Source organism: Labrenzia sp. R5_0, assembly GCF_017743835.1.
Taxonomy (GTDB): domain Bacteria; phylum Pseudomonadota; class Alphaproteobacteria; order Rhizobiales; family Stappiaceae; genus Roseibium; species Roseibium algicola.
On record NZ_JAGHRK010000002.1, the window covers coordinates 741381 to 797455 of the forward strand.

57 protein-coding genes and 1 tRNA gene (2 of these 58 cut by a window edge) are annotated in these 56075 nt (G+C 60.0%); 33 read left to right on the plus strand and 25 right to left on the minus strand.

The window, feature by feature from the left end:
* The 3 genes from J7447_RS12280 to J7447_RS12290 all read left to right on the plus strand — a co-directional run.
* Nucleotides 1-395 carry the 3' portion of a tail fiber protein gene (locus tag J7447_RS12280; RefSeq protein ID WP_023000405.1) on the plus strand. The gene continues 133 nt to the left of window position 1, outside the view, so 395 of the gene's 528 nt are visible here — the last part of the coding sequence; the start codon falls outside the window, past its left edge; it ends in the stop codon at nt 393-395.
* A gap of 64 nt (nt 396-459) precedes the next feature.
* Nucleotides 460-1683, plus strand: coding sequence for a hypothetical protein (locus J7447_RS12285; protein WP_209169728.1), 1224 nt, complete (start codon nt 460-462; stop codon nt 1681-1683).
* The gene (locus J7447_RS12290) at nt 1680-2228 is read left to right on the plus strand and encodes a GNAT family N-acetyltransferase (RefSeq protein WP_286189127.1); all 549 of its coding nucleotides are present in this window, start codon (nt 1680-1682) and stop codon (nt 2226-2228) included. The genes J7447_RS12285 and J7447_RS12290 overlap by 4 nt, the downstream gene beginning before the upstream one ends.
* Nucleotides 2229-2285: 57 nt before the next feature.
* On the opposite strand, the gene J7447_RS12295 is transcribed toward J7447_RS12290, so the two are convergent.
* The 5 genes from J7447_RS12295 to J7447_RS12315 form a co-directional block, all read right to left on the minus strand.
* Nucleotides 2286-2579, minus strand: coding sequence for a hypothetical protein (locus J7447_RS12295; protein WP_209169729.1), 294 nt, complete (start codon nt 2577-2579; stop codon nt 2286-2288).
* Nucleotides 2580-2844: 265 nt separating this feature from the next.
* Entirely contained in the window at nt 2845-3228 is a 384-nt protein-coding gene (locus J7447_RS12300; RefSeq protein WP_023000401.1) for a DUF6362 family protein, read from the minus strand.
* Nucleotides 3229-3313: 85 nt separating this feature from the next.
* Nucleotides 3314-3478, minus strand: a complete 165-nt coding sequence (locus J7447_RS12305; protein WP_023000400.1) for a hypothetical protein — start codon at nt 3476-3478, stop codon at nt 3314-3316.
* A gap of 155 nt (nt 3479-3633) precedes the next feature.
* Nucleotides 3634-4050, minus strand: a complete 417-nt coding sequence (locus J7447_RS12310) for a hypothetical protein (RefSeq protein ID WP_209169730.1) — start codon at nt 4048-4050, stop codon at nt 3634-3636.
* A complete protein-coding gene (locus J7447_RS12315) occupies nt 4050-4397 on the minus strand; it encodes a hypothetical protein (protein WP_209169731.1) in 348 nt (115 codons plus the stop codon). The genes J7447_RS12310 and J7447_RS12315 overlap by 1 nt, the downstream gene beginning before the upstream one ends.
* Nucleotides 4398-4575: 178 nt before the next feature.
* Here J7447_RS12315 and J7447_RS12320 point away from each other — a divergent pair, with 178 nt between their 5' ends.
* Together J7447_RS12320 and J7447_RS12325 are read left to right on the plus strand one after the other, a co-directional pair.
* A complete protein-coding gene (locus J7447_RS12320; RefSeq protein WP_173017329.1) occupies nt 4576-5304 on the plus strand; it encodes a S24 family peptidase in 729 nt (242 codons plus the stop codon).
* Nucleotides 5305-5517: 213 nt separating this feature from the next.
* A complete protein-coding gene (locus J7447_RS12325; RefSeq protein ID WP_209169732.1) occupies nt 5518-5841 on the plus strand; it encodes a hypothetical protein in 324 nt (107 codons plus the stop codon).
* 33 nt (nt 5842-5874) lie between these two features.
* Here J7447_RS12325 and J7447_RS12330 read toward each other — a convergent pair whose 3' ends face one another.
* Complete coding sequence (locus J7447_RS12330) at nt 5875-6357, minus strand: sigma-70 family RNA polymerase sigma factor (RefSeq protein ID WP_023000395.1); 483 nt, start codon at nt 6355-6357, stop codon at nt 5875-5877.
* 374 nt (nt 6358-6731) lie between these two features.
* On the opposite strand from J7447_RS12330, the gene J7447_RS12335 reads away from it, so the two are divergent.
* Nucleotides 6732-7094 (plus strand): hypothetical protein, encoded by a 363-nt coding sequence (locus tag J7447_RS12335; RefSeq protein ID WP_023000394.1) that lies wholly within the window; start codon nt 6732-6734, stop codon nt 7092-7094.
* Between the two features lie 67 nt (nt 7095-7161).
* On the opposite strand, the gene J7447_RS12340 is transcribed toward J7447_RS12335, so the two are convergent.
* Complete coding sequence (locus J7447_RS12340; RefSeq protein WP_077293501.1) at nt 7162-8109, minus strand: helix-turn-helix domain-containing protein; 948 nt, start codon at nt 8107-8109, stop codon at nt 7162-7164.
* Nucleotides 8110-8186: 77 nt separating this feature from the next.
* Between J7447_RS12340 and J7447_RS12345 the strand changes: the two genes are divergently transcribed.
* The 6 genes from J7447_RS12345 to J7447_RS12370 all read left to right on the plus strand — a co-directional run bounded on the left by J7447_RS12345 (nt 8187) and on the right by J7447_RS12370 (nt 15380).
* A complete protein-coding gene (locus J7447_RS12345; RefSeq protein ID WP_023000392.1) occupies nt 8187-9347 on the plus strand; it encodes an acyl-CoA dehydrogenase family protein in 1161 nt (386 codons plus the stop codon).
* Nucleotides 9348-9350: 3 nt separating this feature from the next.
* Nucleotides 9351-11378, plus strand: a complete 2028-nt coding sequence (locus J7447_RS12350; RefSeq protein WP_209169733.1) for an acetate--CoA ligase family protein — start codon at nt 9351-9353, stop codon at nt 11376-11378.
* Nucleotides 11378-12160 (plus strand): carnitinyl-CoA dehydratase, encoded by a 783-nt coding sequence (locus J7447_RS12355; protein ID WP_209169734.1) that lies wholly within the window; start codon nt 11378-11380, stop codon nt 12158-12160. The genes J7447_RS12350 and J7447_RS12355 overlap by 1 nt, the downstream gene beginning before the upstream one ends.
* A 112-nt stretch (nt 12161-12272) precedes the next feature.
* Entirely contained in the window at nt 12273-13190 is a 918-nt protein-coding gene (locus J7447_RS12360; protein ID WP_209169735.1) for a 3-keto-5-aminohexanoate cleavage protein, read from the plus strand.
* Between the two features lies 1 nt (nt 13191).
* On the plus strand, nt 13192-13956 hold the full coding sequence (locus J7447_RS12365; protein ID WP_209169736.1) for an SDR family oxidoreductase: 765 nt from the start codon (nt 13192-13194) through the stop codon (nt 13954-13956).
* Nucleotides 13953-15380 (plus strand): carnitine 3-dehydrogenase, encoded by a 1428-nt coding sequence (locus J7447_RS12370; protein WP_168692487.1) that lies wholly within the window; start codon nt 13953-13955, stop codon nt 15378-15380. Before J7447_RS12365 ends, J7447_RS12370 begins: the two co-directional genes overlap by 4 nt.
* A gap of 69 nt (nt 15381-15449) precedes the next feature.
* On the opposite strand, the gene J7447_RS12375 is transcribed toward J7447_RS12370, so the two are convergent.
* Entirely contained in the window at nt 15450-17033 is a 1584-nt protein-coding gene (locus J7447_RS12375) for a PAN domain-containing protein (RefSeq protein ID WP_145915737.1), read from the minus strand.
* Between the two features lie 342 nt (nt 17034-17375).
* Here J7447_RS12375 and J7447_RS12380 point away from each other — a divergent pair, with 342 nt between their 5' ends.
* Together J7447_RS12380 and J7447_RS12385 are read left to right on the plus strand one after the other, a co-directional pair.
* On the plus strand, nt 17376-17786 hold the full coding sequence (locus J7447_RS12380) for a hypothetical protein (RefSeq protein ID WP_075282626.1): 411 nt from the start codon (nt 17376-17378) through the stop codon (nt 17784-17786).
* Between the two features lie 123 nt (nt 17787-17909).
* On the plus strand, nt 17910-19742 hold the full coding sequence (locus J7447_RS12385) for a VWA domain-containing protein (RefSeq protein ID WP_209169737.1): 1833 nt from the start codon (nt 17910-17912) through the stop codon (nt 19740-19742).
* Nucleotides 19743-20166: 424 nt separating this feature from the next.
* Here the strand turns inward: J7447_RS12385 and J7447_RS12390 are convergent, their stop codons facing one another.
* The 3 genes from J7447_RS12390 to J7447_RS12400 all read right to left on the minus strand — a co-directional run bounded on the left by J7447_RS12390 (nt 20167) and on the right by J7447_RS12400 (nt 22432).
* On the minus strand, nt 20167-20940 hold the full coding sequence (locus J7447_RS12390) for a hypothetical protein (protein WP_209169738.1): 774 nt from the start codon (nt 20938-20940) through the stop codon (nt 20167-20169).
* Nucleotides 20941-21023: 83 nt separating this feature from the next.
* A complete protein-coding gene (locus tag J7447_RS12395) occupies nt 21024-21677 on the minus strand; it encodes an SH3 domain-containing protein (RefSeq protein ID WP_209169739.1) in 654 nt (217 codons plus the stop codon).
* 101 nt (nt 21678-21778) lie between these two features.
* Nucleotides 21779-22432: a response regulator transcription factor gene (locus J7447_RS12400; RefSeq protein WP_077292299.1), complete on the minus strand. Its 654-nt coding sequence runs from the start codon at nt 22430-22432 to the stop codon at nt 21779-21781.
* A 51-nt stretch (nt 22433-22483) separates the two neighbouring features.
* Between J7447_RS12400 and J7447_RS12405 the strand changes: the two genes are divergently transcribed.
* Nucleotides 22484-24511 (plus strand): sensor histidine kinase, encoded by a 2028-nt coding sequence (locus J7447_RS12405; RefSeq protein ID WP_209169740.1) that lies wholly within the window; start codon nt 22484-22486, stop codon nt 24509-24511.
* 22 nt (nt 24512-24533) lie between these two features.
* Here the strand turns inward: J7447_RS12405 and J7447_RS12410 are convergent, their stop codons facing one another.
* Genes J7447_RS12410 through J7447_RS12420 form a run of 3 tightly spaced genes read right to left on the minus strand, consistent with a single transcriptional unit; the run spans nt 24534 to nt 27986 of the window.
* On the minus strand, nt 24534-26147 hold the full coding sequence (locus tag J7447_RS12410) for a 5-guanidino-2-oxopentanoate decarboxylase (RefSeq protein WP_209169741.1): 1614 nt from the start codon (nt 26145-26147) through the stop codon (nt 24534-24536).
* Nucleotides 26138-27331: a pyridoxal phosphate-dependent aminotransferase gene (locus J7447_RS12415; RefSeq protein WP_209169742.1), complete on the minus strand. Its 1194-nt coding sequence runs from the start codon at nt 27329-27331 to the stop codon at nt 26138-26140. Before J7447_RS12415 ends, J7447_RS12410 begins: the two co-directional genes overlap by 10 nt.
* Nucleotides 27332-27341: 10 nt before the next feature.
* Nucleotides 27342-27986 carry a TetR family transcriptional regulator C-terminal domain-containing protein gene (locus tag J7447_RS12420; protein ID WP_031269085.1) on the minus strand — a complete coding sequence of 215 codons (645 nt, stop codon included), beginning with the start codon at nt 27984-27986 and terminating at the stop codon, nt 27342-27344.
* 299 nt (nt 27987-28285) lie between these two features.
* On the opposite strand from J7447_RS12420, the gene J7447_RS12425 reads away from it, so the two are divergent.
* The 9 genes from J7447_RS12425 to J7447_RS12465 all read left to right on the plus strand — a co-directional run bounded on the left by J7447_RS12425 (nt 28286) and on the right by J7447_RS12465 (nt 38570).
* Entirely contained in the window at nt 28286-29059 is a 774-nt protein-coding gene (locus J7447_RS12425) for an ABC transporter ATP-binding protein (RefSeq protein WP_031269084.1), read from the plus strand.
* A 76-nt stretch (nt 29060-29135) separates the two neighbouring features.
* Nucleotides 29136-29915, plus strand: a complete 780-nt coding sequence (locus J7447_RS12430) for a transporter substrate-binding domain-containing protein (protein WP_023000375.1) — start codon at nt 29136-29138, stop codon at nt 29913-29915.
* A gap of 80 nt (nt 29916-29995) precedes the next feature.
* Complete coding sequence (locus J7447_RS12435; RefSeq protein ID WP_023000374.1) at nt 29996-30724, plus strand: ABC transporter permease; 729 nt, start codon at nt 29996-29998, stop codon at nt 30722-30724.
* Between the two features lies 1 nt (nt 30725).
* Nucleotides 30726-31541: an ABC transporter permease gene (locus J7447_RS12440; protein WP_062487980.1), complete on the plus strand. Its 816-nt coding sequence runs from the start codon at nt 30726-30728 to the stop codon at nt 31539-31541.
* Nucleotides 31542-32705 (plus strand): M20 aminoacylase family protein, encoded by a 1164-nt coding sequence (locus tag J7447_RS12445; RefSeq protein WP_209169743.1) that lies wholly within the window; start codon nt 31542-31544, stop codon nt 32703-32705.
* Nucleotides 32706-33295: 590 nt separating this feature from the next.
* A complete protein-coding gene (locus tag J7447_RS12450; protein ID WP_139314270.1) occupies nt 33296-33889 on the plus strand; it encodes a hypothetical protein in 594 nt (197 codons plus the stop codon).
* Nucleotides 33890-33909: 20 nt separating this feature from the next.
* Nucleotides 33910-35886, plus strand: a complete 1977-nt coding sequence (locus tag J7447_RS12455) for a caspase family protein (RefSeq protein ID WP_209169744.1) — start codon at nt 33910-33912, stop codon at nt 35884-35886.
* 47 nt (nt 35887-35933) lie between these two features.
* Nucleotides 35934-38117, plus strand: a complete 2184-nt coding sequence (locus tag J7447_RS12460) for a glycosyltransferase (protein ID WP_209169745.1) — start codon at nt 35934-35936, stop codon at nt 38115-38117.
* A gap of 3 nt (nt 38118-38120) precedes the next feature.
* Nucleotides 38121-38570 (plus strand): hypothetical protein, encoded by a 450-nt coding sequence (locus J7447_RS12465; protein WP_209169746.1) that lies wholly within the window; start codon nt 38121-38123, stop codon nt 38568-38570.
* On the opposite strand, the gene J7447_RS12470 is transcribed toward J7447_RS12465, so the two are convergent.
* The 5 genes from J7447_RS12470 to J7447_RS12490 all read right to left on the minus strand — a co-directional run bounded on the left by J7447_RS12470 (nt 38561) and on the right by J7447_RS12490 (nt 42054).
* Nucleotides 38561-39382: a hypothetical protein gene (locus J7447_RS12470; protein WP_075284291.1), complete on the minus strand. Its 822-nt coding sequence runs from the start codon at nt 39380-39382 to the stop codon at nt 38561-38563. The genes J7447_RS12465 and J7447_RS12470 overlap by 10 nt on opposite strands.
* 5 nt (nt 39383-39387) lie before the next feature.
* The gene (locus tag J7447_RS12475; RefSeq protein WP_209169747.1) at nt 39388-40515 is read right to left on the minus strand and encodes a hypothetical protein; all 1128 of its coding nucleotides are present in this window, start codon (nt 40513-40515) and stop codon (nt 39388-39390) included.
* Between the two features lie 62 nt (nt 40516-40577).
* On the minus strand, nt 40578-41441 hold the full coding sequence (locus J7447_RS12480; RefSeq protein ID WP_209169748.1) for a glycosyltransferase: 864 nt from the start codon (nt 41439-41441) through the stop codon (nt 40578-40580).
* A gap of 193 nt (nt 41442-41634) precedes the next feature.
* The gene (locus J7447_RS12485) at nt 41635-41904 is read right to left on the minus strand and encodes an autotransporter outer membrane beta-barrel domain-containing protein (protein WP_209169749.1); all 270 of its coding nucleotides are present in this window, start codon (nt 41902-41904) and stop codon (nt 41635-41637) included.
* A 73-nt stretch (nt 41905-41977) separates the two neighbouring features.
* A tRNA-Ile gene (locus J7447_RS12490) sits at nt 41978-42054 on the minus strand.
* Between the two features lie 257 nt (nt 42055-42311).
* Here J7447_RS12490 and J7447_RS12495 point away from each other — a divergent pair.
* Together J7447_RS12495 and J7447_RS12500 are read left to right on the plus strand one after the other, a co-directional pair.
* The gene (locus J7447_RS12495) at nt 42312-43379 is read left to right on the plus strand and encodes an AI-2E family transporter (protein ID WP_023014617.1); all 1068 of its coding nucleotides are present in this window, start codon (nt 42312-42314) and stop codon (nt 43377-43379) included.
* A gap of 150 nt (nt 43380-43529) precedes the next feature.
* A complete protein-coding gene (locus tag J7447_RS12500) occupies nt 43530-44276 on the plus strand; it encodes an SIMPL domain-containing protein (protein ID WP_075284287.1) in 747 nt (248 codons plus the stop codon).
* 98 nt (nt 44277-44374) lie between these two features.
* On the opposite strand, the gene J7447_RS12505 is transcribed toward J7447_RS12500, so the two are convergent.
* On the minus strand, nt 44375-44962 hold the full coding sequence (locus J7447_RS12505; protein ID WP_209169750.1) for a GNAT family N-acetyltransferase: 588 nt from the start codon (nt 44960-44962) through the stop codon (nt 44375-44377).
* Nucleotides 44963-45138: 176 nt separating this feature from the next.
* Here J7447_RS12505 and J7447_RS12510 point away from each other — a divergent pair, with 176 nt between their 5' ends.
* A complete protein-coding gene (locus J7447_RS12510) occupies nt 45139-45639 on the plus strand; it encodes a cytochrome b/b6 domain-containing protein (protein WP_022997916.1) in 501 nt (166 codons plus the stop codon).
* Between the two features lie 62 nt (nt 45640-45701).
* Here the strand turns inward: J7447_RS12510 and J7447_RS12515 are convergent, their stop codons facing one another.
* On the minus strand, nt 45702-46799 hold the full coding sequence (locus J7447_RS12515) for an FAD-dependent oxidoreductase (RefSeq protein WP_209169751.1): 1098 nt from the start codon (nt 46797-46799) through the stop codon (nt 45702-45704).
* 194 nt (nt 46800-46993) lie between these two features.
* Here J7447_RS12515 and J7447_RS12520 point away from each other — a divergent pair, with 194 nt between their 5' ends.
* Complete coding sequence (locus J7447_RS12520; protein ID WP_031268172.1) at nt 46994-47668, plus strand: dimethylsulfonioproprionate lyase family protein; 675 nt, start codon at nt 46994-46996, stop codon at nt 47666-47668.
* Between the two features lie 21 nt (nt 47669-47689).
* Here J7447_RS12520 and J7447_RS12525 read toward each other — a convergent pair whose 3' ends face one another.
* The 4 genes from J7447_RS12525 to J7447_RS12540 all read right to left on the minus strand — a co-directional run bounded on the left by J7447_RS12525 (nt 47690) and on the right by J7447_RS12540 (nt 50769).
* Entirely contained in the window at nt 47690-48514 is an 825-nt protein-coding gene (locus J7447_RS12525) for a transglutaminase-like domain-containing protein (RefSeq protein WP_209169752.1), read from the minus strand.
* 10 nt (nt 48515-48524) lie between these two features.
* Complete coding sequence (locus tag J7447_RS12530) at nt 48525-49634, minus strand: permease (RefSeq protein WP_286189128.1); 1110 nt, start codon at nt 49632-49634, stop codon at nt 48525-48527.
* Nucleotides 49627-49959 carry a metalloregulator ArsR/SmtB family transcription factor gene (locus J7447_RS12535; protein ID WP_022997921.1) on the minus strand — a complete coding sequence of 111 codons (333 nt, stop codon included), beginning with the start codon at nt 49957-49959 and terminating at the stop codon, nt 49627-49629. Before J7447_RS12535 ends, J7447_RS12530 begins: the two co-directional genes overlap by 8 nt.
* 144 nt (nt 49960-50103) lie before the next feature.
* Nucleotides 50104-50769, minus strand: a complete 666-nt coding sequence (locus J7447_RS12540) for a TetR/AcrR family transcriptional regulator (protein WP_022997922.1) — start codon at nt 50767-50769, stop codon at nt 50104-50106.
* A 147-nt stretch (nt 50770-50916) separates the two neighbouring features.
* Between J7447_RS12540 and J7447_RS12545 the strand changes: the two genes are divergently transcribed.
* The 5 genes from J7447_RS12545 to J7447_RS12565 all read left to right on the plus strand — a co-directional run.
* A complete protein-coding gene (locus tag J7447_RS12545; protein WP_209169753.1) occupies nt 50917-51825 on the plus strand; it encodes a shikimate dehydrogenase in 909 nt (302 codons plus the stop codon).
* 73 nt (nt 51826-51898) lie between these two features.
* A complete protein-coding gene (gene dctP / locus J7447_RS12550) occupies nt 51899-52906 on the plus strand; it encodes a TRAP transporter substrate-binding protein DctP (RefSeq protein WP_031268177.1) in 1008 nt (335 codons plus the stop codon).
* 121 nt (nt 52907-53027) lie between these two features.
* A complete protein-coding gene (locus J7447_RS12555) occupies nt 53028-53561 on the plus strand; it encodes a TRAP transporter small permease subunit (RefSeq protein WP_075284281.1) in 534 nt (177 codons plus the stop codon).
* The gene (locus tag J7447_RS12560) at nt 53558-54832 is read left to right on the plus strand and encodes a TRAP transporter large permease (RefSeq protein ID WP_209169754.1); all 1275 of its coding nucleotides are present in this window, start codon (nt 53558-53560) and stop codon (nt 54830-54832) included. Before J7447_RS12555 ends, J7447_RS12560 begins: the two co-directional genes overlap by 4 nt.
* Before the next feature lie 17 nt (nt 54833-54849).
* Nucleotides 54850-56075, plus strand: the 5' portion of a protein-coding gene (locus J7447_RS12565) for a bifunctional sugar phosphate isomerase/epimerase/4-hydroxyphenylpyruvate dioxygenase family protein (RefSeq protein ID WP_209169755.1). It continues 667 nt past the right edge of the window; 1226 of the gene's 1893 nt are visible here — the first part of the coding sequence; it begins with the start codon at nt 54850-54852; its stop codon lies off the right edge, out of view.

Genomic DNA, 56075 nt, shown 5'->3' on the forward strand with positions numbered 1-56075 from the left:
ACGGCGGCGATGGACGCAGCACCATGGGTCTGCCGGATCTGCAGGGACGTGCCCCAATGCATCCAGGCAGAGGCCCTGGCCTCACATCCCGCAGACTGGGGGAAAAGGTTGGTGTTACGACCGTCACCCTGACGGAAGCGCAGATCCCCTCACATTCTCATACGGCACGAGCAACCAGTGGCAGCGGCGGCGTTCCCGGCCCCTCGTCATCGACGTCCTTTTCCAGCTCCGGCCTGGATTCGCTTTACCACACGGACACTCAGACGAACCAGGTCGACATGGCCATGGAAACGCTGTCCGCCACCGGCGGTAGCCAGTCACACGACAATGTTCAGCCGTATCTGACGCTGAACTTCATTATTGCGCTCCAGGGGCTTTACCCCTCCCGCGGCTAACCAATGCAGGACGTTGCCGGACAGGCCAGGCCGCCGGCTTCAGATCAGCAAGAGGAAACGCATCATGTCAGTCGAAGAAGCAGTTCCCGAGGAATTTGAAGGGAACGTGACGGCCGATCCGGTCTATTTCCGGATTTTCTTTGCCGCAGTCACACCGGACGGAGCACTTGAATACAAGGATCAGACGTCCGAGAACGGCGCTTTCAGTGCCTCCTTTACCCAACTTACCAATGCAAGCTTTGCCACGGAACGGCTCAACGCATCCGTGACCCAGGAAGGCTACGTTGCCCTGCTTGCGCAAGACAGCGGGTCCGGAAACCTGGCCTATATCCGGGAAAACCGGGACGAAAACGCACCACAGCGTTTTGCTGACCCGCTTGATCTCGGCAAACCGGCCGGCGTTCCAGGTTTCAATGATACGTTGCTGATCAACGGCGTCACCGGTCGGCAGAACATTTTCGTCACAAGTTCGGCGCCGGACAACGCCATCTGGTGGCGCTTCCAGAACAACAACACCGTACAGATGGAAACCATCACGGTGGTCCCGCCGGGCACGACGACACCAATTGAAGTTACGGTACCGGTCGAAATTCCACCGAGCCAGCCCTGGGCGGACTGGCAACAAATGGCAGGGGCACTGCGGAGCCTCGCCGCAACCCAGAATGCCGATGGCCGCATCATTCTCACCGGCATCAATTCGGACAACGTGCCTTATCTGAACTTCCAGTCCACCGACAGGCCGCTTCTGCCGGAGGGCTGGGAAGGTTGGCAAGATATCAGTGGCGGCCTGACCGGCTTCGAACAGCTTGTCCTTTGCATCGACGGCAATGCGCTCGTTCACATCTTTGCCCGCATCGGAAACAAGATTTACATGAAAGCTCAGGACGAAGTCAGTTCACTCGCCTTCTCCGACTGGGCACTGTTTGCAACGTTTGATGCGCCTGTCGGCAGCATGGCCGCTTCCAACTCCTCCAACGGAGGAATTTATCTGGTTGCGCTGACTGTCTCAGGATCCGACAGTCCGGTCTACGCAAGCTACCAGACCAGTTCCGTGGAAACCTCCTGGACGGCTCCACGGGTCATTGCCCATGCGGATGGCGGCAGCACGCTCAAACTTCAGCCGAACGCCAATACGCTCCTGAGCCTTTTCGCCCTCGATCCGGCGTCAAACACGGCTTCCTACCTGCCTCAGATATCGCTTGATCACTGGTCAGCAACCTGGACTTCCCTGGGCGGACCGCTTTCCGTAAGCGCACTGACCCGGGACGTCACGCCGAACACCGAATGACGACCGCGCTTGCGATCGATCTGCCGATGCCGCAGACAGACAAGTCCCTGGCCCCGCGCGCACGCGCGGCGGCCCGGGGCATCACCTACCGGGCCTTGCATTCGGGCGATCTTCCGTTCCTGGCAAGCCTATACCGTTCGACGCGCGAGGCAGAGCTTGCGCGCACTCCATGGACGGAAGCCGATAAGCAGGCCTTTATCGCGATGCAATTCGAGGCCCAGCACAGACATTATCAGGAGCATTATCCTGATGCCCTCTGGCTGGTGATAGAACGAGACGCCAGACCTGTTGGCAGGCTTTACCTGGAACGCTGGACCCGCGAACACCGGATTATCGACATCGCCCTGATATCCGAAGTACAGGGACAAGGCTTTGGCAGCGCCATTCTTCAGGACCTGATGGAAGAGGCGCGAGACGTTGGAAAAGCGCTTTCCATTCATGTCGAAAAGGAAAATCCTGCCATGCGGCTCTATCACCGCCTCGGCTTCGAAAAGCGGGAAGACAAGGGCGTGTATGACCTCATGGAACACCCCTGCCGAACCTGAAGCACCGAGCCCAACCAGCAGACTGCCGCGGCCACCGGCCTGTCAGACAGTGCGCGATCAGGTGAACACGGCTTCATACTGAATGCCGGCTTCCTTTTGCGCGACCGGAACCAGAAACACGTCCTGCTCGCCGAAATCCGGCCGATAGAGCCTGTAGATGGATTGCTCCAGCAATGGCTCCTGCGGACCTTGCCACAACGTGGAAAAAGCCCCTCCCTGCCGCTCGCCGGAGCCCATCAATTTGACCTCCACGAGGGACAACTGGACATCAGCCGGAACCGACCTGACCTCGAACACCTGATCCAGCAGCTTTTCAAAGTCGTGAAGGGTCAGTGTTTTCAAGTCGGTCATCAATTTCTCCAAACCATCTGTCCAAATGTCCCGGCGTCGACGCGGGAGACGAGCAATTAAAAAGTTGTAGTTCAAACTTCCGACAACCGTAAAGGGGCGATTGCAAAACCTGCTGCAAACCTTTTGAGAACAAGGGCGAAGCCCGTCATTCAAGCCGTGCATTCCTCCCGCATTGGCGCAACGCAGGAGGAATGACATCTTCTTTCAAAAGCCAATTCCCGGATCAGCAAGGCACCAGCCCGCCTCCGGTCCGACGTCGTAGCGTTCAGTGATCCACGGGGCTTTCCTCACCAAGCCTTTTCGCCAGCCGGCGCAGAACGGCCTTGTTGCGGCTGGTAACCGTCGAGCGTTTCCAGCCGTATTTTTCGCAGATCCGGGAGAACTTGCCGCCGCCCGCCTTGCACATCACTTCGAACTGCAGGGCGCGGCGCGCATCCGGGTCCTCGATCAGGGAGAACCAGGTGATCGCCTCTTCAGCCCGGCTGATCGCCCGGGGCGGGTAGGTGCGCCGACGCCGGGCGATCTTGCCCTGGCATTCGGGCCAGCTTGCCAGAACCGCCCGCGGTCCGTCACCCTTTCCGGTTACCGCAATCACTTCGACAGCCTCCGTCAACCGGGCCAGGATCTGGTCAGGTACGCTTGTTTCCATATCGTCTCTCTTGAAACTGTAGTGGGACAGAACCGCGCGGCCGCTCAAACGGCCCCACGGCAGCAAAGATGCAGGCCTGAGGCGGTTATTTGCCCTGGCCCTCACGCTCTTTCTGGTAGCCCTCTTCCCACAAGCCGAAATAATCGGCCTTCGGCGGATAAGGATTGTCCTCACGGGACTTGCCTTCCCGGCACGCGGTCGCTCCGCGTTCGAAGGCAAAAATCTGCGCCTTCGTCAGGTAACCGTTCATGTTCAAAACCCCCTCTCTCAAAATACCGGTGAAAGATCCGTCCGGCGCCGCTTCCCCCGAGCGCGGCAAGCCAAGCGTGCAATCCCTGAGCGACTCAATACAGCCGAAGATTGACGGCCGCAGTGTAATCAACCGACACCAACTGACAATAGTGCTCATGCAGCGATCCCCTCCCGGCCCGTTTCCAGGAGTTTGTCAAGTTCGTAGGAGAGCAGAACGGCGAGCGTAAGGGTCGGAGCGGATGGGTTTATATGTCTTGCACTGCCAAGCAACGCCTCCAGATCAATCCTGTCGAACTGGTCCAGAAAACCTCGCCGTTCCACCCAGTCCGGCTTGTTCAAGACAAGCCAGGAAACGGCAGTAAAGCATGGCGCTGACCAGTTCCCCCGGTTCTCCGAGGTGTTGATCAGACCGAAGACGAGGCGCAGATGTTCCGCCCCGTGTTTCGTCAGCAGGGTCTGGCAAGTTCTGCGGGCCTTCGACTGGTGCCGCCCTTGCACCCGTCTGGTGTGGCTGATGAAATGAACGCCATACTCGGCAGCGATCCTGTCGACCAGTCCTCCCGAAGCCATCAGACCCGACCTTTCTTTTCCGCCGCGATACCTTGCACCGCTGCAAAAGCCGCTTCCGCCTTTTCCCTGGCCGTACGCGGCAAATGTTCACTTTTTGTTCTTTTTACGAAGGGCGCCTGCCTCATGTGCTGCCTGCTCCCGACAACACTCGGATTGCCCTTCGGGCTGGAACTGCCGCGCACGTCCCTGCCCTGCTTCAGGTTCCGCAACTCCAGAGTCAGCAACCTGTTGCGCGCTTTTTCCAACGCGAACTCGTCTTCCAGCCGGGCACTCGGTCGTTCCGCCCTGATCCTCAGATGCGCGACCTTTGCCTCCGCTTCCTCAATTTCGTCCTTCAGGTCCCTCATCGGCCGGTCTCCTCTGCCATTTGTCGAAGGATTGTCTGAGCTTCCATCGTCACTCCCACGCATTCACTTGATGACTCAAATTTCGTACGCTTATTGCGTACATATGTCAACTGGACTCCGTACGTTTTTACTGCTAACACGTATGCATCTTACGTGACCTGGTGACCGAATTATGGATATGGACGAACAATCTGCAGTCTCCCGCCAGCTTGTGGACCTGAAGGACCGCAGTGGCCTGTCGATCCGCGCCATCGCACGGGCCATGGGCTATCAGAACGCCTCTTCCATCCAGCGCTACTTCAGCGCCGACTACCTGAAACCTGCACTGCCGTCGGATTTCGTGGCGAAGCTTCTCCCTGTCCTCCTGGGCAAGGGCGAGCAACCGATCACCCGGGAAGACATTCTTGCGCTCGCCCCCGATTCCATCACCGATCTGGATGCCTCCAGCGCACCCTCAAGAGCCGCCACACCTCTGGAGATCAAGGGCCAGGTGGCTGCCGGCCTCTGGATGGAGTCCGGACTGTTCGAGACGGACGCCACCAAGAAAACCAGTTTCGCGGGAGACCTTCGCTTTCCGAGCGAAAGCCAATATCTGTTGCAAATCAATGGCGAAAGCCTCAACCGGATCGCCTGGAGCGGCGATTTGATCCTGTGCGTCGACTATCTGGAAGCCGGCATCGAGATCAAGTCGGGAGACCTTGCCGTCGTGGAGCGGACCAGAGACGGTGGCCATACCATCGAACGCACCGCCAAGCGGATCATTCGCCGGAACGGCCAGATAGAACTGCAACCGGAATCCGACGATCCGCGCTTTCAGGAGCCGGTGATTTTCAACGAGCACGATGAAGAAGCAACGGAAGTCCGCATCATAGCCAAGGTATTGAGCGTCATCCGGCAGGTCGTCTAGCGCCGCCGACCCCGCCTCCACTTCTTCTCAGGCCGAATTCGGCCCGCCCCCTCGCGCATTTCGCGCAACCGGTCTACCGCGACCGATCACGTCTTGACGCGACGCCAACACTTCGGGGCGGTCATACGCTTTTGTCATATAGCCGATTAACGAAGATTTGACATGTACGCAATTTGCGTATACGCTTTCAACGTATTTTAGATGGAGGCTTTTTTGGCTTTGAACCTCGACATGTCGTTCTATTCAGTGATTTGCGAACTCGGAAACTGCTTCTATACGCCGGAAACCGATCTGGCAGACATGAGCCTGCACAGGATCATCGAGGATCTTCAGGCCGGGCAACTCGAGAAGGTTCAGGCGGTTCTGGAATTCAATCCCGCGGAAGGCTGGTGCAACGACATCACCAGCGCGGTCCTGTCCGCCGCCTTCCCCGAGATCGGGGAAGACGATGAGGAAACCGCGGAAAACTGGTCAGACTATCGAACCGAACGTCTGGCCGCCCGGCTTGCCGGTGTCACCGCCAGGGTCGCGGCCTGACGCCGAAAGACAAGGCGAAGCGCCTGCCGGTGGTCAGACGGCAGCAAGCAGGTGCCGCGCCCTGGAGAGCCGGCTTTTCACCGTCCCGACGGCCACACCCGTCTGCTTGGCAATTTGCCCGGTGGACAGGCCCGAAAACACCCGCAATTCGAGAGCATCCCTGTCTTCCGGCCGAAGTCCGGCGATGCCCCTGGCAACGTCTTCCAGCTCCAGATGCTTTTCCTGAGCGGGCGCTGCCTGGGTTTCCTGAAGCCAGTCCTCGATGGGCAGGTGGTCACCCCGCCGGGCAAGCCATTTGCGTTCGTCGCGATAGGCATTGCGGGCAATCGTGAACAGCCAGCGGCGCAGCTGCGTACCGCAGTGGAAGCTGGCGTGATGCCGCAGCGCCTTTTCCAGCGAGGTCTGCATCAGATCATCGCCGGCTTCAGGGTTTCGCGTAAGAGAGCGGGCGTATCTGCGCAGATGCGGGATTTCGCTCTGAAGGTCTCTGGTGAAGTCGTCCTTGGTGCAGGCCATCGTGACATTCCTGTTCTGCTGTTTCTGGACGAGATGTAAGACGTGACGGTGTTGGCAGAAGCACGCTCAAGACCTTGTCATCGCGGTTTGAAAAACAGATGCAAAACGGCCTCTTCAGCTCCCTCGCCTTTCACGGATCGGTGAGCCGGGCACCTCTTGCCGAATGATCATGATGAACGCGTGCGTGGAGTGAAAACACGCACCTCGCAAGGCCTGAACCCTCTCACAGGGCCTCATGTTTTTGTGTTGATGTTATTACCGCCACCGCCGCAACCGATCAGCATTCGTGTCGTTGTTCCCGGCATGAACAGCCTGCGGGGCAAACAGCGCTCTGCAGTCATTCATGAGTTTAAACAGACACATGGAGCAAGATCATGCGTACTTCCAAGAAAATTCTGTCGACCCTGCTGACCGCAGCCTTTGTATCCGGCGCGCTGGCCGGCAACGCCTTCGCCATCGACCCGGACGATACCCGCGGCGATCTCAATGGCGACAAGCCTGTCTCCGTCCGCATCCAGCAGACCGTCAATGCAAAGGCTCTGGCTGAAGCGCGCAGCGGCAATCTGCTGATCCTGCCGGTTGTCGGCAGTTACAATGGCGAAGAGCGGCTGACAGTTGCCCAGCAACAGGTCGCCGGTGCAAGGGCACAGGGCGCCAGGGCGAAGAAGCCGCTGCATATCCTGCCTTTCCAGGGCGACTGGAACGGTACAGCAAAAGCCGGTTTCCCGCACAAGTAAGGTCTTTTCAAACCTTCCAAGAAAGGGCCGCGCGTTTAGCGCGGCCTTTCTCGTTTTTCGGCCGGGACTATCTGCTTCGCCGGTGCTCGCGTGGCGACTGGCCGAATTCCTGCCGGTAGGCTCGGGTCATTGCACTCGCGTTGCGATAGCCGCAACGCTCCGCAATTTCCGCAATCCCCAGCATGGTCAATTCCACAAGCCGGCGCGCCTCGCGCAGGCGGATCGCCTTGTAGACCCCCAGTGGCGTCATCGACATTTCCCGCTGGAACCGGTGCTCCAGGGTACGCTGGTCCACCTTCAGCTGCCGGGCAAGATCTTCAATCGGCATCGGTGCCTCGATGGTCCGCCGCATCAGCGCAGTCGCGCTGCGCACCAGGGCATCCGCCGACAAACGCTTGTGCGGATCGTGCATGTCCAGCTTGTCGCCATACATGAACAGGGCTGCCACCTCGAGCGCGAACATCGGGCTGTGATGCCGCTTGATCAGTTCCAGCGCCAGTTCGAATGTGGTCGACGCCCCGCCGCAGGTACAGATGTTGCCATCAAGTACAAAACGGTCCTCCACTGCATCGACATCCGGAAATCTTTCGGCAAATCCCGTAAGTTCATCCCAGTGGATCGTTGCCTTGCGTCCCTCCAGCAAACCGGCGGCCGCCAACAGCCATGCGCCGGTATCCATGCCGACCAACGTGCCGAACCGTTGCCTTGCGGCCTTCAAGGCGCGCACGGTTGACTGACCTGCAAAAGCCTCGAAACCGTAGCTCGGCATGATGAAGAGATAATCACCACCAGGCTTTGCCTCCGACCAGGCAGACGTCGCCACCGGCAGACCGCTGGATGACGTGACGGTCCCTCCGGCAAGGCTCACGTGCTGCCAGGAATAAAGCTGCTTTCGGGCAATCGTGTTTGCTGCCCGGAACGGCTCGATTGCATTCGCCAGGCAGTGGTTCGAAAAGCTTTCGAACAACAGCACGCAGATTTTTCGAACCGAATTCGATTTTTGTGAAATCGGCATGATTTCAAACCAAAATTGCACAATGGAGCAAGCCCGTTTGTCTCACTCTCGTCGGCCTGAGGCAAGAGGAGATTCCGATGCATTTTGGGCTGAGCGAAGAACAGGAGATGATCGTCTCCACGGTCCGGTCCTTCGTTGAAAACGAGATTTACCCGCATGAGGAACTTGTCGAGAAGACGGGCCAGGTGCCCGCCGAACTCGGCGAGGAGATCAAGCGCAAATGTATCGATCTCGGCTTCTACGCCTGTAACTTCCCGGAAGAAGTGGGCGGTGCCGGCCTGAGCCATCTTGATTTCACCCTGGTGGAACGGGAACTGGGGCGCGGATCGATGGCGCTGAACCACTTTTTCGGCCGTCCCCAGAACATCCTGATGGCCTGCAAGGGCGAGCAGATCGAGCGCTACCTTCTGCCGGCCGTGCGCGGCGAGAAGATGGACGCGCTGGCCATGACCGAACCCGATGCCGGCTCGGATGTGCGCGGCATGAAATGCCAGGCGGTGCGCGACGGAGGAGACTGGGTGGTCTCCGGCTCCAAGCATTTCATCTCCGGCGCCGAACACGCGGATTTCTTCATCGTGTTTGTGGCGACAGGCGTTGACGAGACACCAAAAGGCCCCAAGAAGCGCATCACCTGTTTTCTGGTCGACCGGGGCACACCCGGCTTCGAGGTGCGCGACGGCTATCGCTCCGTCAGCCATCGGGGCTACAAGAACTGCATTCTTTATTTCGACAATTGCCGCCTGCCGGACAGCCAGGTGCTCGGCGAAGTCGACGGTGGCTTCGAGGTGATGAACGAATGGCTTTATGCCACCCGTCTGACGGTTGCCACCATGAGCGTTGGCCGGGCCCGCCGCTGTTTCGACTATGCGGTGAACTATGCCGCCGAGCGCAAGCAGTTCGGCCAGGCGATCGCCAAGTTCCAGGGCGTCAGCTTCCAGGTCGCCGACATGATCACCGAGATCGATGCTGCCGACTGGTTGACGCTTGCCGGAGCCTGGCGTCTCGACCAGGGTTTGCCCGCCAACCGCGAGATTGCGAGTGCCAAGGTTTACGCGACCGAAATGCTGGCGCGCGTCACCGACACGACGCTGCAGATCTTCGGCGGCATGGGTTTGATGGACGACTTCCCCATTGAACGTTTCTGGCGCGACGCCCGCGTGGAAAGGATCTGGGATGGCACCAGCGAGATCCAGCGCCACATCATCAGTCGCGACATCTTCCGCCCGCTCGGAGCCTGATCCATGCGCTCACTCGAACGCCTGCTCCGGCCACGCACGGTCGCTGTTATCGGTGGCGGTTCCTGGTGCCGGAACGTGCTCAGGGAATGCCGCAAGGCCGGTTTTGAGGGTGATCTCTGGCCGATCCACCCGAGCCGTGAAGAGATCGACGGCTGCAGGGCCTATGCCACCGTGGAAGATCTTCCCACCGCCCCCGACGCGGTCTTTATCGGCGTCAACCGGCACGTGACGGTCGAGATTGTCCGCTCGCTTTCGCGCCTCGGTGCCGGTGGTGCCATCTGCTTTGCCTCCGGTTTCAGCGAAGCAATCCGGGAGCTTGCCGACGGCGCGGATCTTCAGGCCGCCCTGATCGAGGCGGCAGGCGAGATGCCGATCCTCGGTCCCAACTGCTATGGCTTTCTCAATGCGCTCGACGGCGCGGCCCTGTGGCCGGATCAGCATGGCCTGACCCCGGTCGACCGCGGTGTTGCGATCATCGCGCAATCGTCCAACATCGCGCTGAACCTGACCATGCAGACACGCGGCCTGCCGATTGCCTATCTGATGACCGCCGGCAACCAGGCCCAGACGGGCCTGTCCGCCATTGGCAGCGCCCTCCTGGACGATGACCGGGTCACCGCCATCGGTCTGCACATCGAAGGGCTCGATGATCTTGCCGCCTTTGAGGCTTTCGCACGCAAGGCGCACGCACTCGGCAAGCCGGTCGTGGCCGTCAAGGTTGGCAGATCCGAGGCCGCCCAGGCCGCAACGGTCTCCCATACGGCCGCCCTCGCCGGCAGCACGGCTGGTTCCGACGCTCTTTTCAACCGGCTGGGCATTGCCCGGGTCGGCAGCCTGACAGCCCTTCTGGAAACCCTGAAACTGGTCCACGTCGCAGGCCCTTTGCCGAGCACCAACATCGTGTCCATGTCCTGCTCGGGCGGTGAAGCCAGCCTGATTGCCGACACCGCCGTCGGCCGTCAGATCACTTTCCCGCCGCTCGTTCCCGCGCAAAGAATAGCGCTGTCAGAGGCCCTCGGGCCCAAGGTCGCTCTCGCCAATCCACTCGACTACCACACCTACATCTGGGGTGACGGCGAGGCCATGACCCGGTGCTACACTGCCATGATGCAGGCGGACATCGCCCTTGGCATCGTCATTCTCGATATTCCGAGAATGGATCGCTGTGACCCGGAAGACTGGTTGAAGGTGATCGAGCCGGTGGAAGCGGCGATGAAAGCTTCCGGCAAACCGATGGCGATCCTGAGTTCGCTCCCCGAAACCATGCCGGAAACCTTTGCAGCCGATCTGATGAAGCGTGGTCTCGTGCCTCTCTGCGGGCTGGACGATGCACTGACGGCCATTGAGGCGGCTGCCTTTCTGGCAAGACCACTTTCGCCGGAACCGATCCGGGTTCCCCAAGCTGTCGCTGATCCCCGCCTTCTTTCCGAGCACGAGGCAAAAGCCTTGCTGCAAAAGCATGGCCTCAAGGTTCCCGCGAGCACATTTGCAGATGGTCCGGAAGCGGCAGCACGGGCTGCCGAAGATATCGGATACCCGGTGGTGCTGAAGGGCACCGGCATTGCCCACAAGACCGAAGCCGGAGCAGTCGCCCTCAATCTGCAATCGGCTTGCGAGGTTCACTCCGTCGCAAGCGGGATGCCGACCTCGTCGTTTCTGGTGGAAGAGATGATTACCGCCAGCCTTGGCGAACTGCTTGTCGGCATTGTGCGGGATCCGGCTCACGGCTACGTCCTGACGCTCGCAGCAGGCGGCATCCTGACCGAACTTCTGGAAGACAGCACTTCGCTGATCGTTCCAGCGGGCGAGGACGAGATCAAGAAGGCCCTTGAAAATCTGAAGATCGGCCGTGTCCTGACCGGATATCGCGGCAAGCCGCCTTGCGATCTGGAAGCGATTGTTGAAGCTGTGCAGGCAGTGCAGAGCTTTGTTCTGTCGGCACCGGTCGAAGAAGTAGAAATCAACCCGTTGCTCTGCGGTGCGGACTTTGCCGTCGCCGCCGATGCACTGGTAAGAATGGGAGGGAACTGATGGAAAACCCCATCAAGACCGAAAGACGCGGCCACATACTGGCTGTCACGCTCGACCGGCCAAAGGCCAACGCCATTGACCTGATGACCAGCCGGATCATGGGAGACGTCTTCACCGACTTCCGGGACGATCCGGACCTGCGCGTTGCCATCGTGACCGGTGCCGGAGAAAAATTCTTCTGCCCCGGCTGGGACCTGAAGGCGGCCGCAGGTGGCGATGCCGTCGACGGAGATTACGGCAAGGGTGGTTTCGGTGGCCTGCAGGAGCTGCGCGGCCTGAACAAGCCAGTCATAGCAGCCGTCAACGGCATTTGCTGTGGCGGCGGGCTCGAGCTTGCCCTGTCTGCCGATATTATCCTGGCGGCGGAGCACGCCTCTTTGGCCCTGCCGGAAATTCGCTCAGGCACCGTGGCCGATGCCGCCAGCATCAAGCTGCCGAAGCGCATTCCCTATCACATCGCCATGGAAATGCTGCTGACCGGCCGCTGGATCGAAGCAGAGGAAGCCGCTCGCTGGGGCCTGATCAACCACATCTATCCTGGAAAGGACCTGATGGCGGAAGCCTGGAAATTGGCCGAGCTGCTCGCTTCCGGTCCCCCGCTTGTCTATGCGGCGCTGAAGGAAATCGTGCGCGAGGCAGAAGACATGAAGTTCCAGGACGCGCTCAACCGCATCACCGGAAGCCAGTTCGAAACAGTCGAAAAGCTCTATCGCTCTGAAGACCAGAAGGAAGGCGCCCGCGCCTTTGCCGAAAAACGAGACCCGGTCTGGAAGGGCCGCTAGATCATCCTGCGTCGGCATGAACGCCATCAAGATGACCTGACACGCTAAAAACAATCAGTTTCCGGCAGTTCAATCGGTTTCGGTTGAACTGTCGCTGATCCAGGAGAACCAAATGCCATTGACCATGAACCGCGAAGTCTTCATCACCTGCGCCGTCACCGGGTCGGGCGGTACCCAGGACAAGTCTCCACATGTGCCGCGCAGCCCGAAGCAGATCGCCGACAGCGCCATCGACGCCGCCAAGGCGGGGGCAGCCGTCGTGCATTGCCACGTGCGCGATCCGGAAACCGGCACCCCCTCCCGCCGGCTTGACCTCTACCGGGAAGTCACGGATCTCATCCGCGCCGCCGATGTGGATGTGGTCCTGAACCTCACCGCAGGCATGGGCGGCGACATCGTGTTCGGATCCACGGAAAGCCCGTTGCCGCTGGTTGAAAAGGGAACCGACATGGTCGGCGCAACGGAGCGCATGGCCCATATTCGCGAGTGCCTGCCTGAAATCTGCACGCTCGACTGCGGCACCATGAATTTCGCCGAAGCCGACTATGTCATGACCAACACCCCCGGCATGCTGCGCGCCATGGGGGCCATGATGACCGAACTTGGCGTGAAACCGGAAATCGAAGCCTTCGACACCGGCCACCTCTGGTTTGCCAAGCAGCTCGTCAAGGAAGGCACGCTTGCCTCTCCGGCATTGGTGCAGCTGTGCATGGGTGTGCCCTGGGGCGCGCCGAACGACCTCAACACCTTCATGGCCATGGTCAACGCCATTCCGGATGACTGGGCCTGGTCGGCCTTCAGTCTCGGCCGCGATCAGATGCCCTATGTCGCGGCCTCCATCCTGGCCGGTGGCAACGTCCGTGTTGGCCTCGAGGACAACATCTTCCTTGAAAAAGGCGTTCTTGCCACCAATGCACAGCTGGTCGAGAAGGCCGTCGGCGTTGTCGAAGGCATGGGTGCCAAGATCATCGGCCCGCAGGCCGTTCGTGAAAAGCTTGGCCTGACCAAACGTGCGCCGGTGAGCACCTGACATGAGCCGCAGGATCCTCGTCACGGCCGGAGCGTCCGGGATCGGCCGCGCCATTGCGGAACGCTTCCTGGCAGACGGAGACGAAGTCGCGATCTGTGATGCGGATCCTGCAGCCGTTTCCGCATTCTCGCAAGCCAATGGCAACGCGATCGCTGCTGTTGCCGATGTCACCAGCGAAGCGGAAATGTCCGCGTTCCTGAACGACCTCGAACACCGCTGGAAAGGCATCGACGTGGTTTGCGCCAATGCCGGCACCGGCGGTCCTGCAGGGGCGATCGAGACGCTGGACTACGCGGAGTGGCAACGCTGCGTCGCGACCAATCTCCACGGAGCCTTCCTGACCTGCCGCTGGGCGGCCAGAGTGCTGAAAGCTCAGGGGCACGGTCTGATCACGCTCACCTCGTCGACCGCCGGACTTTACGGTTACCCGTTCCGCTCGCCCTACGCCTCCGCCAAATGGGCGATTGTCGGCCTCACCAAGACGCTCGCAATGGAGCTCGGCCCCCACGGCATTCGCGTCAACGCGGTTTGCCCGGGCGCGGTGGAAGGGGAGCGGATGGATCGGGTCGTCGCGATGGAAGCCAGGGCGCGCGGCGAGACCGAAGAGGCCATTCGAGAAAGCTACGTCAAGGGTGTTTCACTCAAGACCTGGGTCACTGCCCAGGATGTAGCAAACACCATTCACTTTCTGGCGTCCGAAGCAGGCGCCCGCATTTCAGGACAGATCCTGGCCATCGACGGCCACACGGAGACACTTGCACCATGACCCAAAAAGCATGCATCGTCGGCGGCGGCGTGATCGGTGGCGGCTGGGCCGCCCGTTTCCTTTTGAACGGTTGGGACGTTGCCGTCTTCGACCCCGACCCGGAAGCCGAACGCAAGATCGGCGAAGTCATCGACAATGCGCGCCGCAGCCTGCCCGCGCTCTATGACAAGCGCCTGCCGGACGAAGGCAACCTGTCGTTCCATTCAGATCTTGCCGAGGCAGCCGCTGGTGCTGACTGGGTGCAGGAAAGCGTTCCCGAACGCCTTGACCTCAAGCACAAGGTCCTGGGCAGCCTGACGGAGCTCGCGCCCAAGACCGCCGTCATCGGCTCGTCGACATCCGGCTTCAAGCCGTCCGAACTGACCAGCGAAGGCGCGCGCGCCGTCGTCGCCCACCCGTTCAACCCGGTCTATCTGCTGCCGCTGGTGGAACTTGTCGGTGATGCGGCCGAAACCGCTCGCGCGGCCGAGGTCCTGCGCAGCATCGGCATGTTCCCGCTTCATGTCCGCAAGGAGATCGACGCCCACATTGCCGACCGGTTCCTGGAAGCTGTCTGGCGCGAGGCGCTCTGGCTGGTGAAGGACGGCATTGCCACGACCGAAGAAATTGACGAGGCAATCCGCATGGGCTTCGGTCTGCGCTGGGCACAGATGGGCCTTTTTGAGACCTATCGTATCGCCGGCGGGGAAGCCGGCATGAAGCACTTCATGGCCCAGTTCGGTCCATGCCTCTCCTGGCCCTGGACCAAATTGATGGACGTGCCGGAGTTCACCGACGAGCTGGTCGACCTGATCGCCGGTCAGTCCGATGCGCAGTCCGGCCACCGCTCCATTCGCGAGCTGGAACGCCTGCGCGACGACAATCTCGTCGGCATGATGCGAGCGCTAAAGAAAAGCGGCAGCGGTGCAGGCGGCGTTCTCAACACCCATGAACGGGCTTTGGCGGCACCGGCGGAGGCTGAACTGCCGATCACGGGAGACCGCCAGATCCCGCAGAGCTGGACCGATTACAACGGCCACATGAACGAGGCTCACTACCTGGAAGCAGGTGCTGCCGCAACCGACCGGTTCATGGAGCTTATCGGTGCGGATGCCGACTATATCGCATCCGGCAAGAGCTACTTCACCGTTGAAAATCACCTGCGCTACCTGGACGAGCTTCTGGCGGGTGAACGCCTGACGGTCACGACCCAGGTGCTCCAGGGGGAAGGCAAAAAGATGCAGCTGTTCCACTTCCTGAAAAACGCTGACGGCAAACTTGCCGCGACCATGGAGACCCTTCTGCTCCATGTCGATCTCAACACCCGCGCCAGTTCCCTGCCGGGAGCGGAAGTCGGCGAGAAGCTCAAGGCCTTCGCCGACGCCCACAAGGCCCTGCCTTTTCCGGAAGGTGCCGGCCGCTTCGTCGGACAGAAGGCGGTCTGATCAGACACCGTCCGCGGTCAACGGAACCGCGGACGGGCCTGTTTTGTTGGGCGGTCCTGCTGACCGGTCCTATTGGGCCGGCTGAACCATGAACCCGGCCACGATACCTTCGGCGTCGGAATAGACACCCGGCCGCGCAAACAGATCGCATCTTCCCGACCCGGCAGACCAGTTGAACCCGAGGCAGGTGCGTTCCGTGCAGAGCGTCTCGCACTGGCCGGCCGATCCCGCCTGCAGGCTTTCATCCGGCTGTCCGGGAAAGCCCTTGTTCTGTTTGGTGAACGTCTGGACAGGCACGCTCAGATTGGGTTTGAGAGACCCGGCGGCAGCCCGCTGCACATAGGTGTCGGCCTTGGAAAGAAGATAGAGCCTGCCATTGCTGTCACCGACGGACTTTTGAATGCAAATCCGGTTCCATCGGTCATGGGTCACGGCATCGCAGCCGCTTCTGGCGCTACAGGACGAGATACAGTCCTCAGCGCTCATGTTGCGGAGCACGCCATCCGGCAGATCTCCGCCATAAAGATCATAGCCGCTCAGGCGAACGAAACCGCCCTCGCCTGACGCAGCAGGCGCAGACGCGGGTGCACTTGCATTCTGTCCGGCAACGTTTCTTTCTGCCTGCTGGTCAAGCTTCAGAGAAGCCGGCAGCAGATACCAGTAAGGCGCGGAAAATTCCTCGGCCTCCCCGTCACCGAAATCGTCACCAACGGAATACTGCTCGAAACGGACGCTGAGCGGACTGTAATCGGTATCCCAGAACCGTTTCCAGTCGTCGGATATCCGGACCGAACAGCCAAGCGCCGAAAATTTGCTCGGAGTATCATAATTGAAGACCTTGCCGACCAGGTCCTCTCCTTGCCTTGTCAGCACCACATTCCGGTCTCCATCCGGATCGCCGATCAGGATTTCGTCGTAGTATTGTGAACTGGTCGTATATCCCGGCCGACCATCCATCAGATTGGCCGCATAGGCGTTGTCGCAGATATTTGCGATTTCACGTTCCGTAATCGAGGCTGGCGGTGTCAGTCCGGTGACGGTGATATTGGCCAGCACCGCATCGCCGATGCTTTCAATGTGGAACATGTTTTCGGGGCGCGTGCCGAGGATCCGCTGATAGAGGAAATCCGTCATGGCCTCGACGTCGTGCTCTTCGCTCAGCTTGATATCGAAAAAGGATTCAGCAGCCTTCAGCGCAATCGCAAAGGCAGTCTGGACTTCGCTGGCAGGGTAACTGTTCTCGTTCGGCAGGTTGAGACTGGGCGAATGGAAACCGAGTTTGCCCCCTGGACGCAGAGAGCGCATCTGAAAGCGGATCACGGCTGTCCCGATCCGCATGCTGCCGCCAAGAAAAGCCAGCGAACAGGCGGATTCGCACCGTTCTCCCGAACGCACCATGGTTGCGATATCCTGGTCCCAGATCGTGTCGAACAGCCGCTTTCCTTCGGCAAAGCTGCCGCCGGGGCTATCGAGGCACAGCGTGATGCCTTGCGAGTTGATCGGCAGAACCTTGAGCTTTTCCGCATCCCCCGAGACGATCTGACCCCGCAAATGATAGTCGCAGCCTTCCGCGTTCGACGGAAACACGTCGGCCGCTTTCGCCACCGTTGCGGCAAGACAGAACAGGATAAACACCAGGCATCTCGAAATCATGGGCACTCCTTCTCCAGGCAGTCCGTTTTAATAGTTTTGGTAGGGCTGATCGGGCACCCGAAAAACCGGGACCTCAGGTCGACCGGTACGGCCGGTCCGGGAATGAAATCGTCATCTCGAAATCGTTTTTCAAAACAGGCGACGAAGCAGCAATAGACCAAATATCGAAGCGTGTCTTCAACCCGCCGGTTGCGGTGACCGGCCCGCTTTCAGGTGCCTCACCAGACGCGCGATTGGGGTATCGACCCCATACTGACACCCCGCTCGTTCTGGCACCTTTCTCTCATCGAAAGATCGATACCCCCTCCGAAAGGAGATTATTCAAGAGAAAGGAATTGACCAATGAAAGCCCTTGCCAAAACCGCAGCAGCCGCCACCGTTCTTGCCATTGCAGGCGTTGCCTCCCTCGGAGCCGTGACCCCGGCCGCCGCCCTGTTCGACATCTGCAAGAAGGTCAACATCACGGTGAAGAACAACACCGGCCAGCCGATCCAGCTTTACGATCTCGATTACCGTGACCTCGGTTCCAACCGCTGGCGCTCGGAAAACATTTCCAACCGCGTCATCGCCCACGGCGGCACCTACAAGGTCACCCGGAACCTGGAAGGCGTGAACAACGCCAGCACCTTTGTCCGGGTCCAGTTCCGCAAGCTGAAATCCAACGGCCGCTGGAACCTGCTGAAAACCTGGTACGCGGACTCCAGCACCTCGGTTTGCCGCAAGGGCGCAAGCTACCGCATCGTGTTCCGGTAACACCCGGCAAACACACCAAGGCCGCGCCGTGAGGGCGCGGCTCTTGCCCGGCACATTACACAACTATTCCACATCACCCCGACACCCGGACCTTTCCTCCGGGCGACGAAAAGGATTTGTCTCATGTTTGGCAAACACATGCCCAGAACCTTGCTGATCAGCTCCGCTTCGCTGATGACAATCGCCTTCGCCGGCATCGCCTCGCAAACCATCGATTGGCAGGAGCTCGGGAAAAAGCTCACAAGCCCGGCGGAAGAAGCCGGTCGGATGACCATTGCAGGTGAGCGAGACGATGATGCCTCGGTTTCGACAACCCAGCGCAGGAAACAGGAGGAAAGCCACTCCGTCATCGCGGACATCTCACGTCCGGCCGTAGCCCCCCAGCCTGCCCCGGCCCCGGCCCCGGCTTTTCAGGACAGACTAATGATTGGCTCGGAGGCCGCCACCGGCGGCCTGATGTCGCTTTCCTCCGGCAGTGGCGGCTTTGCCCCGAGAAAGGTGGCTCAGTCCGAACCACCGGCAATGCCAGCCGTTCAGCCTGCAGATCGGGAACGGTTTGCATCCGCAGAAGTAAACCCGCTGAAACGCACGAGCGCGGACCCGGTATCGACCTTCTCCGTCGATGTCGACACCGCTTCCTATTCCTATGTCCGCAGCACGCTGTCCGGCGGCCGATTGCCGAACCCGGATGCCGTGCGCGTCGAAGAGATGGTCAACTACTTCGATTACAGTTACCCTGTGCCCGAAAAGGGCGGTCACCCTTTCTCCACCAATGTTTCCGTGATCGACACCCCCTGGAACGAACACACTAGGCTGATGCAGGTCGGCATCCAGGGCTACAAGGTGCCGCTCGATGACCTTCCCCCGCAGAACCTGGTGTTCCTGATCGACACGTCCGGTTCCATGGCAGACGCCAACAAGCTGCCGCTGCTGCAGCAATCCTTCCGCCTGCTGCTGTCAACGCTCCGCGACGAGGACGAAGTGGCGATCGTCACATACGCCGGCAGCTCCGGCGTGCTGCTGGAACCGACCAAGGTTACCGACAAGAGCCGGATCCTGGAAAAGATCAACGCGTTGACCTCCGGTGGCTCAACAGCAGGTCATGAAGGTCTGAAAGGAGCTTACGCCCTGGCCGAAACAATGACCGGCGACGGCGAGCAGACCAGGATCATCCTGGCCACCGACGGCGACTTCAACGTCGGCCTGTCCGATCCGGACAGCCTGAAACGCTATGTCTCTGAACAGCGGGAAAACGGCACAGCGCTCTCCGTTCTCGGCTTCGGCCGCGGCAACTACAACGATGAACTGATGCAGACCCTTGCGCAGAACGGACAGGGCGTTGCCGCCTACATCGACACGCTGTCCGAAGCCCGCAAGGTGCTGGTGGATCAGGTGGTCAGCTCCATCTCCATGATCGCCCAGGACGTCAAGATCCAGGTCGAATTCAACCCGGAGACCGTCGCCGAATACCGCCTGATCGGCTACGAGACCCGGGCGCTCAGAACAGAGGATTTCAGGAACGACAAGGTCGATGCGGGAGATATCGGCGCGGGCCACAACGTCACGGCCCTTTATGAAATCACCCCTGTCGGCTCGCCGGCGGAAAAATTCTCGGACCTGCGCTACGGCCCCAAGGAGAAGATCGAACCCGTTCGTGCTTCCTATTCGGGTGAACTCGCCTTCGTGAAGCTGCGCTACAAGCTGCCCGGAGACAAGGAAAGTACCCTGATCGAGACACCGGTCATGGCAGATACAAGCGGCATACCGACGTCGGAAACCCTCTTTGCTGCGTCAGTCGCCGCCTTCGGGCAGAAGCTGAAAGGCACCGATCACCTGGGAGATTGGGATTTCAAGGCGATCGAAAAACTCGCCAGTGAGAACAAGGGCGCTGACCGCTTCGGCTACCGGTCTGAATTCCTGACCCTCGTCCGTCTCGCGGACGTCGCCGAGCGCTAGGCTCCCCCACCGCCCGCACAGAAACCGGCAGGCCCGCCTGCCGGTTTCCATTTGTTATTCTCCCCCTCAATTGACCGTCGCCATGCGCCGTCACCTCACGCACCATCCCTCCATTGGTCAGCCCTCCCATGGTCAACTCTCCCATGGTCACCCCTCCATTCGTCATCCCGGACGCAGCGCAGCGAAGATCCGGGACCGGGGAGCCGAGGGTCAGCGAAATGGGCACCCGAAAAACAAAAGAAGCCTGTGCCTCCCCGATCCCGGGTCTCGCGCTGCTCGCCCGGGATGACATTCGGGGAACTTCTCCCTCGTCATCCTGGCCAAGCGGAGCGAGACCCGGGATCCACTCCTTCGCAGAGCCGTACGGACGACTGACACATTCGAGAATAAATCTGGTGGCTGCGCGATTGCGCTGTCGGGCCGGTTATCGGTCCCGCAACCAGTCCAGGGACACTTGCGTCCCGTCTGCCTCGACCAGATCAAGACGGCTGGAGAGGATCAGCGACAGGGCGCCCAGGTCGTTGGTCTTCCAGAGATAGATCGTATGGCGCGTCGGCTCGAAGCGGGCACAGGCCGTCGCGCCGACATCGGCAACATAGCGCGGCGGACCATCTCGCCGGATATCAAAGCCCTTGGCGCCGCTGGCGTCGTCCGGATTGGTCAGGCAGACCGTCACCAGCCGCGCGGAAATCGCATCATCAGCATCTGCGGCTTCCTCCAGTGGAGCCGGTTCCTGCGCACGCCTTGCGGCGGACTTTTCGATGGCAGAGTTCAAGCCTTGGGCGTCCGCACCTGTGGCTTCCCGTTTTTGCGAATTTTGCTTCGGCGCTGCAGCCGGCGCAACCCGTTCCCTCTGGGGGGCAGTCCGGCCGATTACCGGGTCTAACTCCAGATCCATGCGGTCCGTCCAGGATGGGGCGTCGGCGGGTGCAGGAGCAAGCGCCGGTGGCTGCGGCCGCGCTGACGGCGGAGGGGCAATCTCGGCAGCAGCCCCCTCGCTGTCCATCAGCCGGTGCTCGGGCGCACGCATCTCGGCAGGTTCTACCGGTTCCGGAGCAGCTGAAGGGGCGGCCTCCAGCGTAACCGGTGGTGCAGGCACCTCGCCTTTCTGAAAGCGGATCAGGTCGTTGCTGCCGCTTTCCAGGAATGTCGGCTCCGGCAAGCCGCTGGCCAGAACCGCGACAGTTGCGCAAGACATCAGCAAGCCTCCGATGAGAAGGCTTTTGGCAGATCTGCGCTGATGCTGATTTCTGACCGGCATGGGGCTCGTCGATATGTCTTTCAATTGGTGGGCTCAAGGTAACGGGTATTCACCCATCCGGACACCGCGCCCGAACGGATTTCACACCAGCTTCCCTCACAGCTCTCGGAAAGTTCCACATTACAGGTTCCCGCCGCAAGAGCGCCGGTAACGGCATGCCGTGTTCCCGGGCCCTGCCGTACATTCAGAACATCGTCCTGCGCAATGCTGACGCACATCAACCGGCCGTCAACGGCGCCGGAAGACCGGAACATGGCAGGTGGTGATGCGGATGCGGTGCATATCCCGCCGACATTCACACCCCGTGCGCACAAGGGTTTGACCTTCATCTCCAGAAGCTCCCATTTGCCCGTCGCCGTGTGAACAACGGTGCCCCTGTAATGCTCACCGGAAAGGCTGTCATCAAGATATCCGGTCATGACGATATCGACACTGTAGCCGCTGTCGGCCTTGCGCACCTTCAGGTCGAGCGCTGCATTGCCTTCGTCACTCTCCGGATGGCCTTGCAGAAACGGCATCAGCACATCCATGAAATTGGCGGCGACCGCTGTGCCGGGAGCAATACGGATCTCGCGGAAACCGTCATCCTGCGCCTGGACCGAGCCCGTGATCAGCATGCCGGCAACGGGTATCGCAGCAAGCGAGGTTGCTGAAAGTCTGAAATAGGGTCGCATGGCACAATCCTTTTGCGGGTCACTTGCAGCAGTAACGCATGGCGGCTGAGTGCCGGCCATGGGGCCGATCCCCCATTCCGGCCAGAACAGGCATTCCCCGGTCAAAGTTCCCTTGATGGATCAATCATGCCTTCCTTCAGCGCCTTGGCCATCAGTTGCGGCACCGAATGCACGTTCAGCTTCTGCATCAGGCTGGTGCGGTGCTTGTCGACGGTCTTGACGCTGATGCCAAGTCCTTCGGCAATTTCCTTGTTGGATCGCCCCGCGAGGATCAGGTTCAGCGTCTGCCGCTCCCGGTCCGTCAGAACCGGCGGCGCGGGCGTCTCTTCCAGGATCTTCAGAAACACGTCTGAAATATGCCGCTGTCCGCGCAGGATACCCGGCAGTTTCTGGTAGAACTCGGCATTGTCCGACGCCTTCGAGAACAGGCCATCGACCCCGGCCTCGATGAGATCCGATATCAGCCCGACAGCGGAAATGCCTGTCAGCACGACCACCCTCGTTTCCTTCGACCAGCGCCTTGCCTCGATCAGCACTTCCACGCCGCCTGCCATCGGCATGGAGACATCCAGCAACAGGAGGTCTGGCCGCTGCTTGCGCACTTCGGCTATCGCGCTGAGGCCGTCGCCGGCTTCCGCCAGCACGTTGATCCCCTCCGGTTCGATCAGGCCCGGCTTTTCCAGAGCGTCGCGCAAACCCGAGCGAACGATTGCGTGATCGTCTGCAATGATGGCACTATATCTTTGATCTTTCACGGCTCTCGATCCAGCAGCTGCAGTCCTTCTATCTGACATGCCTTTGGGGAAATGACCAGAATTCTGCACCTGTGGGCCCTTCTGTTTTTCAGCCTTCTCGTGACCGGCATCGCCCGGGCAGAAACTGTGCGCCTCGAGCCCGGCCAGGGGATTGGCGACCTGAAGCCGCATCTGGTCTATGAGAGCGATCCGTCAGCATCTCTTGCCGACATCCTGAACCGGTTCCGCTCCGGCAAATTCTCTCCGACCCTCAAGGCCTCTCTGCTGGAAACCAACTATGCGCCGGAAGCCTGGGCCGCTGTCGAGATCGTCAACGCAACACTGAACGATGGCCGTGCGCCGGATCCTTTCGTGCTGACGATCGACCTGCCGCTGGTCAGCGAACTGGATGCCTATGTCATCCGCGAAAGCGGCTTTACCGAAAGCCTGATCAGTTATTCGATTTTCGAACCCTTCGCACCGGAAGACCACTCGGTCACAAGGTTGCGCACGCCTGTCTTCGACATCGCGCCGCAAGAGCGGGTCACCCTCCTGGTGAATTTCAAGTTCGGGCCTTTCCAGTCCTTCAAGATGGCGCTGGAAACACCGGTGGAGCTTGAAGCCTCAGCCTTTGCGTCCGGCATCACCCATACGGCGTTCTACGCCTTCACGATCTCCTGCCTGATTTTCTTCTTCGGCTTTCATCTGGCCATGAAAAACTGGATCGGCATGCTCTACGCCGTCCAGTTCGGGCTCGGACTTGCTTTCATCGCTTATATTGACGGCCTCTGGTTCCGGTTCTTCTTTCCCGACAGGCCTGAACTCCAGTCTCCGACAGGCTTCTTCCTGCTGTTCTCCCTATCCGGCCTCGGCTTCGTCATTTCCGGCCGCTCTGTCGCCACCGCGGGCCGCGAGACAAGGCTTTCCATCGGCCTGACAGCCCTTTCCGCCCTATCGATCGCCGGTTTCGGGTTGTCTTTCTTTTCGCCCGGCACCTATGTCGCGTTTTTCGGCTATCTGCTGCTGGCGCTGATGTTCATTTCCGTTTTCCTGGCAGGCCGCAGCTGGCGACGCAGCGAAGGCGCGGCACATGTCAGCTCGGAACTGGTTTCAGCCTTTGGCACCGTGCTGGTCGTTGGGCTGATTGCCTTGATGGTCGTTGGCCTCGAGACTGAAATCCTGCCAGTTGCGAGCACGGTCAAGGGTATTTTCTCCTGCCTGCTGATTGCCACCATGACCGGTTTGACCGCCCATATCGTTGCCTTGCGCCACAAACACGCAAATGCCGTTCAGGCCGAAATCGCTGCCCTTGAAGCAGAAGCAAGGCGCAGTCGGGAGCTGCTCGTGGCCGAGCGCAATTACACGCGTGCCCGCGATCTGGCCAGCCTGCGACAGCGGCAACTGGCGACCGCTTCCCATGATCTGAAACAGCCGATCACTTCACTGAGGCTCAGCTTCGACCATCTTGCCGACCATATGGAACCGCCGGTTCGCCAACGTCTTGCAGAGGCATTCGACTACATGGAGGCCCTGTCGAATTCCTACCTGGCGGAAACGGCACCGCGGAACGATGGCACAGAGACAGCCGAAAGCTCCGATCCAACCGGCGAAGAAGACCACGCCCAGAAAGACATCGCCATCACCCGCGCAGAACCGGCGGAAACCGAGAGCTACGAACTTTCGCTTGTTCTCGACACGGTCCAGCAGATGTTTGGCGAGGAAGCGATCTCAAAAGGCCTGAAGCTGCGACGGGTTACATCAACCCGCAAGACCGCCGTACCGCCCATGGTCCTGATGCGCATCGCCAGCAATCTGGTCTCCAACGCGGTCAAATACACCGAAAAAGGCAAGGTCCTGATTGGCGTCCGTAACCGTGGACAGGACCTGGAGCTTTGTGTGCTCGATACGGGACCAGGCCTGACCGAGACCGAACAGCAAACTTTCCTGAAGGCCTACGAAAAAGGCAGCACGTCCAGCGGACATGGCCTTGGTCTTTCGGTCTGTCACGACCTTGCGCGTGAACACGGCCTTGCGTTCACCTGCCAGTCTGCAAAAGGCAGGGGAACGCAATTCAGGCTGTCCTTGCCGGCCTCAAGCTGAGCATAGCCCGCAGGGTCTCACGTCAGGCGGTCGCCCCACGCGTGCCTGTTTCGTGGATTTCGATCAGGCTTGGTCCGGACAGGTCTGAAAACCGCTTAACAGCGGCCCCGAGCTCCGAGACGTCATCAAGACGCACGGACGGCAAACCATAGGCGTCGGCGATCTTGCCAAAATCGGGGGCTGATGGTGTCACGCCTTCCGGTTCAATCCCGCAATCCAACATGTAGGTGCGGATTTCGCCATAACCGTCGTTGTTCCAGACCAGGAAAATCACCTTGGCTCCGCAATCCCTGGCTGAGCCGATTTCGGCAAGCGAGAACTGCAGCCCGCCATCACCCACAAGGCAGATCACAGGCGTTTCAGGTTCGCCGATGCTGGCACCGATCGCGGCCGGAGGGCCATACCCAAGTGCACCGAACCCTGTTGCCGCGTTGAACCAGCCATGCGACCGGCCTGCTTCAAAGGACAAGTTGCCGGAATAGATGGCCTGCGTGCTGTCGCCGACGATGATGCAGCCGGGCAGCGTTTCGCGGATCGTCTCCAGAACACTGATTTCCGCCTGCATCTTGGGGCTCAACCAGGTTGAAACCGCCTCTCGGCAAGCCTTGGCCCTTGCAGCACCGTCCGCCTCCGTACCGGGACCTTCAAGCAGCGGCAGAAGGTCGTCCAGCAACTGGTCGACACTGGAGAGGACCGGCAGCGCAGCTTCAGGCCCCCGGGCAAGCTGATCTGCATCGATGTCCACCCGCACCAGATCGGCAAGCTCCGGAAAGCCGCCATCGGCATACATGTCGTAATCCGTCTGTCCCATCTGCGTGCCGAGCGCAATCACCAGATCGGAGGCTGCAAGCAGGTCGCGGACGGCTGCAAGGCTCGGGCTGGCCGGAACGGAGAGCGGATGCCCTGCAAACATGCCCCGCGCATTGACCGTGGTGATCAGCGGCGCATCAATTCGCTCCGCCAGCAAACGGATCTTGTCTGCGGCAGCAACAGAACCGCCACCGCACAGGACCGCCGGGCGCTGGGCCTTGCGGCATTTTTCGGCAAGCTCCAGCACCTGTGCCTGAGCCGCCCGCGGGCCGCAGGCCTTTGAGGGACGCAGGTCGCCAACGGCAATCTTTTCCACCATCACATCGGTTGGAATTTCGATATGGACCGGCCCCGGACGCCGCGACTGCAGGATCGCGAAGGCACGGTCCATGACAGCCGGAAGGTCCGAGGGCTCCAGCAACGTGTGTGTCATCAGCGCAAGCGGTGCCATCATGGCGCGCTGGTCCGGCAGCTCGTGCAGCTTACCTCGGCCATGGCCAAGGCTTGCGCGTGCATTGACGCCCGAGATCACCAGCATCGGCACGGAATCCTGATAGGCCTGCGCCATCGCGGTGATCGTATTGGTCAGGCCCGGGCCGGTGATCACCAGTGCGACACCGGGTTTCCCGGTCACGCGGGCATATCCGTCCGCCATGAACCCGGCCCCTTGTTCGTGGCGCGGGGTGATGTGGCGGATTTCGGAGGCAGCCAGCCCCCGATAAAGCTCGACCGTGTGCACGCCGGGAATGCCGAAGACGGCTTCCACGCCATTGGCCTCAAGAATATCGATCAGGGCCTCACCGACCGTTTTGGTCACTACGCCCATTTGCGGTTCTCCTCGTCGTCGAGACTGTCCGCAAAGGCCGCGATGCGGTCTGTTGCTTCGGAAAGCGTTTCATCGGCCACCGTCAACGACAACCGGATGAAATTCGTCGCCTGATCGCCGAAGGAGGCCCCAGGCATGACCGCGACCTGCTTTTCCTCCAGCAGCCTTTCGGCAAAGGTGGCACCGTCCAGTCCCGTTGCACTGACATCCACCAGCAGGAACATGCCAGCTTCCGGCATCATGGGCTTCAGAGCGCCGTGTCCGGACAGATGCCCGATGATGAGCTTCGCCCGCCGCAGATAACTCTCCCGCATGCGCTCGGCAGTGTCGAAATTCCCGGCAATCGCCATGGCTGTCATGTCCGCGATGAACGGTTGCCCGCCAAAAAGCATGGTTTCGGAAACCGCCAGCAAACGCGTGCAGAATTCTTCCGGACCGATTGCCCAGCCGGACCGGAAGCCGGGGGCGGCGTGAGATTTGGAGATAGAGGACACCACGATGGTCCGGTCCGCCAGCGCCAGCTGGTCGAAGGGGGAAGCGAAACTTCCCTTAAAGATCAGCTTTTCATACACCTCGTCGCAGACGATCCAGAGGTCGTGCTTGATGCAGACCTCACCGATGGCGGCAATTTCCTCAGCCGTCAGCGTCGCCCCGGTCGGATTGTGCGGCGTATTGAGCAGGAGCACCCGGCTGTCCGGAGTGACTGCCTTCTCAAGATCTTCCGCCTGAAGGTGGAAACCCTTTTCAGGGCGGAGCGGCACCGGCACCATGTGCGCACCGGTCGCGGCAATAACGCCTTCGTAGGTGGCATAGAGCGGATCACCTGCCAGAACGGCGTCGCCTGCCTCCACAAGGCCCAGCATCACCGCAAAAAGGGCAGTCTGCGTGCCTGGGAAACACAGGACGTTCTGCTCGTTCACGTCAGGCCGGCGCTTGCGATATTTTTCCGTCAATGCAGCAACGATACCCGGCTCGCCCCGACCGTTGGAATAACGGATACGGCCGGCCCTCATCGCCCGGTTGGCTTCCTCGAACAAGGCTTCGTCGGGCAGGATGTCCGGCTCTCCGATCGTCAGCTCGATAACGGGAACGCCCGCAGCCGCCATTTCGCGCGCCTTGATGTGGACAGTCCATTTTCCCGAGCCCAGGTGGGCAAGGCGGTCGGTGATCGACGCATAACGCATAGTCGGTCTCTCAGTTTGAGTGTGGTTTGGCGGCAAGGCTTATTCCGCCAAGCAATGCCTCGACGGACCGGATGGCAACGCCCGGAAGGGGCGTTTCGGAAAAGAGGTGACCCACCAGCGTGCCTTCGATCCACAGACCGTCGATCACGCCGTTGATCGCAATTGCCAGCTCCCGGCACCGCTTTGCATCGGGTGGCTCACCCGACTCGGCCAGCACCTCGGCGACTAGGGTTTCCAGCACAGACCGAAAAGCGAGATAGCTCTCGAGGTGAATTTCGGCAAAGGCCGGATCGACGCGCACATGACTGATGAAAGCAGCCCAGAGCGACAACGTCCGTGCGTTGGCAACCGGCGGCGTCAGGTTGGCCACGATGAAATCGTGCAGTCGTGCCCTGGGGCTCTGCTGATCACCATCGGCAGCCGCCGCCACAGTGGACGTCATTCCGGTCATGACTTCCCGATAGGCATCCTGCAGCATCTGGTCCTTGCTGGAAAAATAATGGCGGATCAGGCCGGGAGTGACACCGGCGCGTGCCGCGATTTCACGAACGGTCGCGCCGCGCAGACCAAATTCGGAAATGCAATCCAGCGTCGCCCGGATGAGATCCTGACGTCGCTCGGCCTCACTTGCGCGATGGAACGGACGACGGCTCATGACAGGCTCCGGACCGGCAGAATCCCGCGCACTGACGGGTTCGCAGGCGAAGTCAGGCACCATGCTGCAGCCATCGCTTTCGCCTCCCGCGCCATTCTTGTGTCCTCCGCCATGATCTCCGGTCGCATGACGCACCGGCATCGATTTTTTCGTTATTATACGGTTGAATAATTACGAGACAAGTGCAAAGCTGACAACACTTACCGGGCGGAGAGCTGACGCCGCACCGGCAAAAAAGACGAGGTCAGCGGGGAACAGAAACAACAGTGCACCGGCTCAGGCCGGGCAATGGCGGTAGGATGGAACCAGCGGCGCCAGCCATCGAGGTATGCGACCTCTTTAAACGTTTCGGAGCTCTTGAGGTGCTCAAGGGTGTCTCGCTCACGGCCCGGCAGGGCGACGTGATTGCGATCATCGGCGGATCGGGCTCCGGCAAATCAACCTTTCTGCGCTGCATCAACATGCTTGAGATGCCCAGCGCAGGGTCGGTCACCATCCATGGTGAGACAATCGACCTGAAAAACGACGGCCACCATGGCCTGCGCCCTGCCAACCGCAGGCAGATCGAGCGCATTCGCAGCCAGCTTGCGATGGTTTTCCAGAGCTTCAATCTGTGGCAGCACATGACAGTGCTTCAAAATGTGATTGAAGTGCCTATCCACGTTCTGGGCATGAAACGCGACGAGGCAGTCGGCATCGCCGAAACCTTGCTGCGCCGTGTCGGACTGCACGAGAAGCAGGACGCCTATCCGGCCTTCCTGTCCGGTGGTCAGCAGCAGCGTGCAGCCATCGCCCGCGCCCTTGCCGTCCAGCCGCTCGCCATGTTGTTCGACGAGCCGACATCCGCTCTCGATCCGGAACTGGTCGGAGAGGTCCTCGGCGTCATCGGCGATCTGGCCCGTGAACAGCGGACAATGATCCTGGTTACCCACGAGATGAAATTCGCGCGGGAAGTCGCCAGTCACGTCATCTTTCTGCACAACGGCATCATTGAGGAACAGGGCCCGCCGGACCAGGTGTTCGGTGACCCGAAATCGGAGCGGCTGAAGAAATTCATCAGCTCGATCAACTAGACCCTCCCGCAGACGTTTCGCGGGGAGGTCCTGCCGGAAGGTCCGGCATGAGAAGTCTAAAAAACAGGGGAACAGCATGAAACATATTCTGAAGACAGCATTCGCAGCCGCCGCACTGGCCACCACCGCGTTCACCGGCGCCATGGCTGAGGAAGTAAAGGTCGGCGTCGCAGCCGAGCCCTACCCGCCGTTCACCTCTCCCGATTCCAGCGGCAAGTGGATCGGTTGGGAAATCGAATTCATGGACGCGATCTGCGCGGAAGCCAAACTCGACTGCGTCGTCACGCCAGTTGCCTGGGACGGCATCATCCCGGCTCTGACATCCGGCAAGATCGACATGATCATCGGCTCCATGTCCATCACGGAAGAGCGCCTGAAGACCATCGATTTCTCTGACAAGTATTACAACACTCCGACCGGCATCATCGGTGCCAAGGGTGACGATTTCGACGCGACTCCGGAAGGCCTGTCCGGCAAGATCATCGGCGTTCAGGTTTCGACCATTCATGCCGACTATGCCGAAAAGTACTTCGGCGAAGGCGCTGCCGAGATCAAGCAGTACCAGACCCAGGATGAAGCCAACCAGGATCTCGCCGCTGGCCGCCTCGACGCCGTCCAGGCGGACGCCATCGCGCTCGACGCCTTCCTGAAGTCCGATGCGGGTGCCTGCTGCGAACTGAAGGGCAACGTCCAGGACGATCCGGCGATCCTCGGTGCCGGCGTTGGCGTCGGCCTGCGCAAGGGCGACACGGAACTGAAGGACAAGGTCAACGCCGCGATCAAGGCGATCCGCGAGAACGGCACCTATGAAACGTTCTCCAAGAACTGGTTCGACTTCGACATCTACGGCGGCTAAGCGGCCGGATCACCCTTAGGAAACCGTCCCGCGCCCTCGGGCGCGGGCGGACACTTTCAAAGCAAGGTTGACCGCTGCCGATGGCTGCCCCTTCCGGATTTCTCAATCTCGATCTGCTCGCCCTGTCGCCACCGGGCTGGGGCGGAGTTCTACTCGCCGGCTTCGCAGCCTCGCTGCAGCTCGCCGTCGGCGGTTTTGGCCTGGGTCTGCTGATCGGTATCGGCGGCGCCTTCGGAAAGCTTTACGGTGGCCCGATCCTGCGCGACCTGCTTGAGGTCTACACCACCGTCATCCGAGCCGTTCCCGAGCTTGTCCTCATCCTGTTGCTTTATTACGCCGGAACAGACGCGGTGAATTCGCTGCTGATGCTGGTTGGTCTGCCAAGGGTCGACATCAGCGGCCTTGCCGCCGGCATCTTCGTCATCGGCGTCGTCCAGGGCGCTTACTCGACCGAAGTCCTGCGTGGTGCCATCAAGGCAGTACCGCCCGGACAGATAGAGGCAGCCCGTGCCTACGGCATGTCGCCCTTCAAGACATTGCGCCGCATCACCTTGCCGGCCATGCTGCCCTATGCCATTCCGGGTCTTTCAAATCTCTGGCTCATCGCCACCAAGGATACTGCCCTTCTGGCCGTGGTCGGCTTCTCGGAACTGACGCTTGTGACCCGCCAGGCAGCCGGCAGCACCAAGGCCTACATGCTGTTCTATTGCGCCGCCGGCGTGATGTATCTCACGCTGACGCTGGTTTCGAACCGCGTCATCGCCCATATCGAAAAACGCGCAAGGCGCGGCATTGCGGGGCCTGTGTGAGATGAGCGAAACCAAGATCACAATGCCCGCCTATGTTCCGCCGCCGCCACGCCGGCTGCTGGAACCGCACAGGATCTTCCTGCTTGCCGTCTTCGCAGGCATCGTCTTCTGCGCGATCTGGTTCCTGCGGTGGGACTGGTTGCCGAAATACCAATGGAAGCTGCTCCACGGCATCTGGGAAACACTGTTTCTGCTGTTTTCGACGGCTGCCGTCGGCTTTCTCCTTGCCATAGGCCTGGGCCTTGTCCAGGTCACCGGACCAAGACCGCTCGCCTGGCTGGCCCGCGGTTTCTGCACATTGATCCGCGGCACACCGCTGCTTCTGCAACTCTGGCTGCTCTACTACGGCCTCGGCTCGGTGTTCGCGCAGTATCCGGAAATCCGGCAGTCGATGTTCTGGCCCTATCTGCGCCAGGCCTGGCCGTATGGCTTCACGGCCTTGATGCTGTCATTTGCCGCCTATGAGGGGGAAGTGATGCGCGGAGCGTTTGCCGGTGTACCAAGGGGCGAACTGGAAGCCGCGCGTGCCTTTGGCATGGGCCGCTTCACCATGTTCCGCCGCATCTGGCTACCGCGCGCCATCTACCGTGCCTTGCCGACCTTGAGCGGCGAAACCGTGCTGCAGCTGAAATCGACACCGCTTGTCGCGACCATCACGGTGGTCGATGTCTATGCGATCATTTCAAGAGTTCGGCAGGATACATATCTCACATATGAGCCTCTGCTGCTGCTTGCACTGATCTATATGTGTCTCACCGGGATTCTGGTATTGCTGTTCCGCTTCCTGGAAAACCGTATCCCCAGCCGTGGTGCGTAAATGACCGTTCAGTCGTCCAACTTCCTTCCCGAAATCGTCGCCACAAGGCGCCATCTGCATACGATCCCCGAGATCGGCCTGTCGGAATTCAAGACCTCGGACTACGTCGCCAGTGAACTGGCTGCGATGGGCTACGAAGTTACGCGTGGCCTGGCAAAAACCGGCATTGTCGCAACCCTGCGCAATGGCACGTCTTCGAAAAGCATCGGCATTCGTGCGGATTTCGACGCCCTGCCGATCCTGGAGGAAACCGGGGCGGACTATACCAGCACCCATCCCGGCGTCATGCACGCCTGCGGCCATGACGGCCACACGGCCATGCTGCTCGGCGCCGCGAAAATCCTCTCGGAACGCAAGCAGTTCGACGGAACGGTGCATCTGATCTTCCAGCCGGCGGAAGAAAACTTCGGCGGCGCAAGGCTTATGATGGACGACGGTCTGTTCGAGCGGTTCCCGTGCGATGCCGTATTCGGCCTTCACAATGACCCGAGCCTGCCCTTCGGCCAATTCGCCTTCCGGGACGGCCCGATGATGGCAGCTGCCGACGAGTGCAAGATTACCGTTGTCGGCCACGGAGGCCACGGCGCAGAACCGCAGGCAGCATCCGACCCGATCGTATGCGGCGCCAGCATCATCATGGCGCTGCAGACCATCGCCGCGCGCAACATCCACCCGCTGCAGTCTGCCGTGATCACGGTCGGTGCCTTCAACAGCGGTATCGCCAGCAACGTGATCCCCGAGCGGGCGGAAATGAGCCTGACGGTTCGAGCTTTGGAACCGGATGTGCGCGACGAGCTGGAAAGGCGTATCCGCATGATCGCCGAAGGACAGGCCGCCAGCTACGGCATGCGGGCCGAGGTCGATTATGAGCGCGGTTATCCGCCGATGATCAACCACACGGCCGAGACCGGCTACCTGCGTGACCTTGCCAGGCGCTTTGCGGGCGAGGAAAAAGTCACAGACCTCACCCGTCCCTTCATGGGCAGCGAGGACTTTGCCTATTTCCTGGAAGAACGGCCCGGCTGCTACTTCATGCTCGGCACTGCCAGAACCGATCGCGACCCGCCCCTGCATCACCCCAAGTACGACTTCAATGACGACATCCTGCCTATCGGCACGAGTTTTTGGGTGGAGCTGGCGGAAGATTTCCTGTCGAGCAAGTAACGCAACGGAAATCACCACAATTTGAACCTGCCTGCAAACGGCGTCTGGTGAAATTTCACCGGCCATACGCCTTCATATTGCAACCGGACGAAGTTTCCCGAAATAGTGGGCAGGCCACCTGGCCTGCCCTATCCTGTTGTTTTGCGGCAGGAAACCCCTTCTCGGCCGGAGCATTACGCTTCACCTGCGAAATTCAATCGCACACACGTCGGGTCACCACCGCTTCAAAGCTCTCACAGCAGACCATTGGAAGGTAAGCCCGATCGCCGGGCAGGCGGTGGCGCGAATTTTTGCTTCACTAAACCTCTGCACTTGATAGGATGTAGTGTGCCGCCGACAATGCAAATTTTATCAATTATCTGATGAAAGTGTCATAGAACGCTAAGTCAGTTTTAAAAATTCGGTGAAGTATGGCAGAGATTACCAAGCGTAAGATGCTCGGTTTCCTATCATTTATTGCGTCAATTTTGGTGGCCTGGCTAACAGGCGCGACAAGTTCGGCCAAGGCCAGCACCCAGGTCCTGAACGATCCTGTCAAGAATACGTCCTGGCAGCTTTCGAACGCACAGCAGATTTTTTCAAGGAGCACGATGCTGCCCTTTGATGAGTCATTTGACCCGTCAGCCGCAGGCAGCAAGCTGGAAAATCCAAACGGCAAGCCGATCACCATCGCCGCTTACGAAAGCGAATCCCCAAGCGTCAAGGCAGGCTCCGGCAAGGAAGCGGTCAGACCGTTTTTCTTCATTCCGAAAGGCGATGGAGAACCGACAACCGTGGCCCGGGAACGAGCCATTCTCGAGCGGTTCCTGAACAACCGTGTTCGGGTCAACAACGCCTGTGAACGCTGCAAGCAGAAGGTATTGCGCGGTATCGAACCCGTTCGATGCATTACCGAAGTCCTGCAGGATCTGGAAAATCGGCTGGCGCGCGAAGCGGAAAACGGAAGCGCCGTTGCACAGTCTGCCCTGCCGATTGTTCGCGAAATGGTCGTCAAAGTCGAGCAGGCCGAAAGTGGCGAAGCAGCTCTTGAAGCGGTTCGCGAAGGCATCAGCAAGGTTCAGCGCATTCAGATCGTCCGGTCCCAGGACACTGTGATCACGAACCTGCAGCAGCAACAGCGAGCTGTCCTGACCGAGACCATCGCGGCGGTCGAAGTCAATCTGGCGTCCATGATTTCAATTTGAGCGGAATGCGGTTCCAAACCATGAAATTGCATTTGGTCCGGCAACTTCTCGAGAAGGTCCTGCTTCTGTCAGGCCTGATACTCGTTGTCTCGGTTTCCTTACCGGAAACCTCACGAGCCCAGCAGCTTGTACCCGACACGCGTATGGCGCTGATCGTCGGCAATTCCAACTACAATGGCGAGAAACTCCCCAATGCGCGTAATGATGCGGAGAGTATCGCTGCAACCCTGCAGACCCTTCGCTTCGACGTCACCTTGATCCTGGATGCAACGCAGGAGGACTTCTTGAAGAAGGCCGAAGCGTTCTCCCAGGCAACCATTCGGCGCAACGCGAACGTCGTGCTGGTCTATTACGCCGGGCATGGCGTTCAACTGGCGGGCAAGAACTATCTCATTCCGGTTGATTCACGGATCAGTGACATCGATACGCTTGTCAGCGACAGCATCCATTTCGATGAGCTTCTCAAGCTTGTCGGGCGCAGCAGCGCCTTCAAGATGGTCTTCCTGGACGCCTGCCAGAACAACCCGTTTCAGGATCGCATCAAGAGCCTGGAAGTGGGCCTGGCACCACCGCCGGATGTCAGCGGGTTTCTGATCGGCTACGCCACACAACCGGGCAAGGTTGCCTATGATGGCGCGGGTGACAACAGTCCCTACGCGACGGCGCTCCTGTCCTACATGCACTCCTCCGGACGCGAGGTCCTGTCCGTGCTGGCGGACGTAAACCAGAACGTACGCAAGGAAACCGGTGGCGCCCAGGTGCCTTACGTGCAGTTCTCGGTCAAACCCGATTTCTATTTCAAGCCGGGTCCGGAGTCGGACGGCGACCTGGAAGCGGGCCTGTGGAAGCTGTCGGTGCAGCAGGAAGATCCAAGGCTGATCCAGCTGTACCTGCAGCGCTATCCGGAAGGCAGGTTTGTCGATGAAGCGCAAACGATCCTCGAAAGAGCGCTGAAGGACACGAACGGCGTCCTGCCGACGCCATCGGTCGGCCTCGCAAGTCTGGAAGAGGAAATCTGGTCCAACGCCCTGGCCTCCCGTAACCGGGCCCTGCTGCAATATTACATCGAGCGATTTCCGGACGGGCAGTATCTGGAGCAGGCCAAAACGCTTGTTACCCAGATGATGCCCGACAATCCGAACAATCTGACGCAATCTGAACTGTGCAGGCGGTTCGCCACACACCCGAACGATTCAACCGTCATCTACCGGGGCGTCTCTCTCAACCTTCTGGCAAAGAACTCCGGGGCGGCCATTCATTCCTGCGAGCAAGCCGTCAAGGACTATCCGGATGTGCCGCACTACAAGGCCCTGCTTGCGCGGGCACGGGCAGCCGCCGGCGATACCAAGATTGCCGTCGATCTCTATCAGCAGGCAGCAGCTGCAGGCGACACAAGGGCGCTCGTCAGCCTTGGCCTCCTCTACGAACTCGGCCAGGGGCTGCCCAAGGACCTGTTGAAAGCCCGCGAATTGTTCGAACGCGCCTATGCCAACGGCAGCGCCGACGGGGCCATCAATCTTGCAGTTTCCCTCTATAACGGCACAGGTGGCGCGCGCGACGTTCCGCGTGCAATTACTCTTCTGGAATATGCCTCATCGGAAGGCGCCGCCAGAGCGACCTACAATCTGGGCGTCTTTGCCAAGGAAGGCATTTACAAGACCCCCGAAGACGCAGCGGCCTATTTCGAACTGGCCGCGCAGCAGGGATACGCGGAAGGCGCCCTTGCCGCCGCGGCGATTTACGACGAAGGGTTCCACACCGACAAGTCACCACAAAAGGCATCGGAACTGTTGTTGTCCGCATTGACGGTGGACAGCGGCGAAACACTTGCGAAGATTTCCTCCGACGCCCGCAGCTGGTCACGCGATACCATCCTTGAGATCCAGACCAGATTGCAGTCTGCCGGATACTACGAGGGCACGCTGGATGGTGTTCCGGGCCCTCTGTTCAACCGCGGACTGGAGTCCTGGCGGCTCTATGGTGGCTCCCCATCGTGATTTCCGGCAAGATCGTTTGATGGATTTCCTGGGGGGCCGACCGGCACATGGAATTTGACGTCCTTTACCTGGCCGACCTGCGCTTTCCCGGCGGGACGTCCACATCGCTCAAATATGATCTTCGCGCCTGCAAGCAAGCCGGGCTGAGAGCCGGTATCATACCGCTGTGTTCCCCCTTTTTTTCCCGAAACCGGACCTTGAACGCATCCGTACTCGCCGAGATCAAGGCTACCGGCACCGTCATTGTTCCGCAGAACGAAAGACCGCGGTCCAGGGTCGCGCTTTTGTATCACCCGACCTTGCTGGACAAACGGGTGCAATGCCGAACCCGTTTCGTTGCGGATGCCTGTTACCTTGTCGTGCACCAGACGATACGAAACCGGGACGGACAGCGTGCCTTTCCGGCAGACCACTGGTCGACGCTCATCTCCGACTGGTATGGCCACTCGCTCAAACTCCTGCCGGTGAGCGAGATCGTGCGCGAAGACCTTGTGATGAACGGCCTGTCCCACGCCGTTCACCAGGGCAGTTGGGCCAATCTGATCGATCTGGCCGACTATCCGGAGAAACAATCCCGGGAACCGAAATTCCCTCTGGTCATCGGCCGCCACAGTCGCCCCAGCGCTGACAAATGGCCGTCTCTATCGGTTGCCACGACCTGCTATCCCCAATCCACTGACTTTGCCTTCCGCATGATGGGCGTGCCGCAGAGCTTCGTGGGCCAGTTCGAGGAGCTGCCATCCAACTGGCAGGTTCTGCCCTTCTCGAAGGGACCGATTTCCGGATTTCTTCAAGGGCTCGACATCTACAGCTATTTCCATTCCAAAGCGCTGATCGAGGCGTTCGGATATTGTGTGCTCGAAGCCCTTGCCACCGGACTGCCCTGCGTCGTTCCGCGCTATATGGAAACCAGTTTTTCCGATGCCTGCCTTTATGCCGAGCCGGACGAAGCACCACTGGTCTATGACCAGCTTCGAACGGATCCTCAGCTTTATGAAACGACCTCCCGAAAGGCACGTACATTTGTGGAGGAGCGGTTTGGCCTGGACCAGTTCACCGCGAAATTCGAAAAAATCGCCGAACCCTCCGTCGCCGCCCTGCCCGCCCCGAAAACACGCAGACCCGCCCCTGCCCCGGTCGTGCTTACGATCACGTCCAACGGCGTCGGCCTCGGTCATCTCTCCCGGCAGCTTGCCATCGCCAGGGCGATCGGCCCGCGTGTGAATGTCGTTTTCTTCTCGCTTTCAGAAGCAATCGAAATCGCAAGATCCATGGGATACCTCGCCGAATTCCGGCCTTTCCGACAGAGACTGGAATTGGATTTCAAAGCCTGGAACAGCTATTTCTTTCAGGAAATGCGCGAGGCGCTCAGCCACTACAAGCCTTGCCTCACACTGTTTGACGGCAACTTGCCGTACGCAGGTTTCGTGGACGCGGTTGAAAGCTACGGCCACGCCACCAGCGTCTGGATCCGGCGCGGCCTCTGGCGCACGCCCCAGCCCAACAGCATCTCCCGGGAAGGCTTCTTCGACGCGATCATCGAACCCGGGGAACTCTGCGCGCCTCTGGACGAAGGCTATTCACGCCCCAACCCCAACAGCGTCACCCGGGTCGACCCGGTGTTGATGACGCCAAGAGATCAGCTCTTTGACAGAACCACCGCAAGGCGGGCGCTGAACCTGCCGGACGACGCGATCCTTTGTCTCGTGCAACTTGGCTCGGAAGCAAATTTCGACATGTCCCTTCCCCGGGCACGTCTGCTGGAGTTTCTGGACAGGCACCCGCAGGTGATCGCGGTCGACGTCAGGTCCCCGCTTCATTTCGAGGAGCACGCGGATTTCCATGAGCGCCTGGTGATGCGGAAGGTCTATCCACTCGGGCAGTATCTGAAAGCCTTCGACTTTGCCGTCTGCGCGGCAGGATACAATACCTTTCACGAAAACATCGCCGCAGCGCTGCCGTCGATCTTCATTCCAAACAGCAACCCGATCATGGATGTGCAGGAGGCCCGCGCCGAATATGGGGCTCGCGCAGGGTGGAACCTCACCTCACCTGCCGAGGATCCATACGCAATCGGAGAGCAGCTTGTGCAGATGCTCGATCCCGATTTCCGCCATTCGCTGGCTCGGTCGTGCCTCAGAAAGTCCGGCTGGTGGAACGGTGCGCTGCAGACTGCGCATCTGTTGCAGGCGGTCGCTCAGCTTCCCGCAAATCCCCTGGAGGAGCGTTGAACCGTGTCTTTCAAACGCAGCCTTCGCAAGATCGGACTACGGGTTGCCCTCGGCAGCATCCGGAAACTTGAAACCAACACCAAGCACAGCGCCGCCCTTTTGTCGGAACACCGCAGGCAAGGAACAGTCGCGCTTGTCTGGGCGCTCGATGAGGCAGACGATCACCTGTCCAACGCGCTGAAAAGCCAGTTGGAGAAGCTCGCGGAGTTTGAAACGATCGTCGTCGTGTGCCCGCCCAGGTACTTCTCCGCACTCAGAAGCAGAGGCCTCTTTTTCGAAACCCTGCCGATGTCGTCGGATCTTCCCCGTTATGGTGCCTCGGCCAACTGGGATCTCTATCTCGAACGCCGGATAACCCGCATCCGGGAGAGCTGGTCGCCGGATTTCGAGTTCACCATCGGCACGTCGCCGGAAGGCTATGTTCAATCGCTGCCGAGCGGGGATCAGACATAACCATCCGCTGAAAAGACTGCGGGTTCGGCAAAGGCGTAATCGAGCAAGGAAGCTTGATGAAGAGCGTCCCGCATATGCTCGCCGTTGCCAATCGACCGGAAAGGATCGGCCTCCCGCTCCTGCTTGAAATCCGGGATCAGGCTGAATTCGAAGGCGGACAGCTCGCAGATGCCCTCATACTTCCGCTGCAGGCTGTAAAAGGCAGTCCGGGCTGGTTGGTTGAGATCAGCGCCATAGGAAAGATGCCGAACGTCCAGCCCCGCAGTCAGCGCCCTTTCCGACAGGAACTGAAACCAGTCGTCAGTGGAACGGGCGTCTTCCAGGAACCCTTCCATCGTTATTTCCGGTTTCAGGGACGTCGTATCAACCCACTTCCAGGCCCCGAGCTGCCGCGCCTTTACGAGAGAGACATATCTGGCAAACCTCTGCCTTGTGAGAAAGGTGCAGGAGCAGTCAAACCGGAACAGAATGTCTTCGATCGGCCTGCCGGCCAATTGCTTCGGCAGGATCGAATAGCACAGATAGTCATGCCCAAGGCGGTCGCAAACCCTGGCGAGGGCACTCAGCATGAAGACCGGATCGTCCCTGAAAAAGTTGGCCAGCGCTCTCGCCTTGCCCGGATCGACTTCAATGCCGCTTTCTTCTTCCAGCATTGCGATGAAGTCCGGCGTCTGGGCTTCAAGACCAAACGGGGACGACGGGTTGAACAGCTCGCCAAGAACGACAGCCTTTTCAAGTCCGTTCCGCATCATGGTCTGGTGCAGATGCGTGCCGCTTCTTCCCGATGAAAGCAGGATGAGATGATGCACCATGGACTTCAGCCTTGCCGAACCTGATCAGGCGTTGCACCTGAGAACGCTGCCCCGGAAACGTCCCTGTGCCGTGGGGCAAGTTTCAGATCAACCAATTCGACGTCCTGCGCGTTCAGAACCGGGTCTTCGAGGATCAACTGCAACGCTTCATGATCAGAATGGCGAGGGTCCGCAACGTCGACCGCAGGACCTCCACCTTCCTCCCGAACCTGCTGATCGCAAACCCGTTGGAACAGAACACCTGTTGCCCCGACCCGGCGTGCAAGACGGACAAAGTCCGGCATCTCTGTGTAGTTTTCCTGCCGGACGACAAACTTCATTTGGAAGGTATCTATGGCATTCAGCCTGCGCAAATGGCCGAGAAATGACAGATTGGGCAGGAGCTGAACCAACTGCCTGCCTGGCCGCAGTTCATTATAGGTTTCCGGTGTCGCGGCATCGACAGACACATGAATGCTGCCGACATGCCCCCAAAGATCGAGCCGGTTCCAGACAGCTTCCGTCAGCAGCAGGCCATTGGTGTGGAGGTCCAGCGCCTTTCTCGGCTCTATCTCCGCGCAATAGGTCTTCAGAAAGTTCAGGAAATGCCGGCTGGCAAAAGGTTCACCTTCACGGCCGATGGTTATTCGGTTAGCTTTGGACAGAAAGCGCGCGTACGGTTCGTTGAAGATCCAGTCGAGCCGGTCGGTATCGTATTTATTCAGTTGAACCGGTTTTGCCGCCCGGGAAGGACAGGCGGTGTTGCTGCTGAGGTCGTGACCGAGGCTGGCGAATGCTGGAGGCTTGTCCAGCCGGGTCCTGCCAGTCTTGATGATCTCCCGATAGTAGGCCACCGCAGGAGACGGGTCTTTTTCCGACAGGATCTCCTCGCGCGCTGGAAGATCACGCCCTGTGATACGCGGGCATTCCAGATGGCAGCAATGCGAGAAGTCGCCCGCAAGGATCGATCGCCGTATTTCCTGGGCCTTGGGCGAGTTCCAGGCGGTTTCAGGATCGTCAGACAGACTGCCGATTGCAGCCGGTTGCCAGGCTGCGGGACAGAAGTGAATGTCCTGGTTCGGCTGGGTTTCGATCCGCTCGAACGGATTGGAACAAAAGCGCTGGCTCAGCCAGGTGTCGTCAGGCCTATCCATGCAGTTTGCCCGGAAAGGTCTTGATCGCGTTCCCGCGTGCGAATGGCGCATTCGTTGACGTGTCAGACTGCATCCGCCTTCTCAACTTCCTTGAAGGCGACGGCAACCCGGTCCTTGTCGATCCCCTTGAACGCAAGATACCTGTCCGAAAGCTGAAGCTTCTCCACCTTTTGCAACCGCTGCCGGTCGTCTCCGGCATAGTCGTGACGCATCACTGCGCCGGGCTGATACAGAAACTGCTTCGCATCCGTCTCGCCCAGCATCCGGCAACAAAGATCCATGCCTTCGTGCCCCGCCAGAAGCGGATCAAATCCGCCGTATTTTTCGAAGGCTGACGCCTGCCAGGCGGAAAACCCCTCCGTTGTCGGCGGTGCCGGCTTCAGACTGTCACCGAGATTGTAGTGGTTGCCCGTCAATCCGGCACCGGACTTCGGCGCAATGCGCCCGCGCACAGCCTTGGCCCCGCGCTCGATACAGGTGCCGGCAAGCAGATCAAGATCTGCCGCGCCCGTCAATGCATCATCGTCCAGAAACAGAAGGCAGCTCCCCCGCGCGACGTAGGCACCGACGTTTCGCGCCGCCGAACAGCCGATATTCTCCGGCAAGCCGAATACCCGCGCCTTGTCCGCATACGGGCCGGATGCCCCCTCAGCGGCTCCGGGCCCATTGCCGACGAAAATCAATTCGACGTCCGGACGGCGGATGAAATCTTCGATGCCCCGGCCAACCTCGCAGGCCTCAAGGCCGCTCCGATGGGAAACGACAATCACCGAAACCTTCGTGCCATATATGTTTTGAAGGTTTTCCTTCAGGACAAAGCGATGAATATTCGCGTAGATCTCCTGCAGACAGGCGGAAACGGCATGCTGCGCCTTTGCAAATTCGCCGTTCTCGAAATGCCCTGTTGCCTGCGTGTAGGAAGCCAAACTCACGTTCCCGTTCATGCCCGATCATGAAGCCCGTCGAGTGTGTACACATCCGTTCATCGTTGCAGCACGTGGCTGACTTGATCGACGATGTGGCCCACGTGGGGCTCCCTCAGGCCGTCCGAATAAAGCTAAGCGCCTAACATGGCCTCGTCCAGCATCGCGGGGCATCTTTCGTTCCCGTCAGCCATTTCTAACGGGATCGACAAGACTGCATAAACCCATGCCAGCCTCCTTGGAACCTTGCCCTGAGTTTCGCCGCGAAAGTCTGGTCCTGCTGGCGCTCACCGAAGGTGCCGGTGTAGTCGGCAGTAATTTTGAGGTTGTCAGTCACGCCGAAATTCAGCCCCGCATCAACAAGCGCCACATCCCGGTCCAGCGCCGCTCCGGTGATCGTGAATGGCGAACTGCCGGTCCCCTCCAATGCCGCAACAGCGCCAGGCAGACGCCGGCGATAGAGCAATTCCGGGACTGCACATCAGCAGAACAGGATCAGCTTTCTTCGGCCGGCAAATGCGAGTGGGAGAAAAGAAAAATGGTGGGCCCGGAGGGACTCGAACCCCCAACCAATCCGTTATGAGCGGACGGCTCTAACCAATTGAGCTACAGGCCCACGGCAGGGCGAAGCCTTTGCAAGGCCCTGCGTCTGGTTCCCTATACCATGGCCAATCTCCGGGGCAAGTGCTTTGCAACGGCAGGGTGAAAAAGGTTGGGAAACTGGCGCGGTGGAAGCGTTTCTCAAGAGGTCTGGATCGCCTTTATGGAAAAAGCGGTTCCGTTCGCCTGCGCCATCGGGTCTAAATGAGGCAGCCGGGCCGTTGACGAGTCGCCCGGGGAACAGACCTGCCAAACTCGCCCGCCGGAGCCACCATGCGATCACCGCTTCTCACCGCCACGCTGAGTGTCCTGCTTGTGTGCATGATCGGCTGGCTGCTGGTGGTCGGGCGGTCCCTCATCCTGCCGTTCGTGATCGCGCTGATCGTCTGGTACATGATCAACTCGCTGGCACATGTCTTTGCGCATATTCCGCTTGGCCGCTGGCGCCTGCCCCGTTTGGTGTCGTTTTCACTGGCACTGCTGACGATCTTCTTTGCCAGCACCGTGGTGCTCGACATCGTGACCGTCAATCTCACCCAGCTTGCACTGGACGCACCAACCTATCAGCGGCGGCTGGAAGAACTCTTCACCCAGGCATCCACCCAACTGCACCTTAATGATCCGATCGAGTTGAAGGACCTTCTGCCCGATTCCATCGTGCCGCGCATGGTGACCGCGGGGGCGAGCCTTGTGACGACGCTGGCCGGGTCGGCCAGTCTGGTGTTCATCTACGTCCTGTTCCTGGTGCTCGAGCAGTCGACATTCGACCGCAAGTTCGAACGCCTGTTTCCTTCGCCCGAGCGGGCGGAAGCCGCGTTTGCCATGCGGGCCGAGATCAACCGCTCGATCATGCATTATTTCTCGATCAAGACCGCCGTCTCCGTTGCCACGGGCGTTTTGACCAGCCTCGTTCTGATCGCCATCGGCCTGCCTTACGCGGCCTTGTTCGGCTTCATCGCCTTTCTGCTCAACTACATTCCAACCATCGGTTCGCTGATCGGCGTGATCTTTCCCAGCCTCCTGGCGGTGGTCTATTACGACACGCTGGGTCCCTTCATCGCGATTGCGACGGGCCTCGGCCTCATCCAGTTCACCATCGGCAATCTGGTCGAACCGCGCCTGATGGGATCCAACCTCAATCTGTCAGGCCTCGTCATCATGTTGTCGCTGGCCTTCTGGGGGGCGATCTGGGGTGTTGTCGGCATGGTTCTGTGCGTCCCGCTGACGGTGATGATCGTGATCGTCTGCGCCCGTTTCGAAGGTTCCAGGCCGATTGCGATTCTGTTGTCGCAGACCGGCGAGGTCGGCGGCCTGTCGGGCAAGACCGGCACCACGGGCTAGGCCTCCGGGGAAGATTTTCAAACAACCTTCGAGGACATCTGCCGGGTTTTCCCGATGAACGGCAGATGAACACAACCGTCATTACGCCGCCGCAATCACAAGCGAGTGTCCGGCCATCGAACAAACTGTTTCCATCAAGGATAAGTTCATATGAATGCCCCTCTTTTTCCCTCCGTCTCCCTGCTGCGCAAGGCTGTTCTGGCCGCTGGCCTCAGTGCCGCGCTCGTGAGTGCCGCACCGGCTGTCGCGCAGGATTCCCCGGCGCCGGCCGGCACGATCACCATGCAGGGCCGCGGTGCAGTTTCCGTTGCCCCCGACATGGCCGTCATTTCCGCAAGCGTCGTCACCACAGGCAAATCCACTGCCGATGTTCTGGCTGAAAACAGCGCCGCAATCGCCAAGGTCATTGAAGCGGTGAAAGCAAACGGCATCGAAGCCAAGGACATCCAGACCAAGGGGTTCGGCATCTATCCGCGCTACGATCACTCCAAGAATTCCAGCAGCCAGCCGGATATTGCCGGTTATGAGGTTCGCAACGGTGTTGAGGTCAAGATCCGCGATCTGGCCAAGCTTGGCGGGCTGTTGACGCTTGTCGTCGAAAGCGGTGCAAACTCAGTCGATTCCATTCGCTTTGAAGTCAGCAATGCTGACGAGATACTGGATGAAGCCCGCAAGAAGGCCGTCGAGGACGCTCGGCACAAGGCAGGCATCTTTGCAGCCGCTGCCGGTGTCGATCTCGGCACCATTGCCGACATCACGGAAACCGGCACCGAAATGCCGCGCCCCTACATGATGCGCGCCGAGGGCATGATGATGGCCAAGTCCGCCGATGTGCCGATCGAGGCGGGCGAGGAAACCATCAGCGCGAATGTCACCATCCGCTGGACGCTGAAGTAACCACGCGCCGGAAACAAAAAAACCGGGGCCTGGTTTCCAGGCCCCGGTTTTCTTTTGTCCAAATCTTCGTTCACCGGTCAGCGGGCTGCCGGGTTCCCTCAAAGGTTCCGGTGCCAAACCTGCATCGGCTTGTCGGTTTCTTTGTTCTCGCCGACATCGCGCCAGGGAAACGTTACGACGACACCCTCCAGCTTTTCGTAACCGCGCTTGCGCCAGAACGGATCGAGCGGGGCGTAGTCCGCCGGCTTCAGCGGGTGCGTGTCCGGGCGGATCACCGCACAGAAGGCTGCTTCACCGAAACCGAGCCGCCTGGCGTGCGCTTCGCGCTCGTCAAAAAAGCGATGGCCGATGCCCTGGCCACGGTAGGCAGGATCCAGAACGGATTCGGCCATGTAGAAAACGTTCTCCGGATCCAGTCCCTGCTTGAGGAAAGGGGTCTTGAAAGCCTCCAGTTCGGCACCGAGCGGCTCACCTGTCGCCGCGCCAACCAGCCGGCTGCCGTCATATGCACCGACAATCACCGCGCCCTCCGTCCGGGCATAGCGTTGCAGGTATCCGGCTTCGTACTCCAGAGACCCCTCATAGAGATATGGCCAGCTGCGGAAGACGGATATCCTCAGGCGCGCAAGATCGTTCAGCGCAGCTGTCAACTCCTCGCCCGTCAGCGTTCTGATCTCAGCTGGCATGATGCCTCCCGTCCTTCAAAAACCGCCTGACCGCTGGGCACAGGTCCGTTTGTTTCAATTGTCGCAAAACCGCCTGGACCTGTTACCAAATAGTACAAATCCCCGATACCTCTGCCTGCCCTGGCGTGGCACTAATATTTGGCATTTCTTTTCTTTGCGAGGAGCCAAAGCGCGCCATGTCCACGACACAGCCAGCGTCCTACAGTCCGATCCATATCATTCTGCACTGGGTGATCGCCGCCCTGATCCTGTTTCAGCTGATCTTCGGCGAAAGCATGGGCGATCTCAAACATGTGCTGCGCGACGGCGGCGTGCCGGATGCGGCAACCGCCTTTCTGGCCAACGCCCACATCTGGGTTGGCATTGCCGTTCTGGCCTTGACTGTCATTCGTCTTCTGGTGCGGGCAAAATTCGGCGTCCCTGCCCCGCTCCCCACTTCAAGAGCCCAGGAACTGGCCGCCAGGGGTGTCCACGGCCTGCTCTATCTGCTCATGTTGCTGGCACCGATCACCGGACTTCTTGCCTGGTACGGCGGCATCCACACTGCGGAAGAAATCCACGAATTGAGCAAGCCGTTCTTCATCGTGCTGATCGCACTGCATGTGCTGGGAGCGCTCTACCATCATATTGCCCTGAAGGATGGCATCATGATGCGGATGGTCTCTTCCCGGCACTAGCCGAAACAGAAAAGGCTCCGGCAATCTCGCAAGCCGGAGCCTTCTTTTTTACGCCAGATGACTTAATCGCGTGCTTCCAGCCACACGCGCGCAGCATCCATGTCGTTGCCGGTAAAGCCTTCCGCCAGTTTCTGCCCCACGACGGCACCAAACTTGTAGCCATGTCCGGAACAGGCCGAGACGACAGTGGTCTTGCCTTCGCTTATTGCGAAGAAATGCTCGTCTGAGGTGAAGGTGTAGGCACAGGTGACGACGTCATCGACGCGGTATTCCTTGATCCGGCCGAACGGCGGAGAGAAATAGTCGCGCAGGGTCTCGCCTTCGCCTGCAACCGGTATCCGATCCTGGTTCGGCGGAGCCTTGTACTTGTGAATACCCGCCCCGAACTTGAGGCCGGTTCCGGCGACCGGAGGCAGGATGTAACCGTCGATCGGCCCGCCCGGATCGAGAATCGCCGGCGATCGTTCCCAGGCCTCGCGCAGATCTTCAGGCGGCGTCAGGTAGACAACCGCGGTCCGGTAAGTCGTCAGGCTGATGTCCAGCTTCGGGAAGAGCCCCAGCGTCCAGGCACCGGCCGTCACGATCACATGCTCTCCGGAGACCGTGCTGCCATCGGCAAGGGTCACCGTGCCCGCGGATGTGTCGACGGCAGTCACCTGTGCGTTTTCGCGCACATCAGCTCCTTTGGCGATCAGCCAGTCGCGCACTCCGGCAGCAATTTTCTGGCACAGCAGAACGCCGCCCTCGTCGCTGACAGCGCCGTAACGGATCGTCGCCGGATCAACGAAGGGAAACCGTTTCGCCGTTTCTTCCGGTGTCAGGTCCTCGAACGGATAGCCGCCCTCGACCAGACCGTCCCGATAGACCTCGCCGCCATCGCCCGGTTCCTGCGACAACAGCATGAATCCCGTCTCGGCGAGGTGCTTCTCACCCAGGTCGTTCCACATCTCGTCCCATGCCGCGTAGGCATCGCCGATGCGGCGCTGATAGCCGCCCTGGCCGCCATAGGCCCGGCGGATGATACGGTGCTGGTCACCGGATGCCGAAAGCGGGTTGGGGATTGGCCCCTGCTCCAGAAGCGTGACGGGCACACCTCGTTTTGTCAGGGCCCAAGCGGTGGAAAGTCCGGAAATACCGGCTCCAACAATCACAACTGTCATGAATTCTGTCCTGCGGAATGGAGGGCCAGATTATCTGCCTGTCCGGCGAGCGCAAGAGACGTTCTGACGCAAACCGCGCATGACGGTTATGTATTTTCGGTTGCCGTAAAGAGAGAAGCCGCTACGCTCCGTTCCGATAGGCTCAGGCCGATCGTGATCAGGGTGCGGGAGGACAAGCCGTGCTGGAAAATAACATGTCGGAAGAACAGCCTCTGGCTAGCCGCCGCCTCGCTGAGTTCCCGGATTGGGGCTATCTTTTGCGGGAATTTTACGAGGCCTACCGGTTCCTCTCGTCCGGTGGCAGCGACAAGATCCGGGCACATCAGCGCGCGGTGCGCGAGGCAATTGGGCGGGTGCTGAAATCCGATCCGGAAATGCGCTTCGATGCCCCGGCCCACAAACCCGTGACGGCACATCTCCGGCGTGCCCTTGACGAAGGCAAGCAGGAGCGGACCGCTCCATTGGTGCGCGCCATCGAAAGTGTCCGCGACCATCTCATCTGGCAGTATGGCTACGAGAAAGTGCCGCGCGGCCTCGACAAGACGTATGCCTACGCGGAAATCTGCGGACCGAACGGACCGGTTCTGACGACGGACGTCATTCTGGGCCTGGTCCTGTTCGCACCGGGCTGTACATATCCGGCCCACGCTCACAGCGGCATATCGGAAAGCTATATCTGCGTTTCAGGAGCGGTTTCGGAAAATCACCAGGGGGTCTATGCCCCCGGGTCGATGATCTTCAACCCGCCGGAGCATATGCACCGGATCACCGTGTCCAAACTGGAGCCGGCACTTCTGGCCTGGGCCTGGATCGGCCCGCCGGAACGCCTCGCCAACCAGAAGATGGTCTTCAGCCGCAAGAAGGGGTGAGAGACCTCCCCCCTGGCGACGTCAGACGATATCCCGTCGGATCGTGATCTCCGCCTTTTCCAGCCCGTCCGGCGAAAGCCAGACGGGCTCTGCAATCAGTTTTTCGCAGAAGATCCCCAGTTCGGGAAATGTCAGCCCCATCGAATGGGCCAGCGCAACCCGGTCACCCGGCTTCGGGTTGAGCCCGCAGCAGATCTCCCGTGTGCCCATCTTCAGGTGATGGGCAATGTCCCACTCCAGCACCACACCCTGATGCCGTGTCACCACCCAGCAGTGCATGTCGTCGCAGCTGCCGTTCTTTTCTTGCGGGAAAAAGTATCCGGTCACGTAACCGGCTTCGAAGCCGGCGGCACGCAGGCTGGCGATCAGGTAGGTGTTGATGTCGACGCAGGACCCTTCGGTCAGCCCGCACGACAGATAGGGCACTTCTTCACACCCCTCGTTGAAACGAACCTGAGGATGGGCATAGCGGAACTTTTCGGCCGCCGCGTTGACGAGCGCCTGAATGGCGGCGTGACCGTCGGGCTGACTGTCGGCAATGTTGATCGCATCATAGACGAGATCTTGAGCTGCCCGGGTAAAACGGTTGCACAGTGGCGCAAACACTGCTTCAGGATAGCCCGGCCCTTCGTCGCGGAATTCGTAATTCACCACAACGTCTGCCCCGGGTTCCACCGTCACCACGGCCACCATCTGGCCGGTAGTGATTTCTCCGGCCAGGCCCAGCTTTCCGCCCCTGATCTCGAAACCGACCGGCATCTGGTGTGGCGTCGGCAAGCCGACCGGCACCAGCAGCTTGTGGCGAACCTCATCGGCTCTGACCGTGACAGAAACGTTCGTACGCATTGTCACTCCCTCAAAAGATCAGCTGGAAAACAAGACCGGACAGCACCGCACCCGCAAATCCCAGACCGATGTAAGCGGCAAAGACCTGCGGCCTGACCAGTGACCAAACGGCAGCCATTGCCGGGATCGAGCTGACAGCGCCCGCAATCATGAACGCCATCGCGGCACCGGCGCTCATGCCCTGGTCCATCAGACCAGCCAGAAGTGGCGGCGCCACGTAGCTGTTGAGATAGGCAGGCATGCCGATCAATGCGGACAGAAGAATTGCCCCCAGCCCGTCGCCGCCAACAGCCCGAGCAATCAGGTCTGCGGGGACATAGGTGACGAGAGCTGCTTCCAGCACATACGCCAGTGCCAGCCACTTGATCAGAAACAGTGCATTGGCTTTCAGTTCGATCCGGAACTTGTCGGTGCGCTCAGTCTCTTTCCAGATTTGCCAGACCGGCCGCCCTGTCTTCGCAGAAGCGCCACAGCCGCAGCCACCGGTCGCCGCCCCGATTTTCACCGGATTGGCCAGAAAGCCGCTACGCAGCGCAAGCGCGACGGAAAAACCGCCAAAAAGACCCAGCGCCACCGCAAAGACCGCCTTGCCGACGGCAAAGGGCCATCCCAGTGCACCGGCAGTGATCAGCAATGTCGGCGGATCAATCAAGGGAGAGGACAGCCAGAACGCCATGATGGCTGACAACGGCGCACCAACCGCCAGAAGACCGGCAATAAACGGGATGACTTCACAGGAACAGAACGGTGCAAGACCACCAAACAGGGCTGCGAGAAAGATTGCCTGTGTCTCGCGTCCCTCGAACGCACGTCCGACAAACGCCTCTGCGCCGGCCGCCTTGAGCCAGGCGATCAAAACGACGGCAAAAGCAATATACGGCAATGTGCCCGCGAAGGCGGAGAGCGCGAAGGTTACGAAAGCGACGAAGTGCGGCTGGTCCAGCAACAGCACCAGCAACGGACCGCCGACGACAATCGTCCAGGTCGACAGAAGGTATTTCGAAATGGCGAGAGACTTCAGGGACCATTTCGAAGCCGGCGTGCTGCAGCAGGCGGTCTTCGGAGCGCAACAACTTGCGCCGCCGCCACTCGGCTGAAGGTTGTTCATCGCATCAGACATCGGCGGGCTCCTTTTGCGGGGATGGGCACTCACAACCCTTTTCGTCCACGCAGCACTCTTTCAGGATGTAACCGGCAAGGTTTTCCAGATGGCCATAGGCTGCCCGGTTGATGACCGAGCGGCCGTCCTTTTCCTGGGACACCAGGCCTGCCGAGGCGAGAAACTTCAGATGATGCGCAAGCGTTGACGCAGGCATGCCCGTGCGGGTCTGAATATCGCCGACCGTCAAACCACCCTGCCCGGCTTTCACCAGGGTCAACACCACCTGCAACCGGGCTTCCGAGCCCAGTGCCGCGAACCCTTGCGCTGCAATTTCCAGATCCATCTGCGCCTCATCTAATATAACTATATTTCTAGTTATATAGTTTCTTTAGCGCTGTCAATTGCCGCCACAGGCTGAGCAGCCTCCGGATCAGGGGAGGAAACGAGAAGGTGGGTACAGAAGAAGAGCCTTGCTGGCGCTCGAACATCAGGCAGCGACGAAACGCATTACCGTTTCGCAGACATCGCCCTTGAGGGAAACCTGACCGGATGCCGACTGCAATTCCGGACCGAACAGCATGGAGAAGGTCGTTGCATTGGAGACGTTGAAAAAGCTCATGGCCGAGATCAGCCAATGGATCCTCAAAGGCGTCAGGCCATCGCGGAAGACGCCTTCGGCCACCCCTTTTGCATAAATGCCGGCAATTTGGGAAATCGCCGCTTCGTTCAGGCTTTTGATCTCGTCCGACTGCTCGAGATAGCGGCCATGATGAATGTTTTCGATCATGACCAGACGGATGAACGCAGGGCTTTCGCGATGATGATCGAAAGTGAAGGCTACAAGCCTCGACAGTGCATCCCTTGGCGGCAAATGGTTCAGCTCCAGCTGTTCTTCGCCTTTGCGCACCTTCTTGTAGGCCGCTTCCAGAGCCTTGAGGTAGAGGCTCTCCTTGTCGCCGAAATAATAATAGATCATGCGCTTGGATGAGCGCGTCTTGGCCGCGATTTCATCCATGCGCGCACCGGAAAGACCGTTCGCGGAGAACTCCTCCAAGGCGACGGCCAGGATATTCGCACGCACTCCCTCCGGGTCCTGCTTCCAGCGACCCCGTGAAGAATTTTTTTCCGGCAGCTCAGACTCATTGATCGACATGCCTTTTTCTAAACCAGCCCGGATCGGGTTACCAGCCCAAATTAACCGGACAGTACATTTCTCTTGACTGAATTAACTGGTTAGTACATTTTGAAACTCAGGAGATGCGGTCTCCAGCCATACAGACCCCGAAAACGGGGCTGCCAAATGAGGTTTCTGAGAGGAACCTGGGTGGAAGCAGCAAGCAACATCGTACTGGCCGGCCTGATCGGAATTGGTATTGCCCGTTCCAGGACGCCGGAAATGCACATGGCCGAAGCAGCAGCACAGAGTCTGCGCGGCGTCTATCGCATTATCGATGTCGATACGCTTCCCGAGAACGAACAGAACCTGAAAGCTATTGTGCACGCGGCCGAAGTGACTGGTTTCAACGGTCTCAACGTGACCTACCCGTTCAAGATGGAAGTGATCCCGCTGCTGGACCAGCTATCGCCCAACGCGGCGGCTGTCGGCTCGGTCAACACCATCGTGTTCCGGGATGGAAAGCGCATTGGCCACAACACCGACCTGTGGGGATTTGCCGAGAGTTTTCGCCAGAACATGATCGGCGTGTCCCTGAAGACGGTGCTTCTCATCGGCGCTGGTGGAGCCGGCGTTGCAGTTGCCCACGCGCTGGCGGATTGCGGTGTCCAGCACCTGAAGATCTTCGACGTCGACACCGTGCGCGTGGAGCAACTTGCCCGGCAGGTCCGCTCAAATCGTCAGGGACTGACCGTGGAACCGGTCACGACCGTTGATGCTGCAAGCTGCGCCAACCTGTCCGGCATCGTCAACGCAAGCCCGGTCGGCATGGCCAAGACACCAGGAACACCGTTCCCGCTCGCGCTGCTCAAGCCCGACATGTGGGTTGCGGACATCGTCTATTTCCCGCTCGAAACGGAACTCCTGGCTGGCGCGAGAAGGCTCGGCTGCCGGGTGCTCCCCGGGTCAGGCATGGCGGTGTTCCAGGCTGTACGGGCCTTTGAACTCTTTACCGGTCGGCGTGCCGATCCGGTCCGAATGAAGGCGACGTTCGACGCCTTCGACGAAATGCCGCGGGAGACCGCGGACGCTTAACCCCTTCCGGTTTCGCATCATCACGAAAGCGGAAATGGTCATTTTGAAAATGTTACGCAAACGGGAGGAAGTCATGCGTTTCAAATTCTCATCCCTGGCAGCTACTGCCCTTCTCACAGTCGGCCTCGCCGCCGCGGCCCAGGCTCAGACTATCCGTCTGGCCCATGTCGACCCGGACGAATGGACCGCCTCCAAGAAAGGTGCTGCCGCTCATATCTTCAAGAACATCGTTGAAGGCGAAACCGATCTGACGGTGGAACTGTTCCCGGCCGGTGCGCTGGGCAACGAAGACGAGCTGGTCGCCCAGGCCCAGGACAACCTGACCCAGGTCGTCCTGGTGTCCGGCGCCATGTCCAAGGCTTGCCCGGCCGCGTCCGTTCTGGACATTCCCTACACCTTCTCTTCGGCAACCATTGCCTGGGACGTGCTGGATGGTGACTTCGGTGATGCACTTGCCGAACACTGCCTTGCACAGACCGGCCTGCGCACGCTGGCTTATGGCGAAACCGGCTTCCGGAACTTCACCAACGGCACTCGCGAAATCCGGACGCCTGCGGACATGGAAGGCCTGAAGTTCCGTGTGCAGCCGATCCCGCTTTACGTGGAAATGGTGAAAGGCCTCGGCGGCGAGCCGACCCCGATCGCCTGGACCGAACTGCCAAACGCGCTTTCCACCGGTGTCGTTGACGGCCAGGAAAACCCGGTCGGCGTGATCTACAACAACGGCCTGCACAAGCTGCAGAAATACATGACCCTCGACGGCCACGTCTACGCCGCCGACTTCATCCTGATCTCCGACGAGTTCTACCAGTCGCTCACTCCGGCCCAGCAGGCCGTGGTTGCCCGTGCGGCGCGCATTGCCGGCAACATGGGCCGTTCCATCCAGCAGTGGAGCACGGCTGAAGGCGTCAACAAGGTTCAGGCAGAAGGCATGCAGGTCTATTCTCCGACCGCTGACGAAATCGCAGCCTTTGCCGAAAAGGCACAGCCGGCGGTTGTTGAATATCTGCGCGGCGAACTCGGTGAAGATGCGGTCTGGATCGACCGCCTGCAGGAATCCGTTGCTGCTGCGAGCCAGTAATCCGGTCAAGGCCCCGGGCGGTTTGCCGCCCGGGGTTCTGGAATGTTGGAAAAGATCAGCTTTTGGCTGTTCAATCAAAGTCAGTTGAATAGCCAAAAGCTGAACAAGCAGGACCTGGAACATGAAAACGGTCAATGAATTTGCCCGGCGCCTCTTTGCGCTCGGAGCCGGCCTGTCGATGGCCCTCGTCTTCGCCATCATCTTCGTCAATTCGCTCCGCCGCTACACGGTCGGTCAGTCGGTATCCTGGGGCGAGGAACTGCCGATCTATCTGACCATCTACGGTGTCATGTTCGGTCTCGCGCTTGCCTATCTGCAGGACAGGCATATCCGCTTCACGGTGCTGACCGATTTTCTCTCCGTCTCCGTTCGTGAAAAACTCTTCGCGGCCGTCGACCTGGTCAGTTTTGCAACCGGAGTTGCCCTCGCCTTCTCCGGACATGCCTTCGCCGTTCGCCGAGGCAACCTTGACGCTTCGGGCCTGAAATCAGCCGGCAACTGGCTTGCGGAAACCACAGGCATCGACGCGCTGGTCTGGGTCGCCAAGGTCGGCACCTGGCAGTATGCGATCGCCATCGGCGGCGCATTGCTGGCCGTGGCGGCCGCTCTCAAGTTCTTTGAACGCATCTCGGCCATCAAGGCGGTGCAGGCATGATCTACGCAATCCTTCTCATCGGGCTCGCCACCGGCGTTCCAATCGCTCTTGCCATCATTGCAGCCTTGCTGGTGTTCATGGGCTATGGCGAAGCACCCTATTCCCTGCGCGTGGTCGCAACGGAAATGTTCAAAGGCATGAACTCCTTCCCCCTGCTTGCCATTCCGCTGTTCGTGCTGGCAGGCGAAGTCATGAACGAAAGCGGCATCACCGGCCGCATCATTGCCTTTGCCAATGTTCTGGTCGGCCGGCTGCGCGCCGGACTGGCGCTCGTCAACATCTGGGCATCAGTGATCTTCGCCGGTCTTTCCGGGTCCGCGGTTGCCGACACATCCGCCATCGGCCGGGTTTTCATTCCGGAAATGGAAAAACACGGCTACTCCCGCCCCTTCGCGGCAGCATTGACGGCGGCCTCCTCCGTGATCGGGCCCATCATCCCGCCATCCATCCCGGTGATCATCTACGCGCTGATCGTCTCCGGCGTTTCGGTGCCGGCTCTGTTCCTTGCCGGCATCATTCCCGGCATTCTGCTGGCGATTTTCCTCTCCGTCTTCGTAATGCTGACCGTGAAGGTCGATCACGGCGATCAGGCAATAGGGCTGACCGCGGAACCGGCCAGCAAGGCCATTCTCGGCGGGATACTGCCATTGCTGATGCCGGTGTTCGTGGTCGGCTCCATCCTGCTCGGCGTCGTCACACCGACAGAGGCGGCAAGTTTCGCTGTCGCCTATGCGCTTTTCCTCGGCATCTTCGTCTATCGAAACATCAAGCTGTCTTCCCTGCCACGACTTTTCTCCGAAGCCATGCGCGACAGCGCGGTCATCCTGATCATCATTGCTGCGGTCTCTGCCGCCAACTGGCTGCTGACCTACAACCGCGTTCCGAACATGCTGACCGACTGGGTGCTGTTGAATGTGGACAGCAAAACCACGTTCCTGATTGCCACCATTCTCCTGTTCCTGTTCGTCGGACTGTTTCTGGAAGGCATCGCCGCCATGCTGGTGCTGGTGCCCATCTTGCATCCGATTGCGGTCGGCATGGGCGTGGACCCGGTCCACTTCGGCATCCTTGTCATCTTCAACCTGATGATCGGCCTGATCACCCCGCCACTCGGCCTTTGTCTGTTCGTCGCCGAAGGCATCGCCCAGGTCGGCATGGCCCGGCTGACCATGGCCATCCTGCCATTCTTCTTCGTTGAAGTGCTGGTGCTGCTCCTCCTCACATTTGTACCGGAAACGGTCATCTGGCTGCCCCGCATAATGGGCTACTGAACCCACGGAAGGTCCCCATGAAAACCGCCATCGCCACAGTCTCCATCGCAGGTGACCTAGCCGAAAAGCTCAGCGCAATCGCGGCTGCCGGCTTCGATGGCGTCGAAATCTTCGAAAACGACTTCCTGGCGTTTGACCGCAGTCCGAAGGACGTCGGCCAGATGGTCCGCGACCATGGCCTGGAGATATCGCTGTTTCAGCCCTTCCGCGACTTTGAGGGCATGCCCGAGCCACAACGCAGCCGGACCTTCGCCCGCGCCGAACGCAAGTTCGACCTCATGCAGGAAATGGGCGCGGATCTTGTGCTGATCTGCTCCAACGTATCTCCCATCGCGCTTGGTGGCATAGATCGTGCCGCCGATGATCTTGCAGAGCTGGGAGAACTTGCCGCCAGGAGCGGTATCCGCATCGGCTATGAGGCCCTCGCCTGGGGCCGTTTCGTCAACGATCACCGCGATGCCTGGGAAATCGTGCGCAGAGCCGACCACCCCAACGTGGGCCTGATCCTGGATTCCTTCCACACCCTGTCGCGCAAGATAGACCCAGATTCGATCCGGTCCATTCCCGGCGACAAGATCTTCTTCGTCCAGCTGGCCGACGCGCCGAACTTCAACATGGACCTGCTCTACTGGAGCCGCCATTTCCGCAACATGCCCGGCGAAGGCGATCTGGACGTGACCGGCTTCATGCGGGCCGTCGCGGCAACAGGTTATGACGGCGTGCTGTCGCTGGAGATCTTCAACGACCAGTTTCGTGGCGGTTCGCCGAAATCCATTGCGGTCGATGGCTACCGCTCCCTGCTCTACCTGATGGACCAGGTCCGGCGAACCGAACCCGGCATCCGGATCCCCGTTCCCGAAATGCCCGACAGGGTACCGGTTGCAGGTATCGAGTTCGTTGAATTTGCCGCCGACCGGAAGGAAGCAACCGACCTGTCGGCCATGCTGACAACGCTCGGCTTCCACAAGGCCGGCAAGCACGTCTCCAAGGAGGTCGAACTCTGGCGGCAAGGCGGCATCAACATCGTCATCAACACCGACCCGCGCGGCTTCGCCCATGCGTCCTACATCTCGCATGGCACCAATGTCTGTGACATCGGCCTTAAGGTTGCAGACGCTTCGGCAACTGTTGCCCGTGCCGAGACCCTGGGGGCCAAAACCTTCGAACAGCCGGTCGGGCCGGGCGAATTGAAGATCCCTGCGATCCGCGCTCTCGGTGGCAGCGTCATTCATTTCGTCGACGA

Bases quoted from the DNA above. Each gene is read 5' to 3' on its own strand.
- J7447_RS12285 (WP_209169728.1), top strand. From the start codon at position 460: ATGTCAGTCGAAGAAGCAGTTCCCGAGGAATTTGAAGGGAACGTGACG.
- J7447_RS12290 (WP_286189127.1), top strand. From the start codon at position 1,680: ATGACGACCGCGCTTGCGATCGATCTGCCGATGCCGCAGACAGACAAG.
- J7447_RS12295 (WP_209169729.1), bottom strand. From the start codon at position 2,579: ATGACCGACTTGAAAACACTGACCCTTCACGACTTTGAAAAGCTGCTG.
- J7447_RS12300 (WP_023000401.1), bottom strand. From the start codon at position 3,228: ATGGAAACAAGCGTACCTGACCAGATCCTGGCCCGGTTGACGGAGGCT.
- J7447_RS12305 (WP_023000400.1), bottom strand. From the start codon at position 3,478: ATGAACGGTTACCTGACGAAGGCGCAGATTTTTGCCTTCGAACGCGGA.
- J7447_RS12310 (WP_209169730.1), bottom strand. From the start codon at position 4,050: ATGGCTTCGGGAGGACTGGTCGACAGGATCGCTGCCGAGTATGGCGTT.
- J7447_RS12315 (WP_209169731.1), bottom strand. From the start codon at position 4,397: ATGAGGGACCTGAAGGACGAAATTGAGGAAGCGGAGGCAAAGGTCGCG.
- J7447_RS12320 (WP_173017329.1), top strand. From the start codon at position 4,576: ATGGACGAACAATCTGCAGTCTCCCGCCAGCTTGTGGACCTGAAGGAC.
- J7447_RS12330 (WP_023000395.1), bottom strand. From the start codon at position 6,357: ATGGCCTGCACCAAGGACGACTTCACCAGAGACCTTCAGAGCGAAATC.
- J7447_RS12335 (WP_023000394.1), top strand. From the start codon at position 6,732: ATGCGTACTTCCAAGAAAATTCTGTCGACCCTGCTGACCGCAGCCTTT.
- J7447_RS12340 (WP_077293501.1), bottom strand. From the start codon at position 8,109: ATGCCGATTTCACAAAAATCGAATTCGGTTCGAAAAATCTGCGTGCTG.
- J7447_RS12345 (WP_023000392.1), top strand. From the start codon at position 8,187: ATGCATTTTGGGCTGAGCGAAGAACAGGAGATGATCGTCTCCACGGTC.
- J7447_RS12350 (WP_209169733.1), top strand. From the start codon at position 9,351: ATGCGCTCACTCGAACGCCTGCTCCGGCCACGCACGGTCGCTGTTATC.
- J7447_RS12355 (WP_209169734.1), top strand. From the start codon at position 11,378: ATGGAAAACCCCATCAAGACCGAAAGACGCGGCCACATACTGGCTGTC.
- J7447_RS12360 (WP_209169735.1), top strand. From the start codon at position 12,273: ATGCCATTGACCATGAACCGCGAAGTCTTCATCACCTGCGCCGTCACC.
- J7447_RS12365 (WP_209169736.1), top strand. From the start codon at position 13,192: ATGAGCCGCAGGATCCTCGTCACGGCCGGAGCGTCCGGGATCGGCCGC.
- J7447_RS12370 (WP_168692487.1), top strand. From the start codon at position 13,953: ATGACCCAAAAAGCATGCATCGTCGGCGGCGGCGTGATCGGTGGCGGC.
- J7447_RS12375 (WP_145915737.1), bottom strand. From the start codon at position 17,033: ATGATTTCGAGATGCCTGGTGTTTATCCTGTTCTGTCTTGCCGCAACG.
- J7447_RS12380 (WP_075282626.1), top strand. From the start codon at position 17,376: ATGAAAGCCCTTGCCAAAACCGCAGCAGCCGCCACCGTTCTTGCCATT.
- J7447_RS12385 (WP_209169737.1), top strand. From the start codon at position 17,910: ATGTTTGGCAAACACATGCCCAGAACCTTGCTGATCAGCTCCGCTTCG.
- J7447_RS12390 (WP_209169738.1), bottom strand. From the start codon at position 20,940: ATGTCTTGCGCAACTGTCGCGGTTCTGGCCAGCGGCTTGCCGGAGCCG.
- J7447_RS12395 (WP_209169739.1), bottom strand. From the start codon at position 21,677: ATGCGACCCTATTTCAGACTTTCAGCAACCTCGCTTGCTGCGATACCC.
- J7447_RS12405 (WP_209169740.1), top strand. From the start codon at position 22,484: ATGACCAGAATTCTGCACCTGTGGGCCCTTCTGTTTTTCAGCCTTCTC.
- J7447_RS12410 (WP_209169741.1), bottom strand. From the start codon at position 26,147: ATGGGCGTAGTGACCAAAACGGTCGGTGAGGCCCTGATCGATATTCTT.
- J7447_RS12415 (WP_209169742.1), bottom strand. From the start codon at position 27,331: ATGCGTTATGCGTCGATCACCGACCGCCTTGCCCACCTGGGCTCGGGA.
- J7447_RS12420 (WP_031269085.1), bottom strand. From the start codon at position 27,986: ATGAGCCGTCGTCCGTTCCATCGCGCAAGTGAGGCCGAGCGACGTCAG.
- J7447_RS12425 (WP_031269084.1), top strand. From the start codon at position 28,286: ATGGAACCAGCGGCGCCAGCCATCGAGGTATGCGACCTCTTTAAACGT.
- J7447_RS12430 (WP_023000375.1), top strand. From the start codon at position 29,136: ATGAAACATATTCTGAAGACAGCATTCGCAGCCGCCGCACTGGCCACC.
- J7447_RS12435 (WP_023000374.1), top strand. From the start codon at position 29,996: ATGGCTGCCCCTTCCGGATTTCTCAATCTCGATCTGCTCGCCCTGTCG.
- J7447_RS12440 (WP_062487980.1), top strand. From the start codon at position 30,726: ATGAGCGAAACCAAGATCACAATGCCCGCCTATGTTCCGCCGCCGCCA.
- J7447_RS12445 (WP_209169743.1), top strand. From the start codon at position 31,542: ATGACCGTTCAGTCGTCCAACTTCCTTCCCGAAATCGTCGCCACAAGG.
- J7447_RS12450 (WP_139314270.1), top strand. From the start codon at position 33,296: ATGCTGCCCTTTGATGAGTCATTTGACCCGTCAGCCGCAGGCAGCAAG.
- J7447_RS12455 (WP_209169744.1), top strand. From the start codon at position 33,910: ATGAAATTGCATTTGGTCCGGCAACTTCTCGAGAAGGTCCTGCTTCTG.
- J7447_RS12460 (WP_209169745.1), top strand. From the start codon at position 35,934: ATGGAATTTGACGTCCTTTACCTGGCCGACCTGCGCTTTCCCGGCGGG.
- J7447_RS12470 (WP_075284291.1), bottom strand. From the start codon at position 39,382: ATGGTGCATCATCTCATCCTGCTTTCATCGGGAAGAAGCGGCACGCAT.
- J7447_RS12475 (WP_209169747.1), bottom strand. From the start codon at position 40,515: ATGGATAGGCCTGACGACACCTGGCTGAGCCAGCGCTTTTGTTCCAAT.
- J7447_RS12495 (WP_023014617.1), top strand. From the start codon at position 42,312: ATGCGATCACCGCTTCTCACCGCCACGCTGAGTGTCCTGCTTGTGTGC.
- J7447_RS12500 (WP_075284287.1), top strand. From the start codon at position 43,530: ATGAATGCCCCTCTTTTTCCCTCCGTCTCCCTGCTGCGCAAGGCTGTT.
- J7447_RS12505 (WP_209169750.1), bottom strand. From the start codon at position 44,962: ATGCCAGCTGAGATCAGAACGCTGACGGGCGAGGAGTTGACAGCTGCG.
- J7447_RS12510 (WP_022997916.1), top strand. From the start codon at position 45,139: ATGTCCACGACACAGCCAGCGTCCTACAGTCCGATCCATATCATTCTG.
- J7447_RS12515 (WP_209169751.1), bottom strand. From the start codon at position 46,799: ATGACAGTTGTGATTGTTGGAGCCGGTATTTCCGGACTTTCCACCGCT.
- J7447_RS12520 (WP_031268172.1), top strand. From the start codon at position 46,994: ATGTCGGAAGAACAGCCTCTGGCTAGCCGCCGCCTCGCTGAGTTCCCG.
- J7447_RS12525 (WP_209169752.1), bottom strand. From the start codon at position 48,514: ATGCGTACGAACGTTTCTGTCACGGTCAGAGCCGATGAGGTTCGCCAC.
- J7447_RS12530 (WP_286189128.1), bottom strand. From the start codon at position 49,634: ATGTCTGATGCGATGAACAACCTTCAGCCGAGTGGCGGCGGCGCAAGT.
- J7447_RS12535 (WP_022997921.1), bottom strand. From the start codon at position 49,959: ATGGATCTGGAAATTGCAGCGCAAGGGTTCGCGGCACTGGGCTCGGAA.
- J7447_RS12540 (WP_022997922.1), bottom strand. From the start codon at position 50,769: ATGTCGATCAATGAGTCTGAGCTGCCGGAAAAAAATTCTTCACGGGGT.
- J7447_RS12545 (WP_209169753.1), top strand. From the start codon at position 50,917: ATGAGGTTTCTGAGAGGAACCTGGGTGGAAGCAGCAAGCAACATCGTA.
- dctP (WP_031268177.1), top strand. From the start codon at position 51,899: ATGCGTTTCAAATTCTCATCCCTGGCAGCTACTGCCCTTCTCACAGTC.
- J7447_RS12555 (WP_075284281.1), top strand. From the start codon at position 53,028: ATGAAAACGGTCAATGAATTTGCCCGGCGCCTCTTTGCGCTCGGAGCC.
- J7447_RS12560 (WP_209169754.1), top strand. From the start codon at position 53,558: ATGATCTACGCAATCCTTCTCATCGGGCTCGCCACCGGCGTTCCAATC.